This window comes from Streptomyces sp. NPDC001450, from assembly GCF_053597295.1.
Map to the genome: position 1 here is coordinate 55,544 of NZ_JBSFHY010000037.1, position 53,551 is coordinate 109,094.

General features: G+C 71.6%; 44 protein-coding genes and 3 pseudogenes. 33 read left to right on the forward strand and 14 right to left on the reverse strand.

The features are described from left to right. Positions 1–238 precede the first annotated feature (238 nt). From ACWC5O_RS33200 to ACWC5O_RS33235, 8 genes are all read left to right on the forward strand, one after another. Complete coding sequence (locus ACWC5O_RS33200) at positions 239–1,141, forward strand: alpha/beta hydrolase (protein ID WP_450590633.1); 903 nt, start codon at positions 239–241, stop codon at positions 1,139–1,141. Further along, complete coding sequence (locus ACWC5O_RS33205; protein ID WP_450590632.1) at positions 1,134–2,348, forward strand: acyltransferase family protein; 1,215 nt, start codon at positions 1,134–1,136, stop codon at positions 2,346–2,348. Before ACWC5O_RS33200 ends, ACWC5O_RS33205 begins: the two co-directional genes overlap by 8 nt. A 10-nt stretch (positions 2,349–2,358) precedes the next feature. Beyond that, on the forward strand, positions 2,359–4,032 hold the full coding sequence (locus ACWC5O_RS33210; protein ID WP_450590631.1) for a sensor histidine kinase: 1,674 nt from the start codon (positions 2,359–2,361) through the stop codon (positions 4,030–4,032). Next, positions 4,029–4,709 (forward strand): response regulator, encoded by a 681-nt coding sequence (locus tag ACWC5O_RS33215; protein ID WP_450590630.1) that lies wholly within the window; start codon positions 4,029–4,031, stop codon positions 4,707–4,709. The genes ACWC5O_RS33210 and ACWC5O_RS33215 overlap by 4 nt, the downstream gene beginning before the upstream one ends. 119 nt (positions 4,710–4,828) lie before the next feature. Next, complete coding sequence (locus tag ACWC5O_RS33220; RefSeq protein ID WP_450590629.1) at positions 4,829–6,184, forward strand: sensor histidine kinase; 1,356 nt, start codon at positions 4,829–4,831, stop codon at positions 6,182–6,184. After that, the gene (locus tag ACWC5O_RS33225; protein ID WP_450590628.1) at positions 6,181–6,846 is read left to right on the forward strand and encodes a response regulator; all 666 of its coding nucleotides are present in this window, start codon (positions 6,181–6,183) and stop codon (positions 6,844–6,846) included. The genes ACWC5O_RS33220 and ACWC5O_RS33225 overlap by 4 nt, the downstream gene beginning before the upstream one ends. 53 nt (positions 6,847–6,899) lie before the next feature. Beyond that, complete coding sequence (locus ACWC5O_RS33230) at positions 6,900–7,361, forward strand: hypothetical protein (protein WP_450590627.1); 462 nt, start codon at positions 6,900–6,902, stop codon at positions 7,359–7,361. Positions 7,362–7,422: 61 nt separating this feature from the next. Further along, on the forward strand, positions 7,423–8,643 hold the full coding sequence (locus ACWC5O_RS33235) for a cytochrome P450 (RefSeq protein ID WP_450590626.1): 1,221 nt from the start codon (positions 7,423–7,425) through the stop codon (positions 8,641–8,643). An 18-nt stretch (positions 8,644–8,661) separates the two neighbouring features. Here the strand turns inward: ACWC5O_RS33235 and ACWC5O_RS33240 are convergent, their stop codons facing one another. Together ACWC5O_RS33240 and ACWC5O_RS33245 are read right to left on the reverse strand one after the other, a co-directional pair. After that, positions 8,662–10,269, reverse strand: coding sequence for an ABC transporter permease (locus ACWC5O_RS33240; protein ID WP_450590625.1), 1,608 nt, complete (start codon positions 10,267–10,269; stop codon positions 8,662–8,664). Continuing rightward, positions 10,266–11,168, reverse strand: coding sequence for an ABC transporter ATP-binding protein (locus ACWC5O_RS33245; protein ID WP_450590624.1), 903 nt, complete (start codon positions 11,166–11,168; stop codon positions 10,266–10,268). Before ACWC5O_RS33245 ends, ACWC5O_RS33240 begins: the two co-directional genes overlap by 4 nt. 74 nt (positions 11,169–11,242) lie before the next feature. On the opposite strand from ACWC5O_RS33245, the gene ACWC5O_RS33250 reads away from it, so the two are divergent. After that, on the forward strand, positions 11,243–11,734 hold the full coding sequence (locus ACWC5O_RS33250) for a GbsR/MarR family transcriptional regulator (RefSeq protein WP_450590623.1): 492 nt from the start codon (positions 11,243–11,245) through the stop codon (positions 11,732–11,734). Between the two features lie 22 nt (positions 11,735–11,756). Here the strand turns inward: ACWC5O_RS33250 and ACWC5O_RS33255 are convergent, their stop codons facing one another. After that, entirely contained in the window at positions 11,757–13,265 is a 1,509-nt protein-coding gene (locus ACWC5O_RS33255; protein WP_450590622.1) for an APC family permease, read from the reverse strand. A 137-nt stretch (positions 13,266–13,402) separates the two neighbouring features. Beyond that, positions 13,403–14,245, reverse strand: a complete 843-nt coding sequence (locus tag ACWC5O_RS33260; protein WP_450590621.1) for a diacylglycerol kinase — start codon at positions 14,243–14,245, stop codon at positions 13,403–13,405. Between the two features lie 212 nt (positions 14,246–14,457). On the opposite strand from ACWC5O_RS33260, the gene ACWC5O_RS33265 reads away from it, so the two are divergent. The 8 genes from ACWC5O_RS33265 (at position 14,458) to ACWC5O_RS33300 (ending at position 22,991) form a co-directional block, all read left to right on the forward strand. Further along, positions 14,458–15,741 carry an adenylosuccinate synthase gene (locus tag ACWC5O_RS33265; protein WP_450590620.1) on the forward strand — a complete coding sequence of 428 codons (1,284 nt, stop codon included), beginning with the start codon at positions 14,458–14,460 and terminating at the stop codon, positions 15,739–15,741. A 231-nt stretch (positions 15,742–15,972) separates the two neighbouring features. Further along, positions 15,973–16,596: a DUF6230 family protein gene (locus ACWC5O_RS33270; protein ID WP_450590619.1), complete on the forward strand. Its 624-nt coding sequence runs from the start codon at positions 15,973–15,975 to the stop codon at positions 16,594–16,596. Further along, positions 16,587–17,081 (forward strand): DUF6114 domain-containing protein, encoded by a 495-nt coding sequence (locus tag ACWC5O_RS33275; RefSeq protein ID WP_450590618.1) that lies wholly within the window; start codon positions 16,587–16,589, stop codon positions 17,079–17,081. Before ACWC5O_RS33270 ends, ACWC5O_RS33275 begins: the two co-directional genes overlap by 10 nt. Positions 17,082–17,211: 130 nt before the next feature. Continuing rightward, positions 17,212–19,038: a bifunctional metallophosphatase/5'-nucleotidase gene (locus ACWC5O_RS33280; protein WP_450590617.1), complete on the forward strand. Its 1,827-nt coding sequence runs from the start codon at positions 17,212–17,214 to the stop codon at positions 19,036–19,038. A 324-nt stretch (positions 19,039–19,362) separates the two neighbouring features. Next, complete coding sequence (locus tag ACWC5O_RS33285; RefSeq protein ID WP_450590616.1) at positions 19,363–20,595, forward strand: hypothetical protein; 1,233 nt, start codon at positions 19,363–19,365, stop codon at positions 20,593–20,595. Positions 20,596–20,843: 248 nt separating this feature from the next. Then, entirely contained in the window at positions 20,844–21,809 is a 966-nt protein-coding gene (locus tag ACWC5O_RS33290; protein WP_450590615.1) for a helix-turn-helix domain-containing protein, read from the forward strand. Between the two features lie 11 nt (positions 21,810–21,820). Further along, a complete protein-coding gene (locus tag ACWC5O_RS33295) occupies positions 21,821–21,991 on the forward strand; it encodes a hypothetical protein (RefSeq protein ID WP_450590614.1) in 171 nt (56 codons plus the stop codon). 1 nt (position 21,992) lies between these two features. After that, entirely contained in the window at positions 21,993–22,991 is a 999-nt protein-coding gene (locus ACWC5O_RS33300) for a peptidoglycan-binding protein (protein ID WP_450590613.1), read from the forward strand. 12 nt (positions 22,992–23,003) lie between these two features. Here ACWC5O_RS33300 and ACWC5O_RS33305 read toward each other — a convergent pair whose 3' ends face one another. From ACWC5O_RS33305 to ACWC5O_RS33315, 3 genes are all read right to left on the reverse strand, one after another. After that, positions 23,004–23,654, reverse strand: a complete 651-nt coding sequence (locus tag ACWC5O_RS33305) for a hypothetical protein (RefSeq protein ID WP_450590612.1) — start codon at positions 23,652–23,654, stop codon at positions 23,004–23,006. 149 nt (positions 23,655–23,803) lie between these two features. Beyond that, on the reverse strand, positions 23,804–24,499 hold the full coding sequence (locus tag ACWC5O_RS33310) for a GntR family transcriptional regulator (RefSeq protein WP_450590611.1): 696 nt from the start codon (positions 24,497–24,499) through the stop codon (positions 23,804–23,806). A gap of 111 nt (positions 24,500–24,610) precedes the next feature. Continuing rightward, entirely contained in the window at positions 24,611–25,966 is a 1,356-nt protein-coding gene (locus ACWC5O_RS33315) for an aminotransferase class III-fold pyridoxal phosphate-dependent enzyme (protein WP_450590610.1), read from the reverse strand. 276 nt (positions 25,967–26,242) lie between these two features. Between ACWC5O_RS33315 and ACWC5O_RS33320 the strand changes: the two genes are divergently transcribed. Further along, positions 26,243–28,345: a protein kinase domain-containing protein gene (locus tag ACWC5O_RS33320; RefSeq protein ID WP_450781133.1), complete on the forward strand. Its 2,103-nt coding sequence runs from the start codon at positions 26,243–26,245 to the stop codon at positions 28,343–28,345. Positions 28,346–28,376: 31 nt separating this feature from the next. Here ACWC5O_RS33320 and ACWC5O_RS33325 read toward each other — a convergent pair whose 3' ends face one another. Beyond that, positions 28,377–29,126 (reverse strand): SLATT domain-containing protein, encoded by a 750-nt coding sequence (locus ACWC5O_RS33325; protein WP_450590607.1) that lies wholly within the window; start codon positions 29,124–29,126, stop codon positions 28,377–28,379. 281 nt (positions 29,127–29,407) lie between these two features. On the opposite strand from ACWC5O_RS33325, the gene ACWC5O_RS33330 reads away from it, so the two are divergent. The 3 genes from ACWC5O_RS33330 to ACWC5O_RS33340 are packed head-to-tail and all read left to right on the forward strand — an operon-like array spanning position 29,408 to position 31,062. Next, positions 29,408–29,752, forward strand: a complete 345-nt coding sequence (locus tag ACWC5O_RS33330; RefSeq protein WP_450590606.1) for a YbaB/EbfC family nucleoid-associated protein — start codon at positions 29,408–29,410, stop codon at positions 29,750–29,752. Positions 29,753–29,807: 55 nt separating this feature from the next. Further along, a complete protein-coding gene (gene recR, locus ACWC5O_RS33335; protein ID WP_450590605.1) occupies positions 29,808–30,407 on the forward strand; it encodes a recombination mediator RecR in 600 nt (199 codons plus the stop codon). Next, positions 30,400–31,062: a DUF5063 domain-containing protein gene (locus ACWC5O_RS33340; RefSeq protein ID WP_450590604.1), complete on the forward strand. Its 663-nt coding sequence runs from the start codon at positions 30,400–30,402 to the stop codon at positions 31,060–31,062. Before recR ends, ACWC5O_RS33340 begins: the two co-directional genes overlap by 8 nt. Before the next feature lie 15 nt (positions 31,063–31,077). Here ACWC5O_RS33340 and ACWC5O_RS33345 read toward each other — a convergent pair. Beyond that, positions 31,078–31,662, reverse strand: a pseudogene (locus ACWC5O_RS33345) (TSUP family transporter); the annotation flags it as partial. 494 nt (positions 31,663–32,156) lie between these two features. On the opposite strand from ACWC5O_RS33345, the gene ACWC5O_RS33350 reads away from it, so the two are divergent. From ACWC5O_RS33350 to ACWC5O_RS33365, 4 genes are all read left to right on the forward strand, one after another. Then, positions 32,157–33,428 carry an aspartate kinase gene (locus ACWC5O_RS33350; RefSeq protein WP_450590603.1) on the forward strand — a complete coding sequence of 424 codons (1,272 nt, stop codon included), beginning with the start codon at positions 32,157–32,159 and terminating at the stop codon, positions 33,426–33,428. Then, a complete protein-coding gene (locus ACWC5O_RS33355) occupies positions 33,428–34,507 on the forward strand; it encodes an aspartate-semialdehyde dehydrogenase (RefSeq protein ID WP_450590602.1) in 1,080 nt (359 codons plus the stop codon). Before ACWC5O_RS33350 ends, ACWC5O_RS33355 begins: the two co-directional genes overlap by 1 nt. A 322-nt stretch (positions 34,508–34,829) precedes the next feature. Then, positions 34,830–35,522 carry a SigE family RNA polymerase sigma factor gene (locus ACWC5O_RS33360; protein WP_450590601.1) on the forward strand — a complete coding sequence of 231 codons (693 nt, stop codon included), beginning with the start codon at positions 34,830–34,832 and terminating at the stop codon, positions 35,520–35,522. Positions 35,523–35,665: 143 nt separating this feature from the next. Next, positions 35,666–36,745 carry a hypothetical protein gene (locus ACWC5O_RS33365; RefSeq protein WP_450590600.1) on the forward strand — a complete coding sequence of 360 codons (1,080 nt, stop codon included), beginning with the start codon at positions 35,666–35,668 and terminating at the stop codon, positions 36,743–36,745. Positions 36,746–36,797: 52 nt separating this feature from the next. On the opposite strand, the gene ACWC5O_RS33370 is transcribed toward ACWC5O_RS33365, so the two are convergent. Then, positions 36,798–37,595, reverse strand: a complete 798-nt coding sequence (locus ACWC5O_RS33370; RefSeq protein WP_450590599.1) for an SURF1 family protein — start codon at positions 37,593–37,595, stop codon at positions 36,798–36,800. A 462-nt stretch (positions 37,596–38,057) separates the two neighbouring features. Here ACWC5O_RS33370 and ACWC5O_RS33375 point away from each other — a divergent pair, with 462 nt between their 5' ends. Further along, positions 38,058–39,866, forward strand: coding sequence for a prolyl oligopeptidase family serine peptidase (locus tag ACWC5O_RS33375; protein ID WP_450590598.1), 1,809 nt, complete (start codon positions 38,058–38,060; stop codon positions 39,864–39,866). Between the two features lie 247 nt (positions 39,867–40,113). Here the strand turns inward: ACWC5O_RS33375 and ACWC5O_RS33380 are convergent, their stop codons facing one another. Next, positions 40,114–41,961 carry an NAD-binding protein gene (locus ACWC5O_RS33380; protein WP_450590699.1) on the reverse strand — a complete coding sequence of 616 codons (1,848 nt, stop codon included), beginning with the start codon at positions 41,959–41,961 and terminating at the stop codon, positions 40,114–40,116. 164 nt (positions 41,962–42,125) lie between these two features. Between ACWC5O_RS33380 and ACWC5O_RS33385 the strand changes: the two genes are divergently transcribed. Together ACWC5O_RS33385 and ACWC5O_RS33390 are read left to right on the forward strand one after the other, a co-directional pair. After that, positions 42,126–43,220, forward strand: a complete 1,095-nt coding sequence (locus ACWC5O_RS33385; protein WP_450590597.1) for a permease — start codon at positions 42,126–42,128, stop codon at positions 43,218–43,220. Beyond that, positions 43,217–43,939 carry a TIGR03943 family putative permease subunit gene (locus ACWC5O_RS33390; RefSeq protein ID WP_450590596.1) on the forward strand — a complete coding sequence of 241 codons (723 nt, stop codon included), beginning with the start codon at positions 43,217–43,219 and terminating at the stop codon, positions 43,937–43,939. The genes ACWC5O_RS33385 and ACWC5O_RS33390 overlap by 4 nt, the downstream gene beginning before the upstream one ends. Positions 43,940–43,951: 12 nt before the next feature. On the opposite strand, the gene ACWC5O_RS33395 is transcribed toward ACWC5O_RS33390, so the two are convergent. After that, complete coding sequence (locus tag ACWC5O_RS33395; RefSeq protein WP_450590595.1) at positions 43,952–44,752, reverse strand: SCO2400 family protein; 801 nt, start codon at positions 44,750–44,752, stop codon at positions 43,952–43,954. Between the two features lie 259 nt (positions 44,753–45,011). On the opposite strand from ACWC5O_RS33395, the pseudogene ACWC5O_RS33400 reads away from it, so the two are divergent. Further along, positions 45,012–46,136, forward strand: a pseudogene (locus ACWC5O_RS33400) (PH domain-containing protein); the annotation flags it as partial. 633 nt (positions 46,137–46,769) lie between these two features. Here the strand turns inward: ACWC5O_RS33400 and ACWC5O_RS33405 are convergent. Continuing rightward, positions 46,770–47,483 (reverse strand): chaplin, encoded by a 714-nt coding sequence (locus tag ACWC5O_RS33405; RefSeq protein ID WP_450590594.1) that lies wholly within the window; start codon positions 47,481–47,483, stop codon positions 46,770–46,772. A 330-nt stretch (positions 47,484–47,813) separates the two neighbouring features. After that, positions 47,814–49,175 (reverse strand): alkaline phosphatase, encoded by a 1,362-nt coding sequence (locus ACWC5O_RS33410; RefSeq protein ID WP_450590593.1) that lies wholly within the window; start codon positions 49,173–49,175, stop codon positions 47,814–47,816. Between the two features lie 273 nt (positions 49,176–49,448). Here ACWC5O_RS33410 and ACWC5O_RS33415 point away from each other — a divergent pair, with 273 nt between their 5' ends. From ACWC5O_RS33415 to ACWC5O_RS33430, 4 genes and pseudogenes are all read left to right on the forward strand, one after another. After that, positions 49,449–49,922: a hypothetical protein gene (locus ACWC5O_RS33415; protein WP_450590592.1), complete on the forward strand. Its 474-nt coding sequence runs from the start codon at positions 49,449–49,451 to the stop codon at positions 49,920–49,922. Positions 49,923–49,999: 77 nt separating this feature from the next. Continuing rightward, positions 50,000–50,362, forward strand: a complete 363-nt coding sequence (locus tag ACWC5O_RS33420) for an ArsR/SmtB family transcription factor (RefSeq protein WP_450781135.1) — start codon at positions 50,000–50,002, stop codon at positions 50,360–50,362. Beyond that, the gene (gene mgtA, locus ACWC5O_RS33425; protein WP_450592500.1) at positions 50,355–53,105 is read left to right on the forward strand and encodes a magnesium-translocating P-type ATPase; all 2,751 of its coding nucleotides are present in this window, start codon (positions 50,355–50,357) and stop codon (positions 53,103–53,105) included. Before ACWC5O_RS33420 ends, mgtA begins: the two co-directional genes overlap by 8 nt. 96 nt (positions 53,106–53,201) lie before the next feature. Further along, positions 53,202–53,551 (forward strand): annotated as a pseudogene (locus ACWC5O_RS33430) (LCP family protein); the annotation flags it as partial.

The following is a 53,551-nucleotide window of genomic DNA, read 5'->3' on the forward strand; positions in this document are numbered from 1 at the left end:
GATGGCCGGGCACTCCGGGAGGGACCGAACCATGGGGCAGACACCGCCGCTGCCGCTCCAAACGGACAACCCGCAGCCGCCGACGGCGAATCCGCCCCACGAGGGCCACTCGCACTCGACGACGGAAGCTGCACGGGTGGTGCGGGTGGCAACCCAGACCCGGCCGAAGGCCGGGTGCCCACCCACGCACCCGCACCCGCACCCGAGATCGCACCGCATCTGGCGCCAGGCCCTCCTCATGGCCGCCACAGTCGCAGCCCTCTCCGCAGCCGCCCACCCCCAGATCCCGGCCCCCACCCCTCCCACGCTCCCCACCCCCACCGCAGCCACCCTCCAGTCGACCTACAAGGCGAACCGCGAGAACGCCACCCGCGCAGCCGACATGGCCGCCGCCCACGGCGACCTCCACCGAGCCGCAGCCGACCGAACCCTCGCCACTCGCAACCTCCTCACCTTCGACGGCAGAGGCTCGGGCCAGGCCGTAGAAGTCCTCGGCGACCCGACCCGCGCAGACCACATCGCCGTCCTGGTCCCCGGCTCCGACACCACCCTCGACACCTACGCCCGCTTCCACAGGACCGCAGCGGCCCTCTACCAGGAAGCGCACCGCGCCAACCCCCGCACAGCAGTCATCGCCTGGCTCGGCTACAAGACCCCCGCCACAGTCGGCACCACGGTCACGACCACCACCCGAGCCGACCAGGCGGCCCCTCAACTCCGCGCCTTCATAAGCCAGTTGCGTACCCTCACCCCCACCCGCCACACCCACGTCTCCCTCCTCTGCCACTCCTACGGCTCAGTCGTCTGCGCCCGCTCCGCCCCCGCCCTCCCCGTGGACGACATGGTCCTGCTCGGCAGCCCCGGCACAGCCGCGGACACCGTCGCCGGCCTGCACATCCGCGCCCGAGTCTGGGCGGCCCGTGGCAGCGGGGACTGGGTGGCGCACGTACCCCACGTCCGCGCCGACCTCCTCCTCGCCACCGTCGGCTTCGGCACCGACCCCGTCTCCCGCGCCTTTGGCGCCCGGGTCTTCGACGCCGCCGACGCCGACCACAGCGGCTACTTCACCCCGGGCTCGGTCTCCCTCGCCAACCTGGCCCGCATCACCCTCGGCGAGACCTCGGAGGTGACCCGTGGCTGAGCCGACCCCGCGCGCTCCGCGCCGCGCGCTGCACGCGATCCGTCAGGGCGCCCACCGCGTGGACGCCGCCACACCCGCCTCCCGGGACCGAGCCGTGGACGCCCTGCGCGCCTTCGCGATCCTCGGTGTCGTCCTCGGCCACTGGCTGGTCACGGCACTGGTCGCGCAGGACGGCGGCCTGCACACGGCGAGCCCGCTGCAGCACATGCCCTGGCTGGCCCCGGTCTCCTGGGTCTTCCAGACCCTGGCGGTGTTCTTCCTGGTGGGCGGCCATGTGGCGACCCGCAGCCTGGCCTCGGCACAGGCCCGAGGCACGACGTACCGCGACTGGCTCCGCGCCCGCCTCACCCGCCTCCTCCGCCCAGTGGCAGCCCTGCTTGCCCTGTGGACGGTGGCCGCACTCGCCCTCCTCCTCACCGGCGCCCCGCTCCCCACCCTCCACACCCTCCTCAAACTCGCCCTGTCCCCCCTCTGGTTCCTCCTGGTCTTCGCAGCCCTGACGGCCGCGACGCCTCTCCTCACCCGCCTCAACCCCCTCTGGCCCCTGGCCGTCGTCCTGCACGTGGACGTCCTGCGCTTCGGCCTGCACGTCGGCCCGTCCTGGCTCGGCTGGGTGAACCTGGCGGCGGGCTGGCTGGTCCCGTACACCCTGGGCGCGGCCTGGACCCGAGGCGAACTGGAGAGCCGCCGAGCAGCCTGGGTCCTGCTCATATCCGGTACGACGGCGACGGCGGTCCTGATCATCTGGGCGGGCTACCCGGCCTCCATGGTCGGAGTCCCCGGCACGCCGACCTCCAACCTCAACCCCCCAACCCTGGCGGCCGTCACCTTCGGCCTGGCCCAGTGCGGCCTGGCGCTGCTTCTCCGAGACCGCCTGCACCGAGCAATGACCCGCCCCCTCGCCTGGTCGGCAGTCACCCTGACCAACCTCTCAGCGATGACGATCTTCCTCTGGCACCAGACGGCCCTGATGACCACGACAGCCGCCGCCCTCCTGGCCGGCCGCCTCCCCGGCCTGCACACCCGCCCCGACTCCCTCACCTGGGTGGCCGCCCGCCTCGCCTACCTCCCCCTCTTCGCGCTGACCCTGGCCCTCTTCTGGCTGACGTTCCGCCACCACGAACAGGGCCCCCGCCGCCCCCGAAACCGCCCGTCCCGCCTGGTCCACCACCACGCGCCCCGAGCAAAGACCCCACACAATGCCTAAAGTTGGCCAAGTGACCGCAGAGGCCCCCAACGGCAACTCAGCCCCCCAGGGCCAACCAGCGGCCGCCGACGGCGCTTCCGCCCCACAGGGGTCACCCGCACCCGACGCCGAAGCCCGCACCCTCCACCCACTCCTCGCACCCGCCGACGGCGCTTCCGCCCCACCAGGGCCACCCGGACCCGACATCGACAGCCGCACGGGTGGTGCGGGTGGGAACCCAAACCCGGCCGAAGGCCGGGTGCCCCACAACGCGCCCGCGCCCGCACCCGAAACCGCACCCCGCAGGTCCCGCCTACGCACCTGGCTGGGAGAAACCCCCTCCCCCCACTCACCCCCCTTCTCCAAGTACCGCTGGCTCCGCCTCCTCACCTATCTCCTCACCGCCTACACAGCCCTCGGCATCGCCCTGGCCGGCGGCGACGAACTGCAGATCTCCTACGGCCTCACCACAGCCGTGGCCCTCCTCACCGCCTCCCTCCAGGCCACCGCCGTCGTCCTGGCCCTGCGGCACCCCACCCCCGCCTGGATCCTTTCCCTCACCGCCGCCACCCTCACCGCACTGCTGGCCCGCCCCCACCTGGAGCCGGCCCCCACCCCCGGCCCCAACTGGCCCTGGACCACGCCCACTCTGCTCGCCCACATGGCCGTGCTCCTCCTCCTCGCCCTGCGCGTCCGCATACGCCTGACCCTCGCCGCCCTGGCAGTGACGACCCTGTCGACCTACGTCCTGCAAGGCCTGATCGGCGCCCAGCACTACTCCTCGACCGGCGTCACAGCGGTAGCCCTCTTCGCCGTCTCCGTCCTCGTCGGCACCGCCCTGCGCGGCCGCAGCGAGGCCCGCACCCAGCTGATCGAGCAGACGACGATCACCGCGGAGGAACGTGCCCGCCGTACCCTCCTGGAGGAGCGCAGCCGTATCGCCCGCGAGCTGCACGACGTGGTCGCCCACCACATGTCGGTGATCTCCATCCAGGCCCAGGTGGCCCCCCACCTGGTGGAGAACCCTTCGGAGGAGCTGAAGGAGAACCTCGCCGGGATCCGCAACAACGCCCTGGAGGCCCTCACCGAGCTGCGCCGTGTCCTCGGCGTCCTGCGCTCCGAGTCCCCCGACGACCCCGAGGCGACCGAGGACCCGTACCGGCTGACGGCACCCGGCACGGGCCCCGCCCCCGACGCCCCGCAACCGAACCTCGCCCGTCTGGGCGCCCTGATCGAGAACACCAGGGCGGCCGGTCTGGACGTCGTCGTCGACCACCGCGGCACGTCCCGCGCCTATCCACAGGGTGTGGAGCTGTCGGCGTACAGGATCGTCCAGGAGGCGCTCAGCAACGCCCTGCGGCACGCCCCGGGTTCAAGGGTCCGGGTGGAGGTCGACCATCAGTCCGACGGCATCTTCCTGTGCGTGACCAACTCCCGTCCCCGCCGCCCGGTCCAGCCCTCCCAGGGCTCCGGCCACGGCCTGCTCGGCATGCGGGAGCGCGCGGCGATGCTCGGCGGGCACCTCACCGCGACCCCGAACCTGCACGGCGGCTTCATGGTGACGGCGTTCCTCCCCAAGACGGGCACCCGCCGCCCGCCCCGGCCCCTGCGCCCGGACTTTCCCCGTCCCGAGATCTACTTCCCGCCCCGGTCCGACGACGACCCGCACCACCCCCAGCCCCCGACAGGAGAAGCGACCCCATGACGAGCGGCGCCGGCACCATCCGCGTACTCATCGCCGACGACCAGCAGATGGTCCGGCAGGGCTTCACCGTGCTGCTCAACACCAAGCCCGACATCGAGGTGGTCGGACAGGCGGTGCACGGACGCGACGCGATCGCCAAGGCCGCCGAACTGACCCCGGACGTGGTCCTGATGGACATCCGGATGCCCGAACTCGGCGGCATCGAGGCGACCGACCGCATCACCGCCGACCACCCGGGCGTCAAGGTCCTGGTCCTCACCACCTTCGACCTGGACGAGTACGTGTACGACGCGCTGCGCGCCGGGGCCTCCGGGTTCCTGCTCAAGGACGCCTCCGCCGACCAGCTCGCCGAGGCGGTGCGCGTGGTGGCGGCCGGGGACGCGCTGCTCGCCCCGGGCATCACCCGCCGCCTGATCGCCGAGTTCTCCCGGCTGGACGGCTCGCCCCGGGCCCCGCTCAAACAGCGCGTGGGCGACCTGACGGAGCGCGAGACGGAGGTGCTGGCACTGATCGCGCAGGGGCTGTCGAACGCCGAGATCGCCGAGCACCTGGTCGTCGCCGAGCAGACCGTGAAGACCCACGTCGGCCGCATCCTGGTGAAGCTGGGCCTGCGTGACCGGACCCAGGCGGCGATCTTCGCCTACGAGTCCGGCCTGGTCCGCCCCGGCGGCCGCTGACCCCGCCCGGCACCCTTGGGTACCGTCCCGCCCCCTACCTGTAGTACCTGAGAAGGATCCCCGAGGACCCGCCTCCGAGGGGACGACCGCCACCCCGCCCGGGGCCTACCGTTTCCCACGTGACCGAGACGACGCACACCCAGCCGACACCGCCGGGCGGGGCCGAGAGGCCGCGCAGCCCGGAGTTCCGGCTCGCCGCGGACGCCCTGCGCGGGCTGCGGCAGGACTTGTTCCACGACGCCTTCGCCTACCGCCCGCTGCCCCGCAGGGACGCCGACGGCCGGCTCGCCCGCCGCGGCGGCCGGATGAAGGAGTACGCGGCCTGGACACGGCACGCGCTCGTGGTCGTCCTCGGCGTGCTGGCGATGTTCCTCGCCGTGGCGAGCACGGCCGGCTCCGGACTGCTGCCGCTGCTGTGCGCGCTGCTGGCCCTGGGTCCGGTCCTGCTGACCCTGGCGCGTCCGGTGGGAGCGTTCTGGTTCTCGCTCGCCGCGACCACGGCCACCGCCGCCCTGATAGGCAGCGGCTGGAGCGACTGGCCGTGGCTGCCGGGAAACTTCCTGTCCCACCTGGTGGTGCTCACGGTCGTCGCGCTGCGCACCCGCCCGCGCACGGCGGCCTGGATGTGGGTGCTGACCGCGGCCTACGGCTTCGTCGCCGAGAGCGGCTTCGGCTGGAACCACTACGACACCAACGTCGGCCCGATGCTGATCTTCTCCGCGCTGATCCTGCTCATCGTCTCCGTCCGCCAGATACGCAGCCAGGCCCAGCAGGAGGTGACCGCCCAGCAGACGGTGACCGCGGTCGAGCGTTCGCGGCGCACGCTGCTGGAGGAGCGCACGACCATCGCCCGCGAACTGCACGACGTGGTCGCCCACCACATGTCGGTGGTCGCCATCCAGGCGGAGGCGGCGCCCTACCGGGTGGAGAACCCGCCGCCGGAGCTGGAGAAGGCGTTCGCCACCATCCGGGAGAACGCGGTGGCGGCCCTGACCGAGCTGCGCCGGGTCTTGGGCGTGGTCCGCGCGGAGGACTACGAGGCGCCGGACGCCCCGCAGCCCACCCTCGCCGACCTGGACGGGCTGCTCGCCAACGTGCGGGAGGCCGGACTGGAGGTGGAGAAGGCGGTGACCGGCGCGGTGCGGGAAATGCCGCAGGGCGTGGAGCTGTCGGCGTACCGGATCGTGCAGGAGGCGCTGAGCAACACGCTGCGCCACGCTCCGGGGGCGGGTGCCCGGGTCGAGATCGGGTACGTGCTCGGTGGCCTGGGCCTGCGCATAGTCAACGGCCCGCCGCCCGCTTCGGCTCTGCTCAAGCCCTCGCCGGGCGCCGGGCACGGCATCACGGGGATGCGGGAGCGTGTCTCGATGCTGAACGGGGAGATGACGACGGGCCCGACGGCCGACGGAGGACATGAGGTGACCGTGTTCCTGCCGGTGCCGGCGGCGGACACCGCGAGCGAGGGTGAGGCATGACGATCCGCGTACTGATCGCGGACGACCAGATGATGGTGCGCGAGGGCTTCTCGGTCCTGCTGAACGCGATGCCGGACATCGAGGTCGTCGGCGAGGCCGTCAACGGTCGCCAGGCGGTCGAGCGGGTGCGGGAACTCGCGCCGGACGTGGTGCTGATGGACATCCGCATGCCGGAGCTGAACGGCATCGAGGCGACGCGGGAGATCGTCGCGGCGGACGACACGGCGAAGGTGCTGGTACTGACCACGTTCGACCTGGACGAGTACGTGTACCAGGCGCTGCGTGCGGGAGCCTCCGGCTTCCTCCTCAAGGACGCCTCGGCCCGCCAGCTCGCCGACGGGGTCCGGGTGGTGGCCTCCGGGGAGGCGCTGCTCGCCCCCTCGGTGACCAAGCGGCTGATCACGGAGTTCTCCCGGCTGTCGGAGACGCCGCGCATGATGCCGTCGGCGCAGGCGGCGTACGGGGAGCTGACGGAGCGGGAGACGGAGGTGCTGGTCCTGATCGCGCAGGGCCTGTCGAACGTGGAGATCGCCGAGCGGCTGGTGGTGGCGGAGTCGACGATCAAGACCCATGTGAGCCGGATCCTGGTGAAGCTGGGGCTGCGCGACCGCACCCAGGCGGCTGTGTTCGCGTACGAGGCGCGGCTGGTGACACCGGGCTGACGGACCTACGAGAGGACCCGGCTGCACCGAACACCGACCAGCAAGGAGTACACATGGACATCGAGATCCGGCCGCACGTCGGCGTAGGGCCGTTCCGGCTCGGCATGTCGGTCGAGGAAGCACGTGGCACCGTCCAGGAGTGGGGGCTTTTCCGAACCGTCGCGAGTGACCCGGACCCGGGACAGATCACGCTCACGCACGACGCGTCCCGGCTGAGCGTCGTGCTCGGGTTCACCAAGGGCGCGCTGAGCGATGTGGAGCTGTTCCGGTTCCGGAACGAGGACGCCGACGTGCGGGTGCTGCTCGACGGCCTCGACGTCTTCCGCACCCCGAGCGAGGACCTCTTCGAACAGCTCGCGGAACGGGGCCATGTCTTCGACGAGAACGACCTGGGCTTCGACGCCCTGCCGGAGCTGAAGGTGATCTTCGCGAACCAGAGCAGCTACGAGTACCCGACGGACGAAGAGGGCGACCCGATCCATTACGACTACGTCCTGGTCGACAACCAGATCTGAGTGGACAGCCGCAGGGCGAAGACCCTGTTCAGACGCCGGTCCGACGCGTTAGCGTCCCCGCATGGCAGGCCCTACCGACCTCGCGTTCGACCCCTGGGACCCCGCGTTCCTCGCCGACCCGTACCCGGCCTACGCCGAGCTGCGTGCCCGCGGCCGGGTGATCCGGTACGAGCCGACCGACCAGTGGCTGGTCCCGCACCACGCCGACGTCTCGGCGCTGCTGCGGGACCGGCGCCTCGGCCGGACGTACCAGCACAGGTTCACGCACGAGGACTTCGGGCGTACGGCACCCGCGCCGGAGCACGAGCCGTTCCACACGCTCAACGACCACGGGATGCTCGACCTCGAACCGCCGGACCACACCCGGATCCGGCGGCTGGTGTCGAAGGCGTTCACCCCGCGCACGGTCGAGCAGCTGAAGCCGTACGTGGCGAAGCTCGCCGGTGAGCTGGTGGACCGGCTGGTCGCGGCGGGCGGCGGGGATCTGCTCACGGACGTCGCCGAGCCGCTTCCCGTGGCCGTCATCGCCGAGATGCTGGGCATCCCGGAGTCGGACCGGGCCCCGCTGCGGCCCTGGTCGGCGGACATCTGCGGGATGTACGAGCTGAACCCGTCGGAGGAGACGGCTGCGCGGGCCGTCCAGGCATCGACCGAGTTCTCGGACTACCTGCGCGAGCTGATCGCCGAGCGCCGCAAGGAGCCGGGCGACGACCTGATCTCCGGACTCATCGCCGCGCACGACGAGGGTGACCGGCTGACCGAGCAGGAGATGATCTCCACGGCCGTGCTGCTGCTGAACGCGGGGCACGAGGCGACCGTCAACGCCACGGTGAACGGCTGGTGGTCCCTGTTCCGCAACCCGGACCAGCTGGCCGCCCTTCGCGCCGACCACTCCCTGATCCCCTCGGCCGTCGAGGAGCTGATGCGCTACGACACCCCGCTCCAGCTCTTCGAGCGCTGGGTCCTGGACGACGTCGAGATCGACGGCACGACGATCCCCAGGGGTTCGGAGATCGCCATGCTCTTCGGCTCCGCCAACCACGACCCCGAGGTCTTCCGGAACCCCGAGAACCTCGACCTCACCCGCAAGGACAACCCCCACATCTCCTTCAGCGCGGGCATCCACTACTGCATCGGCGCCCCCCTGGCCCGCATCGAGCTGGCGGCATCGATGAGTGCCCTGCTGGAGAAGGCCCCGACCCTGACCCCGGCGGCGGACCCGGAGCGGAAGCCGAACTTCGTGATCCGGGGGTTGGCGGGTCTGGACGTACGGATCGCCTGACCGCCGGGCCGGCGGGGTTCACGAGGTCAGGTCGCGTCTGCGCAGCCCCGCCAGCCCTGTTCCGACCAGCGTCACCACCAGCCCCACAAGGACCAGCACCGCTCCCCACTCCATCCCCCCGCCCGGCAGCTTGGGCAGATGGCCGAACGGGGACAGGTCCAGCACGATCTGCGGCGCGTTCAGGGCCGGGCCCACCCAGCCGATCAGAAGGGCGGCTACGGCGATGCCCCAGGCGGCCGGGGCCAGACGGGGGGCCAGGCTGTACAGGAGGAGCGTGACCGCGCCGATCAGCCAGACCGCCGGGAGCTGGACCAGGCAGGCGCCCAGGATCGGGCCGGTCTCCTTGCCGTAGCCCACCGCGAATCCCAGGCCTGCCAGGAGCATGATCAGGGCCGAGCCGGCGAAGGCGATCGTCAGGTGGCTCGCGGCCCAGCGCAGGCGGCCGACCGCGCAGGCCAGGACCGGTTCGGCGCGGCCGGAGGTCTCCTCGCCGTGCAGGCGCAGCACCGACGCCACGATGTACAGCGCCGCGATCAGGCCGAGCATGCCGACCATCGACGCCAGGAACGCGTCCGTGAGACCGCTCTGGCCGCCCATCCGCTCGAAGATCTGCCGGGCCTGGTCGTTGTCGCGGACCAGGTCGGCCGCGCCGTCCGTGAGACCGCCGTAGACGACGCCGGCGAGGAAGAAGCCGAGGGACCAGCCGAGGACGCTGCCGCGTTGCAGTCGCCAGGCCAGCGCTGCTGCTGTGCCGAGGCGGCCGGTGGGCGGTCCGATGGGGGTCCCCCCTGCTCGAGCGAAGCCGAGAGCTTGGGGGAGCGTGGGCAGGAAGCTCATGCCGACGTCGCGGCGGCCCGCCAGTTCGTAGGCGATCAGGGACTGTACGGTCACCGCCGCCGCGAACAGCAGCAGCACCCACCAGCGTTCGGCGGCGAAGGAGCGCTGGTTCTCCAGCCAGCCCAGCGGTGACAGCCAGGTCAGGAGGGAGGAGCCGTCGTTCGTCGTCGAGTCGCCCGCCGCGCGGAGGACGAAGGCCGCGCCGAGGACGGCTGCGGTCAGGCCCCGGGCGAGGCGCGCGCTCTCCGTCAGCTGGGCGGCGATCGCCGCCGTCGTGGCGAAGACCATGCCGACCCCGGCGAGGCCGAGGCCGAAGGACAGGGCGCCCGCAACTCCGTGTCCGGCCAGTCCGGCCGTGACCAGCAGGGCCAGTACGGCGTTGGCGGTCGCCGCCGCCAGCAGGGCCGCCGTGAGGGAGGCCCGGCGGCCCACCATCCCGGACGCCACCAGCTCCTGGCGGCCGCTCTCCTCCTCGTCCCGGGTGTGCCGTACGACGATCAGCAGGCTCATCGCGGCGGCGAGCGCGGCGGCGTACACCCCCACGCGCCACGCCGTCAGCGCGCCGAGCGAGGTGTCGAAGACCGGGCCGATCAGGGCGCGGAAGGAGGCGTTGGTCTGCAACTGGCTCATCAGATCGGCACGTTCGGCCGCGGTGCCGTAGAGGGTCTTCAGGGTGTTCGGCATGGAGAGGACCATCAGCGCGTTCACCGCGATCCAGACCGGGATCAGCAACCGGTCGCGGCGCAGCGAGAAACGCAGCAGCACGCCCGTGCCCGTGAACGTCGTCATCGTGCCGCCGCCTCGTCGAGATCCTGGTAGTGGCGCAGGAACAGCTCCTCCAGCGTCGGCGGGGTCGAGGTCAGGGACCGTACGCCCGACTCGCTCAACTGCCTTAGCACCGCGTCCAGTTGGCCGGTGTCGACCTGGAGGCGGACCCGGTGGCCCTGGACGTCCAGGTCGTGAACGCCGGGCAGGTGCGCCAATCCGTTGGGCGGCCCCGCGAGTTCGGCGCTCACGCTCGTCCTCGTCAGGTGGCGCAGGTCGGCCAGGGAGCCCGTCTCGACGGTGCGGCCCTTGCGGATGATGCTGACGCGGTCGCAGAGTTCCTCGACCTCGCTGAGGATGTGGGAGGACAGGAGGATCGTCCGGCCGCGCTCCCGCTCCTCCTCCACGCAGCGCTGGAAGACCTCCTCCATCAGCGGGTCCAGGCCCGAGGTCGGTTCGTCCAGGATCAGCAGGTCCACGTCCGAGGCGAAGGCGGCGACCAGGGCGACCTTCTGCCGGTTGCCCTTGGAGTAGGTGCGGCCCTTGTTGGTGGGGTCCAGCTCGAAGCGGTCGATCAGGTCCGCGCGGCGTCGCGCGTCCAGCCCGCCGCGCAGCCTGCCGTACAGGTCGATGACCTCGCCGCCGGAGAGGTTGCGCCACAGGGTCACGTCGCCGGGTACGTAGGCGATCCGGCGGTGCACCTCCACCGCGTCCTTCCACGGGTCGCGGCCCAGGACCTGCGCCGCGCCCGCGTCCGCGCGCAGCAGGCCGAGCAGGACGCGGATGGTGGTCGACTTTCCGGCACCGTTGGGGCCGAGGAAGCCGTGGACCTCGCCGGTCTCGACGTCGAGGTCGAGGCCGTCCAGCGCGTGGGTACGGCCGAAGGACTTGTGGAGTCCAAAGACCGTGATTGCCTTGGTCATGCCTCCGAACGTACGCTTCTTTCAGAAATTTGTGAAGTTAAGGAAGTGCATGAACCCAGGATAGGGTGAGGGTCATGACGGAGCCGAGTACTGAGCGGGACCCGGAGTCGGTCTCGAGGTTCGTGGAGCACTTCGCGGCGCAGCTGGTCGAGGCGGGGATGCCGCGCATGCCCTCCCGGGTCTTCGCCGCGCTGCTCGCCTCCGACACCGGTGCCCGAACCTCGTCCGAGCTGGGCGAACAGCTGAGGATCAGCCCCGCGGCCGTCTCCGGTGCGGTGCGCTACCTCGCCCAGGTGCACATGGTGTCCCGCGAGCGGGAGCCGGGCTCGCGCCGGGAGCGGTACCGGGTGCACAGCGACCAGTGGTACGAGGCGCTCACCAGCCGCGAGGCGGTCATCAAGCGCTGGGAGGACGCCCTCAGGGACGGCGTGGCCAGCCTGGGCCCGGACACACCGGCCGGGCGCAGGCTGGCCGAGACGCTCGCCTTCTTCGAGTTCATCGAGCAGGACGTCGCCGAGATGATGGAACGCTGGCGGGCGTACCGGGAGGAGAGGTCCGGAAGCTGACCCGTCCCCCGGAATCCGCCGGTCAGCGTTCCTTCGTCTCCTCCAGCACCGTCCGCCCCAGCAGCGCGTACCGCTCGGGCGAGCGCCGCTTGAGGTACTGCGCGTAGCCGATCCCGCCGGCCGCGATCAGCGCGACCAGCCACGGCGTCGCCCTGAGGACCAGCGAGCCGGACTCCGAGCCGGCCGCCACGCCCATGTTGGACACCAGCAGCACGACCACCGCGAGCATCGCGATCCCGCCGATCAGCGGGGCGGCGGTGGTCCGGAACCAGTGCCGGCTCTCCGGATGGTGGCCGCGGAAGTAGGCCAGCACGGCGAACGAGCACACGGCCTGGACGACGAGGATCGCCATGGTGCCGAGGATGGCGAGCAGGACGTACGTGCCGCTGTACGGGTCCTTGCCCGCGGCCCAGAACGCGCCCACCAGCAGCCCGCTCACCACCGTCTGCACCAGGCCCGCGATGTGCGGGGAGCCGTGCCGGGCGTGGGTGCGGCCGAGGGTGTTCTGCAGGGACGGCAGGACGCCCTCACGGCCCAGCGCGTACATGTAGCGGGCGGCGCAGTTGTGGAAGGCCATGCCGCAGGCCAGCGAGCCGGTGATCATCAGCCACTGCATGACGTCGACCGCCCAGTGGCCGACGTAGCGTTCGGTGGGGTTGAAGAAGAGGCCCATCGGGTCCTTGGTCGCCACCTCCACGGCGCTTCCCGTGCCGGTGCCCGAGATGGCCATCCAGGAGACGAAGACGTAGAAGACGCCGACGCCCAGGACGCTGATCATCGTCGCCTTGGGGATGATCTTCTTCGGGTCGCGGGACTCCTCCCCGTACATCGCCGTCGACTCGAAGCCGACCCAGGACCAGAAGGCGAAGAAGAGCCCGAGCCCGGCGGACGTGCCCTTGAAGGCGTTGACGGGGTTGACCGGCGCGAAGGTGAAGCCGTGCGGTCCGCCGCCGTGGAAGGCGACCGAGACGGCCATCGCGGCCAGCACGGTCACCTCGGTCGCCAGCAGCACCACCAGCAGCTTCTCGGCGACACTCACCCCGAACCAGGTGCCGGTGGCGTTGATCGCCAGCATCAGGATCGCGAAGGCCCACCACGGGACGTCGAGCCCCGTCTGGTCCTTGAGGGTGGTCGTGGCGAAGGTGGAGAAGATCCCGATCAGCGCCGGCTCGAAGACGACGTACGCGAAGGTCGCGAGCAGTCCCGAGGCGAGGCCGACGGTGCGGCCGAGGCCGTAGGAGATGAAGCCGTAGAAGGCGCCCGTGGACGTGATGTGCTTCGCCATGGACGTGAAACCCACGGAAAAGATTGCCAGGACGACCATTGCGACGAGATAGCTTGCGGGCGCCCCGATGCCGTTGCCGGCGGACACCATGAAAGGCACGTTGCCGGTCATCGCGGTGATCGGCGCGGCCGTGGCGACGGCCATGAACACCACGCCGAGCAGGCCGACGGCGTTGGGTTTCAGCCGATGAACCACTCCGTCGCCGTCTGTTCTCGTCGCCGGGGCGACGCCCTCGTCCACTGCCATCGGGTGGCCCCTCTCCTGATCGCCACGCGCGGACGCACCACGCCCTGATGGAGCAGGATGGTGGAGGGAGAACCGGTCCCTCAAGGGGTCGGCACGGTTAAATATTTGTCACCAGACCTTTAGGGCCAGTCTGGGGGTCACGAGTGGGCGGGCAGCGTCAGCGCCCAGGCAGCCTCGCGCGCGGTCCACGTCCGGCGTCGTACGGGCCCCGAGACCTGCGCGTCGGCCCGGTAGCGGAAGTCCGACCCGATCACCGTCACCGTGCGGCCACGGGCCCGCAGCGGGGTCGCCTCGGCGCCCACCGACAGCGGCCGGACCTCCACCTCGGCCATCCCGCAGGAACCCGGCGTCACCGACACCGCCTCCACGGGCTGGTCCAGGTCCACGAGCGTCTCGCCGTCCAGCTCCACCCGGAGCCGGGAGGGGCCCGGGGCCGGTACGGCGGGCAGACGGGGCGGGCGCGGGGCCAGGGTGCGGACCAGGGAGCGGTACGTCGTCCGCAGCCAGGGGCGCCCCGAGGGGACGCTCACCGGCTCGGTGGCGGCCGAGGCCGCCCGCACCGGCGCCGACGGGATGCCCAGCGCGCCCAGGACCACCCCGTCGCTGTCGTCCACGAGCAGGTCCAGGCGCCGCTCCGCTCCGTCCAGCACGGCCCGCGCGGCCGCCACCGCACCGGCGGGCACGCCGAGGGACTCCGCCAGGGCCGTGGCCCCGACCGGGACCACCGACAGTGCGCATCCGGCCAGCTCGCGATGGCGGTGCAACAGGGTCACCGCGCGCACCAGCGCCCGGTCGTCGCCGACCACGACCGGGCGCCGGGACCCTCGCCGGCCGAGCGCCCGGGCGAATTCCTCGGGGCCGTCCGGCAGGCACACCTTGGTGGTCGCACCCGCGCTGAGCACGTCTTTCGCGATCCGGACGGACTCCCCGTCCGTCTGTCGTGCTGCCGAATCGATGATCACCAGCAGCTGATCGGACATCGCGAAAGTCGCCACCTCGGTCCTGCCTCGCTTCCTCGGGTAGCATCTTTGTGCAAGAGCCCCTTGCGCTATTGCGCCAGGGGCTTCGTCTATTCCGGGGCATCCGGTCCGACGGTTGTGCGACCAAAGGCGGTCGCGGTGGTACGCGGCGGTGAACCTTACGCCCCTGCCCCCGACCTTGGACATGCCCCGCCCGGAAGGGGTGTACGCGCGTGCCCGCACTTGTGCTGCTCGGTGCTCAGTGGGGTGACGAAGGCAAGGGGAAGGCGACCGACCTGCTCGGTGGCTCGGTGGACTATGTAGTGCGTTACCAGGGCGGCAACAACGCCGGCCACACGGTGGTCGTCGGCGACCAGAAGTATGCACTCCACCTTCTCCCTTCCGGAATCCTCTCTCCCGGTTGTACGCCGGTCATCGGTAACGGTGTCGTCGTCGACCCGTCGGTCCTGCTCTCCGAGCTGAGCGGTCTGAACGAGCGTGGCGTCGACACGTCCAAGCTCCTGATCAGCGGTAACGCGCACATCATCACGCCGTACAACGTGACCGTCGACAAGGTGACGGAACGCTTCCTCGGCAAGCGCAAGATCGGTACGACCGGCCGCGGCATCGGCCCGACCTACGCCGACAAGATCAACCGCGTCGGTATCCGGGTCCAGGACCTGTACGACGAGTCGATCCTGCAGCAGAAGGTCGAGGCGGCCCTCGACGTCAAGAACCAGCTGCTCACCAAGCTGTACAACCGGCGCGTCATCTCCGCCGACCAGGTGGTCGAGGAGCTGCTGGGCTACGCCGAGCAGATCAAGCCGTACGTCACCGACACCGTGCTGGTCCTCAACCAGGCGCTGGAGGAGGACAAGGTCGTCCTGTTCGAGGGCGGTCAGGGCACCCTGCTCGACATCGACCACGGCACGTACCCCTTCGTCACCTCCTCGAACCCGACCGCGGGCGGTGCCTGCACCGGCGCCGGCGTGGGCCCGACGAAGATCAGCCGGGTCATCGGCATCCTCAAGGCGTACACGACCCGTGTCGGCGCCGGTCCCTTCCCGACCGAGCTGTTCGACGCCGACGGTGAGGCGCTGCGCCGCATCGGCGGCGAGCGGGGCGTGACCACCGGCCGTGACCGCCGCTGCGGCTGGTTCGACGCGGTCATCGCCCGCTACGCGACCCGCGTGAACGGCCTGACCGACTTCTTCCTCACCAAGCTGGACGTCCTGACCGGCTGGGAGGAGATCCCGGTCTGCGTGGCGTACGAGATCGACGGCAAGCGCGTCGAGGAACTGCCCTACTCGCAGAGCGACTTCCACCACGCGAAGCCGGTCTACGAGACCCTGCCTGGCTGGTCCGAGGACATCACCAAGGCGAAGTCCTTCTCCGACCTCCCGAAGAACGCCCAGAACTACGTCAAGGCGCTGGAGGAGATGTCCGGCGCCCCGATCTCCGCGATCGGCGTGGGCCCGGGCCGGGACGAGACGATCGAGATCAACTCGTTCCTGTAGGGCGCGGGCACGGACCGACACAGGACCGCCCGCCGATCCGCCCACGGGCGTGATCGGCGGGCGGTCCCGCGTTCGTCGCCGAAGAACCCGGCAGCAGGTGCGTCACCCGTACAGCGGGCCCGGCGTGTGGCCGGTTGCTGCGGCTGGAAGCCTAGGATCCGTCACTGAATGAGGGGAAATGTCCGCCTTGACGGGTTGAGGGTTGATCCCCTCCATGACCGAAGGAGCCAGATGCCGCACCGCGTCGGTAGGACCCACTGGCGACGCTTCGCGGTGATCCTGGTGCCCGGCGTCGCGGCCTGCGCAATCCTCGGCATCGTCATGGGAGAGGGGGCCCTGGCGGCGTCGTTCCTCATTTCCGGCAAGAGGTTCCAGGTCACCGCGGACACGTTGGTCTCTCACGGACTCAGCAGCTACGGCATGGTGGACGTGACCAAGAGGGGCGAGCTCGTGCCGGTCCAGGTCGTCGGATCCCGGCGCGCGACGATCAGCGGGCTGTGCCAGTCCGTACTGGTCGACGTCCCGGTGCTGGGCCCGCAGACACTGAAGATCACCGGCGGGAACGAACGCCCGGTCCAGGCGTCGAACCTGTTCCTCGACACGACGTTCCAGTCGGCCGGGCAGGCGGATTTCCGGAACTTCGACATGGGTGTCGCGCAGGGGGAGATCACCAAGGGACCGGTCAATCCGGGCGACAGGGACTCGCGGTTCTTCGACCCCAGCGGCTTCGGGCAGCAGGCCACGTCGGTCACCCTGACCGACGTGCACGTGACCGCGGTCGCGCTCACCGCCGGTACGTTCAACGTTCCCGGCCTGCGCGTACGGATCGAGCAGGGCCACCACGAATGCTCCTGACCCCTGGACGGGGCGAATCCGCCGCACGCCCCCGCATCGGCGCGACAGCGGCGCACGCCCGCCGCAGGTTCCGCGCCTGGCGTGGTGAACGCCCCTTCTGGGCCGGGCTCTTCACCCTGGCGGCAGGGCTGCCCATCCTGTACTGGCCGTACGTGAACCTGGACGTGGGCGCCATTCCGCTGGCCATGTCGACCACCCCCGGTGCCGGGTCCCTGATCATCGGAGTCCTGCTCATCACCCTGGGGCTCAGCCTCTGGTACCAACCCCACCTTCGCCTGTTCGCCGGGATTACCACCCTCCTGCTCGCCCTCGCCTCCTTCCCCGTCGCGAACCTCGGCGGCCTCTTCCTCGGTGTGTTCACCGGCCTGATCGGCGGCTCCCTGGCCTGTTCCTGGATTCCGCCCGTCGCCGACGAACCGCCGGCAGCGGAGCCGAACCATGCGTCCACGGCCGTTTTGGCAGGAGACGACCGAGGCGGCAACTGACCCATCCTTGACCTGGACATGGCCTGTTCCTGGTTCCCGCCACCGGCGGGCGCGAGCACGATCTACGCGGGTAGCCCCCGCACGGTACGCCCCTCTGCTCGCGTCAACTCCAGCCTCTCGGGAGCCTGTCATGCCCGCCCAGCCCCTCAACCGCCGTACCTTCCTGCAGAAGTCGGCCGTCACCGGCGCCGCCGCCGTCGCCGCCGCGGGTGCGGTCGGCACCGGCACCGCCGAGGCCGCGGAAGCCGGTCACCGGCCCGAAAAGATGCCCCGCACCTGGTCGTTCTCCATCCTGGGCACCACCGACCTGCACAGCCACGTCTTCGACTGGGACTACTACAAGGACGCCGCCTACACCGACAAGGCGGGCAACTCGGTGGGTGTGGCGCGCGTGGCCACCCTCATCAAGCAGCAGCGGGAGGCGAAGGGCGAGCACCGCGTACTGCTCGTCGACGCCGGCGACATCATCCAGGGGACCTCGCTGGCGTACTACTTCGCGCGGGTCGACCCGATCACCGGCACCGACGGCGAGAAGGGCCCCAAGCACCCGATGGCCGTCGCCATGAACCACATGCGCTACGACGCCGCCGCCCTCGGCAACCACGAGTTCAACTACGGCATCGACACGCTGCGCACGTTCGAGAGCCAGTGTCACTTCCCGCTGCTCGGCGCCAACGCGCTGGACGCGAAGACGATGCGCCCCGCCTTCCGGCCGTACACCGTGAAGCGGATCTGCGTGCCGGGCGCCCCGGACATCACGGTCGGCATCCTGGGCCTCACCAACCCCGGTATCGCGCTGTGGGACAAGGACAACGTCAGCGGGAAGATGGTCTTCCCCGGACTGGTCGAGCAGGCCAAGAAGTACGTCCCGCGGCTGCGCGCCCTCGGCTGTGACGTCGTCTTCCTCACCGACCACTCGGGCCTGGACGGCTCCTCGTCCTGGGGCGACTCGCTCCCGTACGTCGAGAACGCCTCGAACCTCGTCGCCGAGCAGGTGCCCGGCATCGACGCGATCCTCGTCGGCCACACCCATGTGGAGGTGCCGTCGTACACGGTGAAGAACGCGGAGACCGGAGAGGAGGTCCTGCTCTCCGAGCCGTACTGCTGGGGCTACCGCCTCAGCGTCTTCGACTTCGAGCTCGAACTGCACCACGGCCAGTGGAAGGTCACCGGCAAGACGGCCCAGACCCTCAACCCCAAGGACGTGGAAGAGGATCCGGAGATCAAGGCGCTCCTGGAGGCCGACCACGAGCTGGTGGTGAAGTACGTCAACACCGCGGTCGGCACCTGCACCGAGGACCTCCCGGCGGCCGAGTCCTGCTGGAAGGACGTGCCGATCATGGACTTCATCCACAAGGTGCAGACGGACACCGTGAAGGCGGGCCTGTCGGCGGCGGACGCCGCTCTCCCGCTCATCTCCGTCGCCGCCCCCTTCAGCCGCACCGCGGACATCCCCAAGGGCAGCGTGACCATCAAGGACATCGCCGGGCTCTACATCTACGACAACACCCTGTACGGCAAGAAGCTGACGGGTGCCCAGCTCAAGGAGTACCTGGAGTACGCGGCGAAGTACTACCACCAGGTCCCGTCCGGCACGAAGGTCGACACCGCGACCCTCACCAACGCCAACAACTTCTGGGACTACATGTACGACACGGCGGCGGGCGTCGACTACGAGATCGACATCGCCCAGGCCGAGGGCTCCCGGATCAAGAACCTCACGTACAACGGCGCCCCGGTCGCCGACGACCAGGTCTTCGTCGTGGCGGTCAACAACTACCGGGCGAACGGCGGTTCCGGCTACCCGCACATCGCCTCGGCGCCGATCGCCTACAGCTCCACCAACGAGATCCGTCAGCTGATGATCGACTACGTGACGGCGAAGAAGTCGCTCGACCCGGCGGACTTCGCGGTCACCAACTGGAAGCTGACGCAGGCGGGGACGCCGGTGTTCTGAGCCGCGTTCACAGGCCCTGGTGCCGTCGGCCGTCCTCCAGCGGCTCGGCAACGGTGAAGCGGGAGCTGTAAGACGGCCAGGTCCCGTCGATGACGAGGTGAGGGGCGGGAGAGAGGCGACGTCTCCAGTCGACGTGATCTGCCGTCAGATCCGTTGCTTCCCAGACGTCGGGTCCTTACGACGGTCGGGTGACTTCCAGGCCGGGCGCGTACGGGCCGGGAACGGAGAGGGGACAGTGTCCGGGACGGCGGGGTGGCCCGCGGGACCGTGCAGAGACGCGTCCCGGTCTCGCCCCCGAACCCTTCCCCCACCTAGGAAACGTCCATGCCACACCGATTCGTCCGGCGGCTGCCAAGCGCGGGCATCGCGCTCACCACGCTCGCACTCCTCTGCGTCGGCGCGGTCGGTGCCGCCGCCGCTCCCGTTCCACCGCCCAAACCGATGAGTTCGGCCAACCCGGCGAACTTCACGCTGTCGTGGGGGAACGAGCACCGGGCCGACGCGGAGAGCCTGCGCCGGACCATCAACCCGGGGGGCGCCTCGGTGCGCCTCGGAACCGTGCTGGACTCCGCGGACAGCAGGCAGGCAGACAAGAGGTGCGATGATGCCACCGACCAGGGCGGCGCGCTCACCAATGTCGCAAATCTCACCGACTGGTACTGCCTGACCAGGCAGAACTCCGTGACCGACCAGTGGACGCCCCAGGGTGTCAGCGGCACCGAGGACGCCGCGTACCCCGGCGACCGGGTCGACGGCCGACGTGCCTTCGTCTTCTCCTGGCACGAGGGACCCGTCGGGGGATCGGGCGACGGGTCCCGGCTGAGCTTCCTCGACCCCGACACGGCGCAGTACGTGCACGTGCTGCTCGTCGAACCCCGCAAGCGGAGCGACGGCAGCGTGACCTTCGGCAACCTGCGGACCCACGCCGGCGGGATCGCCTGGTACGGCAACTACATCTTCGTTGCCGACGTGCACGGCGGCCTGCACGTCTTCGACATGCGCAACATGCTCGACCTGGAGCACAGCGAGGTGGGGCAGGCCGATCCCGACCCCGACATCGGCCTGCACTTCTCGGCTCGGAACTACGCCTTCGCCCTGCCGGAGATCGGCACCTGGCAGAACCGGGGCGACGCCACGTACGACTACATGTCCTTGGACCACAGTGTGTCCGGACCGCCCGAGGCACTGACGGGCGAGTGGTGCAATCCCACCGCCGCGAATGCCACCTGCCAGGTCGGCCGGGTGGCTCGGTGGAAGATCGGCGACCTGACCAGCTTCAGCGGCACCGCACAGGCGACAACGGCCTACCACCAGCCCACCCCCTACACGCAGGGGGCCGCTTCATGGCAGGGCTGCTACTACTTCAACGACGGCGGTCGCGGCAACTCCTACCTGATCACGGCCAGGCCCGGAAGCACTCCCGCATGGCGTCAGGGTGGGCGAGGGCTTCAGGACCTCTACGTGCTCCCGTCCCGCAACGAGCTCTGGACCATCACCGAGTTCACCGGCGTCGGCAGGCGGGTCCTGTACGGGGTGCACCAGCCCTCCTGTCCCTGACCCGAGGCGACCGGGCCGGAGGAACGCACCGAGGAGGCCGGGGTGCCGCCGGCGGCGCATCCCCTGTTCTCCTTGCCGCCGCGGCTCGCGCGACCGCAGTCTGTGCTGCTCACACCCTGCTGTTGTGCACCGCGCTCCGGGCGGATACCCAACCCTGACCGGTCTGCGGCAAGCCGTCGACAAGACGGGGCGACCGGCTGGTATTCCTGGCCTCTGCGTATTGATCTTTCCGAGGGGGACAGAGGCTCGTGGAAGCATGGGCTCAGGCGTTGGGCGGGCTGTACGAGAGACCGGGCGACACCCGGACCGATCAGGGGGAGCAGTCCCGGGGGACGGTACGGGAGTTGGGTTCCGTCCGTCTGTCCACCGTAAGAGGGCCCGCCGCAGAGGTGCGGGGGGACGGGCGAGCGGCCGGCTGGCACCTGGTGCTGGTGCAGGACGGGGAACTGGAACTGGAGCAGGCCGGGCGGACCGCGCGGATCGAAGCGGGCGGGTTCGTGCTGCTCGACTCGCGGCGGCCGTTCCGCATACGGCTGGCCGGGGCGTCGAACACGGTGCTCACGACGCATCTGGTGGGTCGCCCGCAGCCGCATGACGGGCTCGTGGCAAGGGAGTTGGGCCGTCGGTCCGGGCTGGCCCAGCTGGTGGCGGGGTTCCTCGCCGGTCTGGCGGCGGAGACCGCCCCGTACCGGTCCGGTGACGAACTGCGGCTCGGTACCGTGGTGTCCGACCTGGTCGCGCTCCTCCTCGACGAGGGGCTCGGTGACTCGGCACTGCTCCCGCGCATCCAGGCGTACATCGTGCAGCGCCTGGGAGAGGACGGGCTCACACCGGACCGGGTCGCCGCCGCGCACCACATCTCCACCCGCTATCTGCACCGGCTCTTCCAGCGTCAGGGACTCACCGTCGCGTCATGGATCAAGGGCCAGCGGCTGGATCGGTGCCGGCGCGACCTGGCCGATCCAGGGCTGCGCCACCTGCCCGTCCATGTGATCGCGGCGCGTTGGGGTTTCGCGCAGGCGGCCGATTTCAGCCGGGCGTTCCGTGCCGCCTACGGGACCACGCCGACGCGCTTTCGCGCGGGCGTCCCCGGGGTGCGGGGACGCCACCTGCCAAGAAACTGTGCGCGCAGCGCCAACGACGTGCGCCTACCGGCACAGCAGACTCATGGACATGACGAGGCACGGCGGATCGTGCCCGTCTCTGCACATTAGGGGGGAACTCCATGCCTGAGAACGGAGCGCAGCTCACCGCTGCGGCCGGTGCCAAGCCCGTCGAACCACGCGGCGGCGCCGGAATCTTCGACGTAGACCCGGACCAGTCCGGCGTGAGCCAGGACCCGAACGTCATCGTCAAGGGCGACATCGACGCTCTCCCCGAGAACGGGGCGGTGTGACATGGGGTCTGTAGAGGGAATGCTCGCGCAGATGCGCAGCCTGCTGGGCACCGGGGAGTACCCGCCCGGCTCGAACCACAACAAGGTCACCGAGTGGTACGGCATGAATGACGCCTGGTGCGACATGACGGTCAGCTATGCCGCTGCCCACTCGGACAACCTGGCCGCGATCGGCGGCAAGTTCGCGTACACCGTCGCCCACGCCCAGTCGTTCCAGTCGCGGGGCCTGTGGCACTACGGCACCGGCGGCATACGCCCGGGCGATGTCCTCTTCTTCGACTGGAGCGGCAGTCGGTCCATCGGCGCCATCGACCACGTCGGTGTCGTCGAGGCGGTGCACTCCGACGGCACCATCACCACCATCGAGGGCAACACCAGCGACCAGTGCATGCGGCGGCTGCGCAACTCCAGCACCATCGTGGGCTACGGCCGCCCCAGCTACGGCGACGCCAGCCCGCTGCCCGCCTCGGACGGCATCCTGCGCAAGGGTTCCACGGGTGACGCGGTGAAGACGCTCCAGCAGAACCTGAACACGGTCATGGGCTCGAAGCTGGACGTCGACGGCGACTTCGGTCCGGCCACCGACGCGGCCGTGCGCGCCTTCCAGACCAAGTACGGTCTGACGGTCGACGGTGAGTACGGTCCGGCCTCGGACGCGGTGATGAAGGCCGCGCTGAAGGGCGGCACCACGCCGCAGCCGCCCGCCCCGCGTCCGCCGTCCTCCGGAAAGCTCGCGGTCGACGGCCAGTTCGGCCCCGCGACCTGTGCCGCCATGCAGCGCGTGCTCAACGCGCACGGCTCGAAGCTGTCCGTGGACGGCTCCTTCGGCCCGCTGACGAAGAAGGCGCTCCAGGGCTACCTGAAGGTGACGGCCGACGGGGTCGTCGGCCCGAACACGGTCAAGGCCCTGCAGAAGAAGGTGGGTGCGGGCGTCGACGGCGAGTGGGGTCCGGACACCACCCGGCACCTCCAGCAGGCGCTCAACGCGGGCACCTTCTGATCGTCGGCCTCGTCAGCTGAACACGATCATCGACCCCTGCGCCAGAGACCGCGTCGCCGCCGCGTGCAGGCCGAGCCACACGTGGCGCTCGCGGGCGAAGGGGCTGGGGTCGTAGGGCGCCGGTACCGCGGGCTCCTCCAGTTCGGTGGGGGCCGCCGGCGGTGCCGGCGCCGCCGGCGGGTTGGCCGGGTCGATACCGATCGTCGGGGCCACCAGTTCCAGTTCCCTGAGCAGGGACTGGGAGGAGCCCAAGGGGCCGCCGCCGGCGAGGAGTTCATCGCTGGACAGCGGGTGCGGGAAGTCGACCGGGACGTAGGCGCCCGCGTGGTCGTAGTGCCACACCAGGTGGGACTGCTGGGCCGTGGACTCGAACATCTCCAGCAACTGCTCGTAGTCGCCGCCCAGTTCGTCCACCGGGGTCACTGGCAGCCCGCACACCTGGAGCAGATAGGCCCGGCGCAGGAAGTGCAGCGCGTCGTAGTCGAAGCCGGCCACCGGGGCGACCTCGCCGGACAGGCCCGGCATGTACTGGTACACCGGCACCGGTGGGAGACCGGCCGCGGCCAGCGCGTTGTTGTAGTGCGCGAGTTCCTCGGCGAACGGGTTGTCCGGGGTGTGGCACAACACGTCGACGAGCGGGACCAGCCACAGGTCACAGGCCAAAGGACAGCTCCTAGTGTGGGTCGATCACGGGCCGCACGCCGCGGGCAGGGCGGTCAGGGAAGGGTAATCGCTACGGGGTGTGTCGAGGCCCCCCGGTGCGACTTCTACCCGCTGTCCGGCTCGTTCGCACAGGTGCATGACCCAGCTGATCAGGGCTGCTCGGAGAGGCGCTCGATCAGCGCGAGGGAGTGGGTGTTGGCCTCGGCCACGACGGCGCGGGCCGTCTCGGCGTCGCGCCGGGTCAGGGCGTCGACCAGCTCGGTGTGGCCGGCCCACAGGTGGTTGCGCACGTCGGGCAGGCGGCGCAGGTGCTGGACGGCGCACACCCAGGACTGGACCCGCAGGCGGTGCAGGAAGTCGGCCAGGTAGGGGTTGCCGAACAGGCCGCTCAGCTCGCGCCAGAAGCGCAGGTCGTAGCCGATCAGCACGGTGAGGTCACCGGCCGCCGCGGCCCGCTGGGCCTCCTCGCCGCGCCGGCGCACCGCCGCCAGGGCCGCCGCCGTCCGCGGTTCCTCCGCGGCGGTGAAGGCCGGGTGGTGGGTGGTGAGGGCCTGGAACATGCCGTCGGTGACCAGGCAGCGGGCCTCGATCATGCCCCGGTAGTCGGCCAGCGAGTACTCGGGGACGCGGAAGCCGCGGTGCTGGTCGGCCTCCAGGATGCCCTGCGCGGACAGGTCGACCAGCGCTTCACGGACCGGGGTCGCCGAGACGCCGTACTGCTCGGCGATCTCCTTCACGGTGAACGCCCGGCCCGGCTGCAGCCGCCCCGCCAACACCTCGTCACGCAGCGCGTCCGCGATCTGCTGGCGCAGGGTGCTGCGCGTCACGGCGACGTTGCCGGGCATCGTCCGTGCCTCTCCTCACACGTATGGGTGACGTACTCGTACGTACTCGCCATCTCTTACGAGCACGTCACCTTACGCGTTCGGGTCGCCCCGGCGGCAGCTCCGGACCGGTTACACCGTGTACTCGTCGGCGGCGCTCAGCGCCGCGTCCAGGGCCGCCAGGCCCTCCTTCAGCTCGGCCTCGGACACGTTGCAGGGCGGGACGATGTGGGTCCGGTTCATGTTGATGAAGGGCCACAGTCCGCGCTGCTTGGCGGCGGCGCCGAACGCGGCCATGGGGGCGTTCGCCTCGCCGGCCGCGTTGTAGGGCACCAGCGGCTCCCGGGTCTCCCGGTTCTTCACCAGGTCCAGCGCCCAGAACATGCCGACGCCACGGACCTCGCCGACGCTCGGGTGCCGCTCGGCCAGCTCGGCCAGGGCCGGTCCGACGACGCTCTCGCCGAGCCGCTTGGCGTTCTCGACGACGCCCTCCTGCGCCATCACGTTGATCGTGGCGACGGCGGCGGCGCAGGCCAGCGGGTGCCCGGAGTAGGTGAGCCCGCCGGGGTAGGCCCGCTTGCCGAAGGTCTCGGCGATCTTCTCGGAGATGGCCACACCACCGAGGGGCACGTAACCCGAGTTCACACCCTTGGCGAAGGTCATCAGGTCCGGCACGACACCGAACAGGTCCGCCGCGAACCACTCACCGGTCCGCCCGAACCCGGCCATGACCTCGTCCAGGATGAACACGATCCCGTACTTGTCGCAGATCTCCCGGACGCCGGCCAGGTACCCGGGCGGCGGCACCATGATCCCGGCGGTGCCGGGCACGGTCTCCAGGATGATCGCCGCGACCGTCCCCGGACCCTCGAAGGCGATCGTCGTCTCCAGGTGCTCCAGCGCCCGCGCGGTCTCCTGCTCCTCGGTCTCGGAGTAGAAGCGGGAGCGGTACAGGAAGGGCGCCCAGAAGTGGACGACACCGGCGCTGCCGCTGTCGGAGGGCCAGCGGCGCGGGTCACCGGTGATGTTCACGGCCTGCTGGGTGCCGCCGTGGTACGAGCGGTACGCCGAGAGCACCTTCGGGCGGCCCGTGTGCAGCCGGGCCATGCGCACCGCGTGCTCGACGGCGTCCGCGCCGCCGTTGGTGAAGAAGATCTTGTCCAGGTCGCCGGGGGTCCGCTCAGCGATCAGCCGGGCCGCCTCCGAGCGCGCCTCCACGGCGAACGCCGGCGCGAACGTCGTCATCTTCGCCGCCTGCTCCTGGATCGCGGCGACGACCTTGGGGTGCTGGTAGCCGATGTTGGTGAAGACGAGTCCGCTGGTGAAGTCCAGGTACCGCCTGCCGTCGTAGTCCCAGAAGTACGACCCCTCGGCGCCGGCGACGGCGAGCGGGTCGATGAGGTCCTGGGCGGACCAGGAGTGGAAGACATGCGCACGGTCCGCGGCCTTCACCGCGGCGCCGGCTTCGGGGCTGAGCTGAGGGGTCATGCGGGCGAGCGTAAATGTCCGGGATGCGGACGCGACATCGGCGTCTTGTTCCGTGGGCGGGGCTTTTCCGCGACAGGTTGTCGACGGGAGACGGGTCTACGACCGCCTCGCCGACCGGGAGACGGGCAGACGAGCGCGTACCCCGGGTGTGCCGCGACGAGCTGGGCCCGCCCGGCGCCGCTGTTACGGAACCGTAGACCCAGGTCCGCGCGACGCCCCGTGCGATCGCACTATTCTCGGTCCGTTGCAGACCTATGGGGGGAAGGCGGCGCGGGGATGGACAAGCTGGGACCGGGGGATCCGCAGAGGATCGGGGCGTACCGGCTGCTCGCGCGGCTCGGCGCGGGCGGTATGGGGCATGTGTACCTGGCCCGGTCGGACCGGGGTCGTACCGTCGCCGTGAAGCTGGTCCGCGAGGAGCTGGCCGAGCAGGAGGAGTTCCGGGCCCGGTTCCGGCAGGAGGTGACGGCCGCGCAGCGGGTCGGCGGGCACTGGACCGCGCCCGTGCTGGACGCGGACACCGAGGCCGCGGTGCCCTGGGTGGCCACCGGGTACGTCGCCGGGCCCAGCCTGCAGCAGGTCGTCTCACACGATCACGGGGCGCTGCCCGAGCGGTCGGTACGGATCCTCGCGGCGGGGCTCGCGCACGCGCTCAAGGACATCCATGCGGCGGGGATCGTGCACCGGGATCTGAAGCCGTCCAACGTGCTCGTCACCATCGACGGGCCGCGGGTGATCGACTTCGGGATCGCGCGGGCGATGGAGACCATGGCGGGGGACGGGCTGACCCGTACCGGATCGCTGGTGGGGTCGCCCGGGTTCATGGCGCCGGAGCAGGTGCGGGGGGATCGGATCACGCCCGCGTGCGATGTCTTCTGCCTGGGGTCCGTGCTCGCCTATGCCTCCACCGGTGTGCTGCCCTTCGGCGGTGCCAACAGTGGGGTGCATGCCCTGATGTTCCGGATCGCTCAGGAGGAGCCGGATCTGGAGGGGGTGCCGGAGGGGATCGCGGATCTGGTGCGGGACTGCTTGAAGAAGGATCCCGCTGCGCGGCCTTCGCTGGATCGGATTCTGGAGCGGACGGGGGCGGAGGACACGGTGTCCGGGGGGCGGTCCCGGGATCCCTGGCTGCCGGGGGCGTTGGTGGCGCAGCTGGGGCGGCATGCTGTGCAGCTGTTGGATGCGGAGGATCCGGCTTCTGATTCGATGCCGGGTGCGGGTGCGGGTGCGGGTGCGGGTGCGGGTGCGGGTGCGGGTGCGGGTGCGGGTGCGGGTGCGGGTGCGGGTGCGTCGGGGGGCACCCGGCCTTCGGCCGGGTCTGGGTTCCCACCCGCGCCACCCGTGCGGGAAGCGTCGTCGGGTGCGGGTGGCCCTGGTGGGGCGGAAGCGCCGTCGGCGGGTGCGGGTGCGGGTGCGCCGGGGGTGCCTGCTCCTGCTTGGGTGCGTCAGCAAGGAGGTGGTGGGTCGCCTGAGCATGCTTCTGCCGCTGATGATGTTTCCGCGGCGCCGCCCTCGCCCTCGGTGCCGGGTGGTGCGCCCGTCAATCATCTTCCCACCGTGGTTTCCGGGCAGACCCCGCCGCCCGCGCCGCCTCCCGCCGCTCCCGGGTACGGTGCGGCGGCCGGGCCCTACGCCTCGCCGGGGCAGTACGGCTATCCGCAGCAGCCCCAGCAGCATCCCCAGCCGCCTGTCGCCGCCTACGGCTACCCGCAGCAGTCGTACAACCCCTACGGCGGTGGCGGGCTCGGTTCCACCCCGCCCTACGGGCCGCCGCCGGTCGGGGTTCCGCACGGGCCCGAGCGCAGGAACGGGCGGTCCACCGCGCTGCTCGTCGTGATCGCGTTGGTGGTGGCGCTGGGCGCGGGTGGGTCGGTGTACGCGCTGATGAATCGTGGCGGGGACGACGACAAGGGCCGGGGGAAGGTCAGCCCCGCGCCCACCGTCACCACCACGGCGCCGGGCGGTACCTCGCCGGCGCCCACTCCCACGACCTCGGCGCCGTCCTCCTCCGCGCCCGCGGACGGGGTGATCCCGGCCGGCTACCTCGGCACCTGGGAGACCACGATCGACAACTCCAGCGGCACCAACACCCGTCAACTGACCATCCGGCAGGGGAAGGTGGGGGACGCCGTCCTCACGCTCGTCGCGGACGGGCCCACCGAGGGCGGCGGGACGTACCACTGCGTGTTCGAGGCGGAGCTCACCGAACAGCCGGGCACCGACGGGCCGCTGGAGATCGGGCCGTCGAGCGTCACCTCCGGCGAGCCGCTCTCGTCCTGCTCGCCGGGCGAGGCCACCGAGGTCACGCTGCTGTCGGACGGGCGCCTGAAGCGGGTGAAGAGGAGCGGCGGGGAGAGCCTGACGTACACCAAGCAGTGAGGCGAACCCGCCTCACCGCGGCGTCCGGTGTCTATCGAGGCTCAGGCGGCCGTTGCCGTGGCATGTTCGGGCGCGTCCCGTTCGCCGGCGGCAGCGGGAACCTGCCCACAGGGCCGCCCGATTCCACCCGTGCCCCGGACGCCACCGCCGCCTGGATGCCCAGCGGTGCCGAACCCGTGCGGAACTCCACCATCCAGTCGGCCGTCTCCGTCCGGACCAGCTCCATCACGTCCTCGGAGAACCGCCGCAGAACCCCCAGGCACCGCTCCGCAGCCTCACTGGCCGTCCCCTCCGCAGGCCCCAGAACCTCCCGCACGCTCTCCGACGCCCAGTCGAACTGCAACACCTGCAACCGCCGCTGCACGGCCTGCGCGGTCGCCACGTCCCTTATCCACCCGGACGTGACCCCGAAGAACCGGTCGACCGCGACACACGCCACCGCGAGCATCAGCGCCAGATACCCCCAGGCCGCCACCCCGCCGACCACCCCGGTCAGATCCAGCAACGGCAGCGCGGCCCCGCACACCGCCCCCGCCGCCGCCCCGGCGCGCAGCGCCCGCGCCCCGCGCCGCTTCCAGACCCGGTCCGCGAGATACCAGGACGCCGTCTGCAGTGCCCCCCGCTCCACCCACCGGTACAGCTCGTCGAGCCGCTCGGCGGGCTCCCCCCAGTCCCCGAGCGGAAACGACCGCCCGGTCAGATCGCCCGGCCGCGGCCCGGCCGCACCCTCGCCCCACCCGTCCTGAGGCGGACCCTCGGGCTGCATCTCCGGCTGAGCCACCCGGCACTCCCTACTGAACACGACACTGAACACGGCCCGTCACACTGCGTGACATTGCATGCCGATGCGGGCCACCCTTCCTACCGCCCAACGGGTGGCGAGGACGTAGCTTTCCTCTCTTTTCCGCTCGGAAGAGGGCCTTGATCAGGTATAGGCCTGCCGCCGCTCTCACTCGAAAGAGTGGCGGGGCGATGGCCGCGTAGACCACGTAGGCTCGTGCACAACGGAGAAACGACGCCGCAGGCGAAGAACGAAGAACGACGAGGAACCAGGAGCTGATCGTGATCCCCGGTGGTGGCCAGCCCAACATGCAGCAGTTGCTCCAGCAGGCTCAGAAGATGCAGCAGGACCTGCAGCAGGCGCAGGAGGAACTGGCGAACACGGAGGTCGACGGACAGGCGGGCGGCGGACTGGTACGGGCCACCGTCACCGGCGCCGGCGAGCTGCGCGGCCTGAAGATCGACCCGAAGGCGGTGGACCCGGAGGACACCGAGACCCTCGCCGACCTGATCGTGGCGGCCGTACAGGCGGCCAACCAGAACGCGCAGACGCTCCAGCAGCAGAAGCTGGGCCCCCTGGCGCAGGGCCTGGGCGGCGGCAGCGGCATCCCCGGCCTGCCTTTCTAAGACGGGCCGCGGCCAACTACCGTACGTACTGAAAGACTCCAGGAAGGGCAGTCCGTTGTACGAAGGCGTGGTTCAGGACCTCATCGACGAGCTGGGGCGGCTGCCCGGCGTCGGTCCCAAGAGCGCGCAGCGGATCGCCTTCCACATCCTGCAGGCGGAGCCGACGGACGTCCGGCGGCTCGCCCAGGCCCTCCTCGAGGTGAAGGCGAAGGTCCGCTTCTGCGCGGCCTGCGGCAACGTGGCACAGGAGGAGCTGTGCAACATCTGCCGCGACCCGCGCCGCGACTCCTCGGTCATCTGTGTCGTGGAGGAGCCCAAGGACGTCGTCGCCATCGAGCGCACCCGCGAGTTCCGCGGCCGTTACCACGTGCTCGGCGGCGCGATCAGCCCGATCGAGGGTGTCGGCCCGGACGACCTGCGTATACGAGAACTTCTCGCGCGGTTGGCCGACGGGACGGTCACGGAGCTGATCCTGGCCACGGACCCGAATCTGGAAGGCGAGGCCACGGCCACGTACCTCGCCCGCATGATCAAGCCCATGGGCCTCAAGGTCACCCGCCTGGCCAGCGGCCTCCCGGTGGGTGGCGACCTGGAATACGCGGACGAGGTCACCCTCGGCCGCGCCTTCGAGGGGAGACGACTCCTAGATGTCTGACGCCACGCTGCACGCGACCGGTCAGAACCCGGACGACTTCGCGGTCCAGATCGCGGACCAGGTCGAGAGCTTCCTGGTGGCCGTCACGGAGGTGGCGAAGGGCGACGAACCCGACTCGGCCGTCCCCTTCCTGCTTCTGGAGGTCTCCCAGCTCCTCCTGGCCGGCGGTCGTCTCGGCGCGCACGAGGACATCGTCCCCGACGAACGCTACGAGCCCGACCTCGGCCCCGAGCAGGACGTGGACGTACTCCGCGAGAACCTGGCCCGGCTCCTTGAGCCCATCGACGTCTACTCCGAGGTCTTCGACCCCTACGAGCCCCGGAAGGCCCCCGTCCCGGCCCGCATCTCGGACGACCTCGCCGACGTCGTCACCGACCTCCGCCACGGCATGGCCCACTACCGGGCGGGCCGCACGACGGAGGCCCTGTGGTGGTGGCAGTTCTCCTACTTCTCCAACTGGGGCGGCATCGCCTCCGCCGCCCTCCGCGCCCTCCAGTCCCTGGTGGCGCACGTCCGCCTCAACCAGCCCCTGGAAGAACTCGACGGCCTCGACACCGACCAGGCCACCATGGGCGACGAGACCCTGGAGTTCGAGGCCGGCCGGGTCATGGCCCGGGAGATCGGCGGACCGCTGGGGATGCGCCCGGGCAAGTAGCGCGCCGGGGCGGGCTCACAGCCCCCACAGGCCCTTCGTCAGCGTCGTCGCCCCGCCCGCGAGCGCGAGCAGCAGCACCAGCAGCCGCGCCCGCGGCTCGGGGACCCGTCCGGCGAGCGCCCGGCCGATCAGCGCCCCCGCGGCCATCGCGGCGACGGCCGTGACCCACTGGGCCGTCCCCAGCCGGGGCGTCCCGTTCGCGGCCACGGAGAAGGCGTTGACCAGGACGCCGTAGAACTGCGCGTTGGGCACGAACTCCCGTACGGTCCAGTCGGCGTTGACCGCGTAGAGGGAGACGGGCGGCCCGCCGACGCCCGCCGCGGAGTTCATGAAGCCGCCCACCGCACCGGCCGCGACCGCACCCCGCGTGCCCCGCAGCATCGGCACCCGCGCGCCCCGCATGACCAGCAGGACGGCGCATGTGACCAGCCCGCCCATGACCAGCAGCAGGACGGGCTCGGGCAGTTGGCGGGTCAGCCAGACCCCCGCCGGAACCGTGCACGCCGCGGCGACGCACAACGGCACCATCGCCCGCGGCCGCACCCGCCGCCACCCTCCGGCCAGGCCCACCACGCTGATGGCACCGGCGGCACAGTTGGATCAAGGGGCTGGGGCGGGCGCACGAGGCGGTGCTGCGCCCGAGGCGGTGCTGCGCCCGAGGCTTGAGCCTCGGGCTCCGAGCCCCTCCATGGGTTTCTGGGATGGGTGAAAACCAACCCAATCAACCAAGTCTGTACGTGAGTTGAGGCGGCGTACCTCGAAAGGGTGACGTTCCGTGATCGGCTTGCGTCGGAACGTAAAGTCACTCTAGGTCCGCGGCAAATAGATCGGCCCCGGTCGGTGCGCCAGCACCGGCTCCGGGGCCCAGGGGCCAGGCGCTCTGGGAGGGCGTACGAGCGTGTTTGAAAGTTAATCCACAGGAGCCACTGTGAGCCGGGGCACGTTTCGCGTGGCCTGCCGTGCGCTGGGCAGGTTCCGGGTCGCGAGCGCGTCGACCTCCCGCCGCCCGACGTCTCACCATGCGGGAGTAGGAAGGTGGATTTCGGACGCTCGTTAGACTGAGCCGACACAAACGAACCGAGCGAGGAGCGCACGTGGGCCTTGTCGTGCAGAAGTACGGAGGCTCCTCCGTAGCCGATGCCGAAGGCATCAAGCGCGTCGCCAAGCGGATCGTGGAAGCGAAGAAGAACGGCAACCAGGTGGTTGTCGTCGTTTCCGCGATGGGCGACACGACGGACGAGCTGATCGATCTCGCCGAGCAGGTTTCTCCGATGCCTGCCGGGCGTGAATTCGACATGCTGCTGACCGCCGGAGAGCGGATCTCCATGGCCCTGCTGGCCATGGCGATCAAAAACCTGGGTCACGAGGCCCAGTCGTTCACCGGCAGCCAGGCAGGCGTCATCACCGACTCGGTCCACAACAAAGCCCGGATCATCGACGTCACCCCGGGCCGGATCCGGGAGTCGCTGGACAAGGGCAACATCGCGATCGTCGCCGGGTTCCAGGGCGTCAGCCAGGACAAGAAGGACATCACCACGCTCGGTCGCGGTGGGTCCGACACCACGGCCGTGGCGCTGGCCGCCGCGCTCGACGCCGAGGTCTGCGAGATCTACACCGACGTCGACGGCGTGTTCACCGCCGACCCGCGTGTGGTGAAGAAGGCGAAGAAGATCGACTGGATCTCCTTCGAGGACATGCTGGAGCTCGCGGCCTCCGGCTCCAAGGTGCTGCTCCACCGCTGTGTGGAGTACGCGCGCCGCTACAACATCCCGATCCACGTCCGCTCCTCCTTCAGCGGGTTGCAGGGCACGTGGGTCAGCAGTGAGCCGATTGGGGACAAGAAGGTGGAGCAGGCCATCATCTCCGGTGTCGCGCACGACACCTCCGAGGCCAAGATCACGGTCGTCGGCGTGCCGGACAAGCCGGGTGAGGCCGCCGCGATCTTCCGGACCATCGCCGATGCCGAGATCAACATCGACATGGTCGTGCAGAACGTGTCGGCGGCCTCCACGGGCCTGACCGACATCTCCTTCACGCTGCCGAAGACCGAGGGCCGCAAGGCCATCGACGCGCTGGAGAAGAACCGCTCCGGCATCGGCTTCGACTCGCTGCGCTACGACGACCAGATCGGCAAGATCTCCCTCGTCGGCGCCGGTATGAAGACCAACCCGGGCGTCACCGCCTCCTTCTTCGAGGCGCTGAGCGACGCGGGCGTCAACATCGAGCTGATCTCGACCTCCGAGATCCGCATCTCGGTCGTCACCCGTGCCGACGACGTGCCGGAGGCCGTGCGCGCCGTGCACACCGCCTTCGGACTCGACTCCGACACCGACGAGGCCGTCGTCTACGGAGGCACGGGCCGGTAATGGCGCCGACCGGGAAGCCGACACTCGCGGTCGTGGGAGCGACCGGGGCCGTCGGCGCGGTCATGCTCCAGATCCTGTCCCAGCGCGCGGACGTCTGGGGCGAGATCCGTCTGATCGCCTCCCGGCGCTCGGCCGGCCGCAAGCTGGCCGTGCGCGGGGAGGAGGTCGAGGTGGTGGCCCTGACGGAGGACGCCTTCGACGGGGTCGACATCGCCATGTTCGACGTTCCCGACGAGGTCTCCGCCGAGTGGGCGCCGATCGCCGCCGCGCGCGGTGCGGTCGTCGTCGACAACTCGGGCGCCTTCCGGATGGACCCGGACGTGCCCCTCGTCGTCCCCGAGGTCAATCCGCACGCGGTGCGGAGCCGGCCGCGCGGGATCGTCGCCAACCCCAACTGCACGACCCTGTCGATGATCGTCGCCCTGGGCGCGCTGCACGCCGAGTTCGGGCTGCGCGAGCTGGTGGTGTCGTCGTACCAGGCGGTGAGCGGGGCGGGCCGGGCCGGGGTCGAGGCGCTGCGGGCCCAGCTGTCCCTGGTCGCCGGGACCGAACTGGGGACCAAGCCCGGTGACGTACGGCGGGCCGTCGGGGACGACACCGGGCCCTTCCCGGAGCCGGTCGCGCTGAACGTCGTCCCGTGGGCCGGATCGCTCAGGGAGGACGGCTGGTCGTCTGAGGAGATGAAGGTGCGGGACGAGTCCCGCAAGATCCTCGGACTTCCGCAGCTGCCGGTCGCCGTGACCTGTGTCCGGGTGCCGGTGATCACCACGCACTCGCTCACCGTCCACGCCCGCTTCCAGGGCGAGGTGACCGTCGACGGCGCCCGCGAGATCCTCGCCACCGCGCCCGGTGTCGTGCTCTACGACGACCCCGCCGCCGGTGAGTTCCCCACCCCCGCCGACGTGGTGGGCACCGACCCGACCTGGGTCGGGCGGGTGCGCCGGGCCCTCGACGACCCGACCGCGCTCGAACTCTTCGTCTGCGGCGACAACCTGCGCAAGGGCGCCGCGCTCAACACCGCGCAGATCGCCGAGCTGGTCGCCGCGGAATTCAGGGGAGAGGTACCCACCCGCGGTTAAGACGTTTGTAGGATCCAGGTAAGAAATGTGGCCGGGAGCATGGTCCAAACCACTTGAACCGCGCGCCCCGGCGACAGAGGATTTTCCTCCCCGCTCCTCGCAACCACGCGAAGGGCGGGGAGCGTCTTTGCGGTCACCTTTGCGGGGCGTGGGACGTGAGGATCCTGGCGTGGGGACGCCGTGATCGGGGCGTGGGGACGCCCGTTCAAATGGGATATAGGGGAAGAGCGGGGCGCATGACGGCACTTGGGACACCGTCGGTTGTCGGACATGTGACGCCCGGCACGTACAACCCTGGCGGGGGGAGACGTGTCCAACTGGCGTGGCAGAGGTACTCGAACTCAGTGCGGCCCGCGGCACCGCTGCGCTCCGGCCGCCCCGCGCGGCACTCCGGCCGCGCGTTCCCGGCGGCATGCCGGTGATCGCGCCCATGCCCGCAGCGCGGCCCGCCCGCATACCCGGTCAGCGTGACGGTTCCGACGACGGCGCGGCCGACACCGCCACCGCGGACACCGTGGTCGCCGGCACGACCGTCGACCACCTCACCGAGACCTACCGGGCGCACTACCGCTCGCTGCTGGGCCTCGCCGCGCTCCTCCTCGACGACACCGCCTCCTGCGAGGACGTCGTGCAGGAGGCCTTCATCCGCGTCCACTCGGCCCGCAAGCGCGTCCGCGACCCCGAGAAGACCCTGGCCTACCTGCGGCAGACGGTCGTGAACCTGTCCCGCTCCGCCCTGCGCCGGCGCATCCTCGGCCTGAAGCTCCTCTCCAAGCCGATGCCGGACATGGCGAGCGCGGAGGAGGGCGCCTACGACTCGCTGGAGCGGCGCGACCTCATCAAGGCGATGAAGGGCCTGCAGCGCCGCCAGCGCGAGGTCCTCGTCCTGCGCTACTTCGCGGACATGACGGAGGCGCAGGTCGCCGAGACGCTCGGCATCTCGCTGGGCTCGGTGAAGGCGTACGGCTCGCGGGGCATCGCCGCGCTGCGGACGGCCATGGAGACACCGGCATGAGCGAGCACGCCGAAGGGGGCGATTCCCATGCAGGCCCTTCCCGCGAAGGCCACGCCCAGGGACGCCATGAGCCCCACGCCTGGCACGAACCGACGAAGCAGTACGAGCAAGAGCACACGCAATCGCACGCTGGGAACGGAACTGTGAACCACGGCCCCGACGAAAAGGGCCCCGAGGGGCTCGGCCCGGGCCCGGACGGGCTCGGCTCGGACGAGCTGGACCTGCGCCGGCTGCTGCACTCCGCGGTCGACGACCTCGAACCGCGCACCGGCACGCTGGACCATCTGCGCAAAGCCGTGCCCGCCCGGCGGGCCCGCAAGCGCCAGGCCGCCGTCGGCATGGCCGCCGCCGCCCTGTTCGTGGGCACGGCGATTCCCGCGCTGATCCACGTCTCGAACTCCACCGGCACCGACACCAACACCGCCATGGCCGGGCAGACCTCCCAGGCCCAGGGGGGCGCCACCCAGGGGAAGAACCCGGACGGCGGCTCCAACAGCGTCGGTGGCTCCCACGGCAAGACCCCCGGGCACGGCAAGGACAGCACCAAGGGCGGTGAGCCGGGCAAGACCGGCGGCAACGGCACCGGCTCGACCACCGGCGCCAACCCGTCCGCCACCCTGGCCGCGGGCACCCCGGTGTGCACGGCGGCCCAGCTCGGCTCCGCCACCCAGACCGTCGACGCCCCCGACTCCGCGGGTGTGGTCTACGGCACCTTCCGCGTCACCAACATCTCCTCCGCCGGCTGTACCGTCGGCGGCCCGGGCACGATCGGCGTCTCGGCGCAGGGGGCCGCGGATCCCGCCAAGGTCCTCAGCGCCCGGCATGTGGCGGGGGACGCGGCGGCGTCGCTGCCCGACCCCTCCCTGGAGGTCTCGGCGCTGGTCCTGCAGCCGGGCGCGGCCTACGAGGAGAAGTTCGCCTTCGTGCCGTCCGAGACCTGCCCCACCACCGGTGGCTCCACCACCACCGGCGGCGCGGACACCGGCGGTCCCTCGCCCGACCCGACGCCCAGCCAGGACGCCGGTGCCACCGGGAGCACGGACACCACCGGCACCACGTCCTCCGGCACCACCACCCAGCTCGTCACCGAGGACGGCGGGACGGCCGACGGCAGCGTCCTCGTCACCCACACCGCGCAGGTGGGCTCGCCCACCGTCTCGGCGACCGTGCCGAACGCGTGCGCCGGGACGGTGTACTACACCGGGGTGCTCGCGGGGGCGTAGCCAGGAGCCGTGGTCCGGTGCCGTGGTCCGGTGCTGTGGCCAGAGGCCGTGGTCAGACGGTGGCGGCCGGGGCGGAGGTGTTCTCCTGCTCCTCCGGCACCAGGCCGAGCGCCGCGTCCCGCTGGAACTCCACCTCGCGGCGCAGCAGCCGGAACCACATGAAGACCACGAAGCCCGCGAAGACGAACCACTCACCGGTGTAGCCGAGGTTCTGGAACGCCTTCAGGTCGAGACCGGTGCCGGCCGGCGCGGTCGCGGGCACGGCCTTCATGCCCGCGTCGGCCTTGTCGAGGGTGACCCAGGCGTCGTACAGCCTGTCCGGCACCAGGTTCACCAGCGAGGCCGCGCTGATCGCCGCCGTCTGCCCGGCGGGCAGCCCGCCCTGGGCACTGACCCCGTTGTCCCCCGGGGTCTCGGAGGCCTGCAGCGCGCCGGTGACGGTGACCTCGCCGGCCGGCGGGGCGGGGGCCTTCGCCGGATCCGCCTTGCCGGGCAGCCAGCCCCGCACCACGGGCAGCGCGCTGCCGGAGTCGGTGCGCAGCAGCGTCAGCACGTAGAAGCCCTGCTTGCCGTCCAGTTCCCGGCCCGGCACGAGCAGCTGCTTGCCGTACCGGCCGCTCGCGGTGACCCGGCGTCCCGAGGTGCTCTTGTCGACGGGCAGCATCCCGGCCAGCGGACGGGCCGCCTCGTGTCCGTCGGAGGCGGCCTGCTCGGTCGCGGCGCGGTGGTCCTGCACCCGCCCCTCGAACCGGCTCAGCTGCCACGACCCCATGAAGACGCAGAACGGGATGGCGAGCAGCACGAAGACGTTGATGCCCCACCAGCGGGGTGTCAGCAGAAACCGGTACACGCCCTCAACGGTACGGCGCCGGTGCCCGGCCTCGGGCGGGGGGTTAGGAACTGCTGGCTCTTAACTGCGTTCAAGCGCGTCCTGGCGGGACGAGCGAGTACCGCCTGTCGGCGCCGGGCTCAGTTGACAGGCTTGCCGTGGAAGCGAACGAGGGTTTGTGTGCCGAATGGGTGACCTCCTTGGCTGGGGCTCGTTGGATGCCGTGACGGGATCTTCGGCACTGGTGGAGTGCTGCGGGTGTCGGAGACGGATGCGATGGTGCTGCGCGAGGTCGGGGCGTTCCTTGGTTCGTTGGCCACCGGTGACCTCGCGGTGCGTTCCCGGCAGGGGCTTTCTCACGATGCCTGCGGCTCACACGTGTGTGCGGAGTCGGTGGGCGAGTGGGGAAGTTGTCCACAGGCTGGGTACACCCGCCAGCGCACTGTGGGTGCGGCCAGGCAGTATGGGCGCATGACTGGGGCCATGAGTGAGAGCAGCACGCCGGACACAGCGGACATGCCGGACTGGGAGAAGCGCTTCCGGGCGCCGCGGGTCTCGCTGCCCGACTGGGCGGAGGACGCGCCGGACCGCTCCCTGTTCGTGTCGAACGCGACGGGCACGTACGAGCTGTACGCGTGGGACCGGGCGACGGGCGAGCAGCGGCAGGCGACGGACCGGCCGAACGGCACGACGGACGGCGTGCTCTCCCCGGACGGCGCGTGGATCTGGTGGTTCGACGACAAGGACGGCGACGAGTTCGGCATCTGGCGCCGCCAGCCCTTCGGGGGCGGGGCGGACGAGACCGCCGTGCCCGGCCTGGAGCCCTCCTACCCGGCCGGTCTGGGCCTCGCCCGTGACGGACGTACGGCGGTGGTCGGCCGCTCGACGGACGAGGACGGCACGACCATCCACCTCGCGCGCGAGGGCGAGAACCCGGTCGAGATCTACCGGCACCGCGAGTCGGCGGGCGTCGGCGACCTCTCCTACGACGGCTCCCTGATCGCGATCGAGCACACCGAGCACGGCGACGCCATGCACGCGGCCCTGCGCGTGCTGCGCCCGGACGGCACGACGGTCGCCGAGCTGGACGACACCAAGGGCGGCGCCGAGGAGCTGGGGCTGGAGATCCTCGGCTTCGCACCGGTGGCCGGCGACACCCGCCTGCTCATCGGCCACCAGCGCCGGGGCCGCTGGGAACCGCTGGTGTGGAACGTGGCGACGGGCGAGGAGAGCGACCTCGCCCTCGACCTGCCCGGCGACGTGGCCGCCGAGTGGTACCCGGACGGCAGCGCCCTGCTCATCGCCCACAGCTTCGAGGCCCGCAGCGAGCTGTTTCGTTACGACCCGGCAGCGCGCGAGCTGACCCGCATCCCCACCCCGCCCGGCACGGTCTCCGGGGCGACCGCCCGCCCCGACGGCAGCGTGGAGTACCTGTGGTCGTCGGCCGCCGAGCCGCCCGCGGTCCGCTCCACCACCGGCGAGGTGGTCCTGGACCCGCCCGGCATGAAGTGCCCGCCGTCCGTGCCGGTCGAGGACGCGTGGGTGGACGGCCCCGGCGGCCGCATCCACGCCCTGATCCAGAAGCCCGCCGGTGCCACCGGCCCCCTCCCCACGGTCTTCGACCTGCACGGCGGCCCGACCTGGCACGACAGCGACTCCTTCGCCGCGGGCCCGGCCGCCTGGGTGGACCGGGGCTACGCGGTGATCCGCATCAACTACCGCGGCTCCACGGGATACGGCCGCGCCTGGACGGACGCCCTGAAGCACCGGGTCGGCCTGATCGAACTGGAGGACGTGGCCGCCGTCCGCGAGTGGGCGATCCGCTCCGGCCTCGCCGACCCCGAGCGGCTGATCCTCACCGGCGGTTCCTGGGGCGGCTACCTCACCCTCCTCGGCGTCGGCACCCAGCCTCAGGCGTGGGCGGTGGGCATCGCGGTCGTGCCGGTCGCGGACTACGTCACCGCGTACCACGACGAGATGGAGTCCCTGAAGGCCATGGACCGCACCCTGCTGGGCGGCACCCCGGAGGAGGTCCCGGAGCGCTTCGAGGCGTCCTCCCCGCTCACCTACGTGGACCAGGTCAAGGCACCGGTCTACATCTCCGCGGGCGTCAACGACCCCCGCTGCCCCATCCGCCAGATCGACAACTACGTCAAGCGCCTGGAGGCTCGCGGCGCGGTCCACGAGGTGTACCGCTACGACGCCGGGCACGGCTCACTGGTGGTGGACGAGCGGATCAAGCAGCTGAGACTGGAGATGGAGTTCGCCGGCAGGCACCTGGCAGGGGAGTGAGGCCCGTGGGCGTCCCGCGGGTGCGGGACGCCCACCGGAGGGTGCGGTCGGCCGGCACGGTCGGTCAGTTCACGCAGCCGGTACGGCTCCCGCCGGGCGGCAGTTGTCGGGTGCGTTGCCGGTGACCAGGACGCCGCCGCCCACGTCGCCGGGCACGCTCCCATAGCGGACGTCGACGGAGTTCAGCCCCCGGATCCACCCGTCCGGCCGCTTCGAGAGGACCCGCAGCGACCCGCAGGACCCCTGCTCAGCCCAGCTCGGCCAGGCCCCGACGGGTGGCGGCGACCACGACCCGGTCCCCCTTGCGCAGCACGTAGTCGCCGGGGACATCGGCGCGGCCCTCCAACGCCAGCACCCGGAACGCCCCCGCCCGGAACGCCTCCGCCACGCTCCGCCCCTCCAGCTCCGGATGCCCGGCCACCTCGACGGCGGCGAGCAGCAGCACCCGCCGCTCCACCGGAATCGCCCCCAGCACCTGCCGCCCCAGCATCGCTCCCGCGAACGCGGGGGCGGCCAGATGCGACACGCTCCGGCTGCGCGTGGACGCCTGCGGATGGGCGGCCCGCAGCGTCCGGTACACCGCGGTCGCGAAGTCGTCGTCGTACAGCCGCAGCACCACCCGCAGATCCGGCCGCACGGACCGCGCGTACAGCACGGCCTCCAGATTCGTCGTGTCCGCGCTGGTCACCGAGAGCAGCGCATGGGCCCGGTGGATCTTCGCGGCCTCCAGCACCCCCTCCTGCGTGACGTCCCCCAGCACCACCGGCACCCGCAGCCGCCGCGCGGTGGCGAGCCCCCGCGCCTCCGGGTCGGACTCCACGCACACCACGGGAATGTGCAGCTCCCGCAGCCGGGTCAGCACCCGCGTACCGATCTTCCCTAGTCCCAGCAGCACCACATGCCCGCCGAGCCCGCGCGGCGGCTTGCGCAGCGCGGACGCGGTCCGGAAGGTGCCCAGCGCCTCGAGCACCGCCGCCAGCAGCACCGGCAGCAACAGCAACCCGACCAGCCCGGAGAGGAGTTGGAGGATCTGCCGTCCGAGGGGCGCCCCGAGCGCCGGGTCGTCGATCGCGAACAGGTCCAGCAGCGTCAGGTAGAAGGCCCCCAGCGGATGGATCCCGGTGACCACCCACAACGCGACCGCGAGCGCGACCACACACCCCACGAGCCCGGCCAGCGACCACCGCAGCCGCCGCGAGAAGAGGGAGGCGAGCGGCGGTACGACCCCCATCCCGCGTCCGGCCGCGGCCGCCTCGGGGCCGCCGAAGGCGGACACCTGCTCCAGCACCACGGCGGCCCGCCCGGCTGCCCGCCGTACCTCCTCGTCGTCCGGCAGCAGCACGGGTTCCTGCTCCCTGCCGCCGTCGGCCCCGTCCGCCCCGGCGGGATCCGTGCCGGGCGCCGAGAGCAGGGCCAGGGTGCACAGCCCGGGAGCGGCGATCTGCCCGTCCCCGGACGGCACCCGCTCCACGGCCCGCAGCAGCAGGCTCTCGGTCTGTACGACCTTGGTGGTGCCGGCGACGGCGGCCGCGGCCAGCGCGGGCGCGGCGGTGTCGGCGTCGGACAGCACGGTCGTGGACGCCTCCGCGTCATCGGCCGCCCCCGCGCCGGACGCCAACGCGGCAGCCTGGTCGAGGAGTTCCTCGATGTGCTGGCCCAACCGGCGGTTGTACAGCCGCAGGACGAGCCGCAGGCGGGGGTTGAGCCGACGGGCGGTCAGCGCGGCGCGGATGTTGGTCTCGTCGTCGTCATGGACGAGCGCCAGTGCGGCGGCCCGCTCCACACCGGCCTCGGCGAGCACGGCCTCGGTGAGCTCCAGGGCCTCCAACACCCGCTCGCCGTCGCCCCGATGGGCGTTGCCACCGTTGCCGCCGCTCCCGGTCGCGCCGTTGCCGCCGTTGCCACCGCCCAGTCCGACGGCGGCGTTGACCACGCGGTCGAGCAGCGCGGCCGAGGCGGCCCGGGCCCGCCCGACCACCGGGAGCCGTGCCGTGCGCTCGTTCGGCGGCATCACCAGGGTGACCTGCTCGCCGTGGACCCCGCGCAACTCGGCGGCCAGCCGGTGCGCGAGCCCGTCGTCACCGCAGACCACCATGTGCGCCGCCGGGGCGCCGGACCCACCTTGATACGGAACGCTCGCCACGAGGGAAAAGACTGCCCCAAGGAGACAGGTGGTTCCAGCAACGAGGTGAACACCCGTGCCCACCATCGCGTATTGATGGGGAGGGAGAGGCAGCGCACAGCCGGAGGTACTCGCCCGTGGCCATCACCGAAGACGCCCCGCCCGGCGCCACCGAACGCTACCCGGCGCACCCGTCCGGCGAACGGCCGGGCGAGGCAAGCCGGGAGGGCCAGGAGGACCGGGCAAGCCAGAAGGGCCAGGAGGACCGGGAGGACCAGGAGAGCCGGCGCCTCAGCTCCCCGTTGATCCTCACCATGACCCTGCTGCTGGCCGTGCTCGCCCAGTCCCCGATCCGCGGGGCCCTCGGCACCCCGCTGATGCAGAGCTGGATGACGGTGTTCGTGGCCGTGACGGTCCAGGCGCTGCCCTTCCTCGTCCTCGGGGTCCTCCTCTCGGCAGCGATCGCGGTCTTCGTACCCCCCTCCTTCTTCGCCCGCGCCCTCCCGAGCCGGCCCGCCCTCGCGGTACCGGTGGCCGGGATGGCGGGCGCGGTGCTGCCGGGCTGCGAGTGCGCCTCGGTCCCGGTGGCGGGCGCGCTGGTCCGCCGGGGCGTGACCCCCGCCGCGGCCCTGGCCTTCCTCCTGTCCGCCCCCGCGATCAACCCGATCGTCCTGACCGCCACGGCCGTCGCCTTCCCGCGCGACCCGGAGATGGTCCTGGCCCGGTTCCTCGCCAGCCTCCTGGTGGCCTGCGTGATGGGCTGGCTGTGGCAGCGCCTGGGCCGCACGGACTGGCTGCGCCCGCCGGCCCACGGCGCCCATGAAGGCGCGACCAAGGGCGAGGCGTTCTGGAACTCGGTCCGGCACGACACCGTGCACGCGGGCGGCTTCCTGGTCCTGGGCGCGATGGCCGCGGCCACGCTGAAGGCGGCGACCCCGGCGACCTGGCTGCGCACGGCGGCCGACAACCCCCTGGTCTCCGTCCTCGCGCTCGCCGTACTGGCCGTACTCCTGTCCATCTGCTCGGAGGCGGACGCGTTCGTCGCGGCCTCCCTGACTCAGTTCTCCCTGACGGCCAAGCTGGTGTTCCTGGTGGTGGGCCCGATGATCGACCTCAAGCTCTTCGCGATGCAGGCCGGCACCTTCGGCCGCGCTTTCGCGCTGCGCTTCGCCCCCGCCACGTTCGCGCTGGCGGTCGCGGGCGCGGTGGTGACCGGGACGGTGCTCCTGTGAACCGCCAGGCCCAGGCGGCAGTGATGTTCCTGCTGGGCGCCGCCCTCCTGCACGCGGGCGCCACCGACCTCTACCTGCGCTACGTCAAGGCGGGCCTGCAACCGATCCTGCTGGCCTCGGGCGTGGTCCTGATCGCGGCGGCCCTGGCGACGGCCTGGTACGAGCGCAGGCGGAACAAGGCGACCAGGGCGCCCGGCGCGGAGCACGCCCACCCGGAGCCCCGCATCTCCTGGCTCCTCGTCCTCCCCCTGCTCTCCCTCATCCTCGTCGCCCCGCCGGCCCTGGGCTCCTACAGCGCCCTGCGCACCGGCACGGCACTGCAACAGCCCTACGGCTACGGCAAGCTGCCCGCCGACGACCCGGTACCGCTCAGCGTGGTCGACTACGCGTCCCGCGCGGCCTACGGCCACGGCCGCTCCCTGCACGGCCGCCCGGTCCGCGTCACCGGCTTCCTGGCCCTGGACCACTCCGGCGCGCCCTACCTCGTCCGCATGGCCCTCAACTGCTGCGCGGCGGACGCCCAGCCGGTGAAGATCGCCCTCACCGGCAAGCTTCCCCCGGTCCTGCAACCGGACGCCTGGCTGGAGGTCACGGGCACCTACACCCCGAAGCTGACCCACGACCCCGTCAACAACGGCCCGATCCCGTTCCTGAAGGTCACCGCGGCGAAGCCGGTGCCTACGCCGCAGGATCCGTACGACGAGACCTGGAACAACTGACGAGCCGGGCGGTCAGCCCAGGCACACCACGATCAGGCAGAGCTGGGAGGGAGAGGTCGCGGCCGGCGAGGGACTCGCAGGTGACGCTCCCGAGTCCGTGCCGCCGCTGGTCGAGGGTGCGGGAGCGGGGGCGGACGGCTGCTGGACCACGGTGCCGCTGCCGGTGCCGTCGGAGGCCGGGGTGGTGGTCTGCCGGTGTGCGGCCGGTGTCTGTGCGGGGACCGGAGCGGCCGCCGCGTCCGGGTGGGTGTTCGGCAGGGCGGTCCGGGGTGCGGTGGCGGTGGTCTGCCGGTGGGGTGCGGCGGCCGCGGGCTGCTGGGCGTGGGCCGGGGTCGTGGCGCGCGGGGACCGGTGGTGGCTGGGCGGCGTCGGCACCGGAGGGGTCCCGGTGTCCGTCTCACCGTCGGTGGCGCCCATGGGCCGGTTGTCCGGGGCCGAGGCCGCCTGGGCCCGGTCGGGGGACTGGCGGTCCATCGAGGCCAGGGTGAGCCCACCGCCGACGAGCGCGACGGCGGACGCGACCGCGGCCCGGCGCTTGTTCTTCTTCCACCGGGCCAGCTGGCGGCGCCGGGCGGCCCGTCCCTGCGTGGCGGCGGGCGCGTCCGTCACGTCGTCGGACGGAGCCCCGTCCGTGGCGGACGGCGTGGGCTCGGCAGAAAGACCGTCGTCGTACCAGGCGGCGGAGGGGGCGGCCGCTCGCGCCGCGGGGACGGCCGTCGGCGTGTGCGGAGCTATGTCCGGGGCGTACGCGCCACAGCCGGGACACACCAGGGCGCCGTTCAGATGCCGACGGCACGAGGAGCAGTAGTCCATGTGAGGTCTTTCCGATTCGACGCGTTCGCACGTGGGATCGAGCGGCCAGCAACGCTAACGAGGCTTTCGGAAGACCGTGTGCGGCCCTTGTGGCACTCCTGCACACATTCACAGGGGATTCATGAGGTGACTCGTGTGCTGTGTCGGCCCTCACACGTCCGACAACCGCGCCGCCGCCGGCTCCAGCGAACCCTGGAGCCGGCGGCGGGTGGCAACACGGCAGGGTCGGCCGTCCGGACACTGCCAGGATCCGCACAAGAACCGGCGACGTGCAGGGACGGAAGCTGTACACATGACAAACGTTCAACCGCATCCGCACCGCACCGCGGGCAGGGGCTGGGCCGGGTCGCTGGCCCTCTGTGCGCTGCTGCTCGCGTGCGCGGGCGTGGCCGTGTGGTTCGTCCCGAACGCAGCATCGGACGAACAGGCCTGGCGCAGGGCCACGCCCTGCACGGCCGGGACACCTGCCGCCGGACGCGACGACTGCCTGTCCACCGTCCCGGCGGTGATCGCGCGCACCGACGCCAACGGGCCCAAGCAGCCCAGCTGGCTGTACTTCACGGACAGCCGGCCACTGCACCGGCTCAGGGTCTCAGCCGTGGCGGCCCGGGACTTCCAGGCCGGTGACCACGTGGAACTGACCGTCTGGCGCGGGCAGGTGATGAAGGTGGCCGGGGCGGGACAGAGCTGGCACGAGCACATCACCACCGCCCGCTCCCTGGCCGTCGTGGCGGCGCTGCTGGCCCTGGCCGCGGGCTACCCGGCGGCGAAGGTGCTGGTGCGTCTGCAAGGACGCCGACTGCCCGACGACGAAGTCCTTCCCTCGGCCCTGCCGTTCGCGGGCGCGCTGGCCGGCACCGCCCTGTGGCTGCTGCCCCTGTGCTTCCTGCACCCCACCGACCTGCTCGCCTCCTCCACGCAGATCACCTGGGCGGCCGCGGGCACGCTGCTCACCCTGGCCCTGCTCACCGGGGCCTGGCGCGCGACCCGTATCCGTACGCCCGGGGACGCGGAAGCCGCCGGACGGCCGGACGAGGGCGAGGCCGGCGCATCGGCCCGACAGCGGGAGCAGGACGAGGTGTTCCTGTCCGCCCGGTTCCTGGAGCCCACCGACTTCAACCCGCACGGCTTCGGCACCCACATCGCCCTGGGGGACGGCGCACCCGCGGTGACGCCCGGCCCGGGCCGCTTCGCGGCGAAGCGCATCCCGGCCGAGCGGCTCACCGTCAGGAACGTACGACGGGCCCGGGGCAGCGACGGCGACACCGTCCCCAGAAGCTGGCACATCGCCGAACTCGACGACGCCGGCACCCCGATCCGCCTGGCCGCGGCCCCGGCCGACCTGACGCGGATCATCCGCGCGCTGGGGTCGGCCAGGGCCTGACCACGGGTGGACCAGGCCGACCCGCCGGAGGCGAGGGTGGCGGTCATCACCAGGTAGTGCAGGGAGCCGTCCCCCTGGTCCCAGACGGCGGTGACGGTGCCGTCGCCGGTCTGCCAGGCCGCCACGGCGCCGCCGTCGGCGGTCACCGCCGGCACGGCCTTGGCGCTGGAGCCCTGGTTCGTGACCAGTGTCTTGGGCGCACCCCACGTGTCGCCGCAGGCGGGCCGGACAGCGGCCCGGATCTCCCAGCTGGAGGCCCCGGCCTGCTTGCCGCGCCACAGCGCGAAGGCGGTGCCGTCACCAGCCGCCTTCAGGTCGATCAGGCTCTGCCGGCCGTCCTGGCCGGTCAGGCCGGCCGCGGTGTTCCACGGTCCGGCCGAGGCCGTGTGTCCGGAAGCGGCGGCGGCGGGCAGGGCGGGGCCCCGTACGACCGCGGCCGCCGCTGCTGCCGCGAATGCGACGGCGGCGGCTCCGGGTCTCCGTGTCTTCACTGCCACTACGACTCCTGATCCCCTGGACGACGGCACCGTTCCCGGTCCCGGCAGTCCCGAGTGGATCAAGATTTCCGGCTTCTGCTTACCCGGCAATGCGCAGCTGAGCGTCATTGCCGGGACGCGGACGCCTGAGTCGGGGTCAGCGTGCTGCCGTGGCGCGGAATCGCCGGTAGAGAACGGTTCCGCCGAGGAGCAGGGCCGCGCTCGCGGCGGCAGCCGGCAGCATGCCGTCCGATCCGGTGTGTGCGAGCGGGGTCGTGCCGGGGTGCACGGTGATGGTGTGACCCGGCTGCGGGTGGTTCGCAGGGATGGGCGGCTTCTTCACCGGAGGCACGGTCTTGACCGGCGGTGTGGTGGGCGTTCCCGGCTGCGTCTTGGGCGGAGCGGGCGGAGTGGGCGGAGTGGGCGTTCCCGGCTGCGTGGCGGTGACGCCGGAGCCGTTCACGGACGTGTTGCCGAACACCGGGTTGAGGGCGCCGGGCGCGTTCACCGTGTTGCCGCTGACGTTCACCGGCAGATGCACGGGCGCCTGGACGTTGTTGCCGCTGATGACCCCCGGGGAGTCCGTGGCCGCGCCTTCGGCCGTGGCCTGGCCGGACGTGCCGCCTCCGCCGCCCGCGTTGGCACATGAGTTGCCCGCGGCCGGGTTCAGGAGCCCCACCACGTTCACGGTGTTCCCACAGACGTTCACCGGGACGTGCACCGGGATCTGGAGGGTGTTGCCGGAGATCACACCGGGCGAATCGGCGGTGGCGCCGTTCGCCGTCGAATCGGCGTGCGCCGACGCTGCCATGGCCATCGCACCCGAGGCGGCTACGACAGCGATCACGCTGTTTCGGGTAACCCGCTTCATAGGTTCCCTGCCTTCCATACATGGTCGCGAGCACTCGCCCGCACAGGGAGAAACGGTTGATTACCCCTTCGGGTTATGACGAATCAGCCTTTCGCATCGCCGAATCGCACAGAACGTGCCGCCAAGTCGGCCTCTCCTCGTACGTTTCTCCTGGTCAGGAGGTCACGGAGGAGCTTCTGACGGAAGCACACCCGCATCACGAGAGCCGCCTCCGTCACCAGCTCGTCCCTCGCGCCGGCCCGGCAGGCAGGGGAGCGGTCGGCCGGCCTCTGACGCAGACGGCGAAAGGGGAGGCCGGTCATCGGCCTCCCCTTCTCCGGTTCACCGGGGTCAGCGCAGGCGCAGAGCCTCGCGGATCGTGGTGAACAGGCCGGTCTGGTCGGTGACCCCGAGGACGCGGAACGCCTGCGGGCCCTGGGCGGCGATGCGGACCTGGGTGCCGGTGTGCTCCTGGGACTGGCCCGGGGTGTTGGTCGAGTAGTTGACCTTCAGCTGCTGGCCCTCGTTGGTGACCAGCGTGGCGGACAGGCCGGGCGGGGTGGCCTCCAGCGGGACGATCTGGCTGGTGTGGCCGTGGTCGGCGGTGGTGACGACCAGGGTGTCGGGGTGCTTGGCGGCGTAGGCGCGGGCCGCCTTGACCGCGCGGTCGAAGGCGGCGGTCTCACCGATCTGGCCGCACGGGTCGGCCGCGTGGTCCTGCTTGTCGATCGAGGCGCCCTCGATCTGCAGGAAGAAGCCCTTGCTGGAGTGGGTCGCCTTCTGCTTGGCCTCCAGCAGCTGGATGGCCTTCGTGGCGGAGTCGGCGAGGCTCGGGGTGGTGGCCGGGCGGTTGGGGTTGGAGGCCACGCAGCGCTGCGGGTCGGTGCCGCCGACGGCGGCCGCCTTGCCGGTCCACTCGACGGGCACGTTGCCCGTGGCGAACAGGCCCAGGACGGGCTTGCCCGGCTTCACGCTCTTCAGGCCCGCCCTGTCGGTGACGACCTGGTAGCCGAGCTTCTGCGCCTGCTCGGTGACGGTGAGGCCCTTGTACCTGCCGTCGGTGACCTTCTGGTCGAACCGCTGCTTGCCGCCACCGAGGAGGACGTCGACCTTGTGGTTGACGGACTGCTCCGCGATCGAGCCGGGACCGCCGGCCGCGATGGTGTCGGTGGGGCACTTGGCCATGTCGGCCGGGCCCTGGCAGGAGCGGTCGGTGGCGTGCGAGGCGAGCACGGCCGGGGTGGCGTCGGTGAGTTCGGCGGTGGTGACGCTGCCGGTGGCGTAGCCGTTCTTCTTCGCCAGCTCCAGCAGGGTGGGGACGGCCCTGTCGGTGCCGGGGGTCTTGGAGATGCGCCCGTTGACCGTCTTGATGCCGGTGGCCCAGCCGGTGCCGCTCGCGGCGGAGTCGGTGACGTAGTCCGGCGTGCCGTCCGCGTGCACGGCGTACGTGGTGTAGGCGCCGGTGAGCGGGAACTTGTCCATGTTCATGCGGCCGCCCGCGCCGACCGTGTAGTCACGGGCCAGGGTGATCTCCGAGTCGCCCATGCCGTCGCCGATGAGCAGGATGACGTTCTTCGCCTTCCCGCCCTTGATCGCGTCCTTCGCCTGCTTCTCGTTGTCGAAGGCGCCGGCGGAGGTGGCGACCGCCAGGGCGGCCGTGGTGGCGACCAGCGCGGTGGCGACCGTGAGGTGACGACGGGTGGGTCGGGGCATGTGACTGACTCCTTGTGGCGTCCGACGAGCGGATGCGGTGACCAACGCAGGCCAGATCACCAGGCGTTCGCAAAGCAGAGGTAAACGAATGGTCGAGCAGGTGCATCCGGGACATGACACAAGAACGGGACCGACCAGGTCGCATTGCCGCGCGGCCCGGGTGCATTCAAGATCGTCAAGGTCCCTGCTGCGGTGAGTCTTTAATGGTTGCGCAATCCGGGAACTATTAGACTCGCCAGTCCTCGCCCGCAGTTCAGCTTCATCGGGGGACATATGACGCGTGCTGGACCGTCGGTACCCGAGACCGCCGTCGTCTTCGAGCGTGTGCTCGATCAGGCGCTGAACTCCCCACAGGTCCTGGATGCCCTCGATCGTGCGGCGGGAGTGGCCGACCGGGAGCAGCTGCGCACCCGGGCGGTGCGGGCGCGCGCCGCCATCACCGCGGCGGCCACCGTCGAGTACCAGGAGTACCTCCGCGCCCGGTCCGCGGCGGAAGGCGCGACCTGCGAGCCGGCGACACGCATCGTGCCCGGCCTGTCCGCCGCGAAGGCGGCCTGGCGGTGGGTTGCGGTCAAGCGTTACCGGGCCGCCGGTGCGGGCGATGCCCCGGCCGACGACGTCCCGGACGTGACGGGAGCGCGGGAGACGTGGGAACTGGCGCTCCTGGAACGGGGGGTTGTGCCCTTCCTCCTCGGCCGCCTGGAGGAACTGCTCATGAGAGAACGGGGAGACCGGACCGCACGTTAGAAGCCGGTCCCGGACGCGCCCTTACCATGGGCGGCACATGTGCGTCGGCTGTGCTCAGGGCGGGACGGGAGAGGACTGTGACGGAGAGCGCCGGTGGCTTCGAGGACCCGTCGGCCGAGGTGCTGGCGGCGGCGGCCGCCGCGTTCGGACTGCTCGCCTCGTCGGCCCGGCTGCACCTGATGTGGGCGCTGGCGCAGGGCGAGAGCGACGTGACACGCCTCGCCGACCGGGTGGGCGGTGCGCTGCCCGCGGTCAGCCAGCACCTGGCCAAGCTGAAGCTCGCCGGGCTCGTCAGCTCCCGCCGTGAGGGCCGCCGGCAGGTCTACTACATCGACGACCCCGACATCGTGACGGTCGTACGGGTGCTGGTCGGGCAGCTGACCGAGCGGTCGCAGCGGGCCTCCGCACCGGCATACCGGCTGCGCGGGACCGGTGGCTGAGAGCACCGCGCCCCCGGGGCCGGACGCGTGGGCGCCGGACACCGGTGCCTCGACGGCGTTCGGCGGCGACCGGGCCGTAGCCGCGCAGTCCCGTCCCGCGCACTCCGCCCCCACCGTGCTCGAAGTGCTGCGGAAGCTGGACGCGAGTCCCCGGGGTCTGACCGAGACGGAGGCGCAGGAGCGGCTGGCCCGGTTCGGTGACAACGTGCTTCCGGTCCTGCGGGAAGCCTCCTGGCCGCAGTTGTTCGCCCGCAGCCTGCGGGACCCGTTCACCGCGGTCCTGCTGTGCCTCGGGCTGGTGTCGGCGGCCGTCTTCGCCTGGGGAACCGCCTCGGTGATCCTCCTTCTGGTCGCGGTGAGCTGCGTGCTGCGGGCGACCGGGGAGCACCGGGCCGACCGGTCCACGGCCGCCCTGCGGGAACTGGTCGCCACCACCGCGACCGTGGTGCGCCGCGCCGACGAGGACGCGCCGCCCACGAGCCGGGAACTCCCGCTGGACGAGCTGGTCCCGGGGGACGTGGTCCGGCTGGGGCCGGGCGACCTGGTGCCGGCGGACGTACGACTGCTGCGGGCAACCGGCCTGACGGTGCACCAGTCCGCGTTGACGGGGGAGTCGGCCCCCGTCATCAAGTCGGCCTCGGACGCCCCGCACCGCGCCGACGGCGAGGGGCGTCCCCCCGCTCGAGCGGAGCCGAGAGCGGGGGAGTTCGAACAGCGGCAGTGCTGCTTCCAGGGCAGCGGCGTCGTCTCGGGAAGCGCCACCGCGGTCGTCACCGCGACCGGCCCGCGGACCCGGTTCGCCGCCGCCCACGGCCGCTCGGCCGAGCGGCGGGAGGCGAGTGCCTTCGACCGCTCCGTCCACGGCATCTCCTGGATCCTCATCCGGTTCATGCTGCTGACCCCGCCGCTGGTCCTCATGGCCAACGCGGCGCTGCGCGGACGCGGCCTGGAGACGCTGCCGTTCGCCGTCGCGGTGGCCGTCGGGCTCACCCCCGAGATGCTGCCGGTCCTCGTCACCACCTGCCTGGCCCGCGGCGCCTCGCTGCTCGCCCGGACGTACGGGGTGATCGTCAGACGGCTGCCCGTTCTGCACGACCTCGGCGCCGTCGACGTGCTGTGCCTGGACAAGACCGGCACCCTCACCCAGGACCGGCCGGTGACACACCGCGCCCTCGGCCCCGACGGCCGGGACGACCCCGAGGTGCTGCGCTGGGCCGCCGTCAACGCGTGGTGGACGCTGCACCTCGCCGACCTGCCGGAACCCGACGCCCTGGACGAGGCGCTCCTGGAGGCGGCCGACGAGGACGACCTCATGGCGTACGACGGTGTGGCGGCCGTCGGCTTCGATCCGGTGCGCCGGCTCGCCACCGCCGTCGTCCGCACCCCGGGCCGCCTCGGCCGGCACACCCTCGTCGTGAAGGGGGACGTCCGGGCCGTCCTGGAGCGCTGTGCGCTGACGGACGAGGAGCGCCGGAGCCTGACCGGCCGTGCCGCCGCGCAGGCCGACGACGGCCTGCGCGTCCTGGGGGTCGCCACCGCCGAACGCCCGGCGCGCACCCGTGCCTACACCCCGGCCGACGAACGCGGCCTCACCTTCCGCGGCCTGATCACCCTGCGCGACGCGCTCGCGCCCACCGCCGCGGACGCGCTGAAGAACCTCACCGACCGCGGTGTCGCCGTGAAGATCCTCACCGGCGACCACCCCGGCACCGCCGCCCGCGCCTGCCGCGACCTGGGCATCCCGCTCACCGAGGACGCCGTTCTCGACGCCGTCCGCGTCGACGCCCTCGCAGCCGCCGAACTCCCCGCCCTCGCCCGCCGTACGACCGTCTTCGCCCGCTGCACCCCGGACCACAAGGCCCGGATCACCCAGGCCCTGCGCACCGCCGGACACACGGTCGGCTTCCTCGGAGACGGCGTCAACGACCTCCCCGCGCTGCGCGCCGCCGACGTCGGCATCGCCCCGCGCGAGGCCGCCGACGTGACGCGCGAGGGCGCCGACGTCGTACTCGCCGAGAAGGACCTCACCGCGCTCGCCCACGCCATCGCCGCGGGCCGGCACGCGGGCGGCAACATCGCCACCTACCTGCGCGTCACGCTCTCCTCCAACCTCGGCAACGTGATCGCGATGCTCTCGGCCGGCCTGCTCCTGCCCTTCCTGCCGATGCTCCCGGCGCAGGTCCTCACCCAGAACCTGTGTTTCGACGCCGCCCAGCTCGCCTTCGCCCACGACCGCCCGCACCCCTCGGTGCTGCGCCGGCCGACGGAACTGCGCCCACGCGACCTGCTGCGTTTCCTCACCGGCTTCGGAGCGCTCAACGCGGTCGCCGACCTCGCCACCTTCGCCGTCCTCGCGTTCGCCCTGCACGGGCCGGGCACCGGGGACGTCGAGGCGGTGTTCCACTCCGGATGGTTCACCGAGAACCTGCTCACCCAGGCCCTGGTCATGCTGCTGCTCCGGGCCGGCCGTCTCCCCCGCTCTCGACTTCGTTCGAGCGGGGGGACCCCCACCGCCGGCCGCCGCAGGCCGGGCCCCGTCACCTGGGCCGCGCTCGCCCTCGCCGTCATCGGCCTGGCGCTTCCGCCGTCACCGCTCGGCCCGGTGCTCGGCCTGACCGGCCTCCCGGTCCTTTACTACGCCCTGCTCGTCGCCGTCCTGGCCGTGTACGCCGCCGGTCTCCTGGCGGCCGGCTCCCGCGCCTCCCGCAGGCTCCAGCCGCCCCGCGGGACGCCTCACCTGTGAATTGTGTGTGGATCTGTGCTGCTCGGGCCACGGGTTTGTTAGATTGCGCAATCACGCAACCAAGGTGATGGGCCCGACCGTCGTGGGAGTGGGTAGATGAGCGAGCCGTGGGACGGCCGGGGTGGCCAGGCCACGCGCAGCCGCAGCGCCCGGGTGCCCGGACAGCGCACGGGCGAGCCCGACGGACCGCGCCCGGGCGGCCGGGCCGCGGCCCGGGCGGCATCCCGCTCGCACAGCACCTCACGTTCGCACGGCAGCAGGCGCGCGCGGCGCCGGGCCCGCACGGCGGGGCGCGGCAAACGAGTGCTGAAGATCCTCGCGATATGCCTGTCCGTCCTCGTCGTGGTCACCGCCGGTGTCGGCTGGTGGTTCTACCAGCACCTGAACGGCAACATCCAGAGTGTGTCGCTGGACGGCAAGGGCGGTACGGAGAAGGCCGACGCGTT

What these genes read in the sequence shown, in the direction of transcription:
- ACWC5O_RS33200 (WP_450590633.1), top strand. Translation starts at nt 239, where the DNA reads ATGGCCGCCACAGTCGCAGCCCTCTCCGCAGCCGCCCACCCCCAGATC.
- ACWC5O_RS33215 (WP_450590630.1), top strand. Translation starts at nt 4,029, where the DNA reads ATGACGAGCGGCGCCGGCACCATCCGCGTACTCATCGCCGACGACCAG.
- ACWC5O_RS33225 (WP_450590628.1), top strand. Translation starts at nt 6,181, where the DNA reads ATGACGATCCGCGTACTGATCGCGGACGACCAGATGATGGTGCGCGAG.
- ACWC5O_RS33230 (WP_450590627.1), top strand. Translation starts at nt 6,900, where the DNA reads ATGGACATCGAGATCCGGCCGCACGTCGGCGTAGGGCCGTTCCGGCTC.
- ACWC5O_RS33235 (WP_450590626.1), top strand. Translation starts at nt 7,423, where the DNA reads ATGGCAGGCCCTACCGACCTCGCGTTCGACCCCTGGGACCCCGCGTTC.
- ACWC5O_RS33240 (WP_450590625.1), bottom strand. Translation starts at nt 10,269, where the DNA reads ATGACGACGTTCACGGGCACGGGCGTGCTGCTGCGTTTCTCGCTGCGC.
- ACWC5O_RS33245 (WP_450590624.1), bottom strand. Translation starts at nt 11,168, where the DNA reads ATGACCAAGGCAATCACGGTCTTTGGACTCCACAAGTCCTTCGGCCGT.
- ACWC5O_RS33250 (WP_450590623.1), top strand. Translation starts at nt 11,243, where the DNA reads ATGACGGAGCCGAGTACTGAGCGGGACCCGGAGTCGGTCTCGAGGTTC.
- ACWC5O_RS33255 (WP_450590622.1), bottom strand. Translation starts at nt 13,265, where the DNA reads ATGGCAGTGGACGAGGGCGTCGCCCCGGCGACGAGAACAGACGGCGAC.
- ACWC5O_RS33260 (WP_450590621.1), bottom strand. Translation starts at nt 14,245, where the DNA reads ATGTCCGATCAGCTGCTGGTGATCATCGATTCGGCAGCACGACAGACG.
- ACWC5O_RS33270 (WP_450590619.1), top strand. Translation starts at nt 15,973, where the DNA reads ATGCCGCACCGCGTCGGTAGGACCCACTGGCGACGCTTCGCGGTGATC.
- ACWC5O_RS33275 (WP_450590618.1), top strand. Translation starts at nt 16,587, where the DNA reads ATGCTCCTGACCCCTGGACGGGGCGAATCCGCCGCACGCCCCCGCATC.
- ACWC5O_RS33280 (WP_450590617.1), top strand. Translation starts at nt 17,212, where the DNA reads ATGCCCGCCCAGCCCCTCAACCGCCGTACCTTCCTGCAGAAGTCGGCC.
- ACWC5O_RS33285 (WP_450590616.1), top strand. Translation starts at nt 19,363, where the DNA reads ATGCCACACCGATTCGTCCGGCGGCTGCCAAGCGCGGGCATCGCGCTC.
- ACWC5O_RS33295 (WP_450590614.1), top strand. Translation starts at nt 21,821, where the DNA reads ATGCCTGAGAACGGAGCGCAGCTCACCGCTGCGGCCGGTGCCAAGCCC.
- ACWC5O_RS33300 (WP_450590613.1), top strand. Translation starts at nt 21,993, where the DNA reads ATGGGGTCTGTAGAGGGAATGCTCGCGCAGATGCGCAGCCTGCTGGGC.
- ACWC5O_RS33310 (WP_450590611.1), bottom strand. Translation starts at nt 24,499, where the DNA reads ATGCCCGGCAACGTCGCCGTGACGCGCAGCACCCTGCGCCAGCAGATC.
- ACWC5O_RS33315 (WP_450590610.1), bottom strand. Translation starts at nt 25,966, where the DNA reads ATGACCCCTCAGCTCAGCCCCGAAGCCGGCGCCGCGGTGAAGGCCGCG.
- ACWC5O_RS33320 (WP_450781133.1), top strand. Translation starts at nt 26,243, where the DNA reads ATGGACAAGCTGGGACCGGGGGATCCGCAGAGGATCGGGGCGTACCGG.
- ACWC5O_RS33340 (WP_450590604.1), top strand. Translation starts at nt 30,400, where the DNA reads ATGTCTGACGCCACGCTGCACGCGACCGGTCAGAACCCGGACGACTTC.
- ACWC5O_RS33355 (WP_450590602.1), top strand. Translation starts at nt 33,428, where the DNA reads ATGGCGCCGACCGGGAAGCCGACACTCGCGGTCGTGGGAGCGACCGGG.
- ACWC5O_RS33375 (WP_450590598.1), top strand. Translation starts at nt 38,058, where the DNA reads ATGAGTGAGAGCAGCACGCCGGACACAGCGGACATGCCGGACTGGGAG.
- ACWC5O_RS33380 (WP_450590699.1), bottom strand. Translation starts at nt 41,961, where the DNA reads ATGGTGGTCTGCGGTGACGACGGGCTCGCGCACCGGCTGGCCGCCGAG.
- ACWC5O_RS33395 (WP_450590595.1), bottom strand. Translation starts at nt 44,752, where the DNA reads ATGGACTACTGCTCCTCGTGCCGTCGGCATCTGAACGGCGCCCTGGTG.
- ACWC5O_RS33405 (WP_450590594.1), bottom strand. Translation starts at nt 47,483, where the DNA reads ATGAAGCGGGTTACCCGAAACAGCGTGATCGCTGTCGTAGCCGCCTCG.
- ACWC5O_RS33410 (WP_450590593.1), bottom strand. Translation starts at nt 49,175, where the DNA reads ATGCCCCGACCCACCCGTCGTCACCTCACGGTCGCCACCGCGCTGGTC.
- ACWC5O_RS33415 (WP_450590592.1), top strand. Translation starts at nt 49,449, where the DNA reads ATGACGCGTGCTGGACCGTCGGTACCCGAGACCGCCGTCGTCTTCGAG.